Here is a 56,985-nt window from a genome sequence, read left to right as displayed (position 1 = left end):
GAGCAAGAGTCAAGCCCAGGGGAGAACTTTCCCGTGCCGGAGGAGCTGGCCGTAGTGCTCCGGGTCGGCCGGCTCGAGCGCCAGGTCGAGCAGCGGTACGGCGGCCTCGGCCGGGGTCGGCGCGGTGCTGACGTCCCACCACAGGGCCGAGGTGGGGGTGTTCATCATGCCGGGGCAGACGGCGGCCAGCAGGATGCCGCGGGGAACGTCTTCGTCATGGCGAAGAGCGGCAAGAGTGCGAACGGCCGCCACCTGGGCGATCTTCGACGGGATGTTGACGAACCCCGGCCACGCGGTCGCGCGGACGGTCCCGTCCTTCACGGCATCGCGCCAGCCGGCCACCTCCCGGTCCACCGCGTCGAGATCGGCGAGGTTGTCGAAGTGGTGATGAAGCATCGGCGCCAGGTACTGCAACCTGCCCAGCGAACTGGCGACGACGAGCAGCCGGCCCTCGTCCCGCAGCATGGGTGCAAAGGAGCGCAACAGACGCGTGGTGCCGAAGTTGTTCACCTCCGTGTACGTGTCCACGATCTTGCCCGGATCGTCGTCGGGTCCGACCCGCATCACGGCGTTCCCGAACACGATGTCGACGCCGCCGTGCCGTTCCTTCAGTTGTGCGGCGAGTCGTTCGACCGTGCCAGGGATTCCCATGTCCAGCAATTCGGCGCGCACCCGCGCTCCCCCGGCCGGGATGGTTGCGACAGCGGCAGCGACGCGGTCGATGTCGCGGCCGGTCAGGTAGACGGTGTCCTCAGGTCCGAGCCGAGCAGCGAGACCTTCGGCCAGCGCAAGGCCGAGACCCTGGGTGGCGCCAGTCACGAGAGCGACCTTCGTCATGAGCGGACCTCCTGCAGCAGCGATTCCGACAGGTCCCACAGCCGGACAGCGCCATCCGGGTCCAGCGCATAGCGGGCGACACCGTGCAGCCACGGAGCCCCATCCCGGCGGTCGATGGTCGGCGTCTCGTTGCAGTCCACGAAGTAGCGCCCACCGATCCCCTCGAGCTGCGGCGACGTCGCCAGCAGCACCGAGGTCGCCGCACCTTGCTCCGCCGTCTTCATGTCCGACGGCGAGGTCCGGCCGCTGCCGCGTCCTTCGGTGTGGCGCTGCAGATTGGTGAAGATTGCCCCAGGCATCAAAGCGTTCGCGGTGATGCCATCGGCGGCCCAACGGCGGCTCGCTTCCACAGCGAACAACACGTTCGCAGTCTTGGACTGCCCATAGGCCAGCCAGGGGTCGTAGGCCCGGAAGGCGAAGTTCACATCGTCGAAAACCACCGGCGAGAGCTGGTGACCGCTGGAGCTGACCACCACGATCCGGCCCGCGCCGTCCGCCGCGAGCGCATCGTGCAGGCCAGCGGCCAAGGCGAAGTGACCGAGATGATTGGTGGCGAACTGCAGCTCCCACCCCTGCGGCGTGTACGTCTCCGGCGACGCCATCACGCCGGCATTGTTCACCAGGATGTGCAGCGGCCCGTCCCACGCCGCCGTGAACGCGGCCACCGATGCCGGGTCGGTCAGATCGAGCCGTACGACCCGCAACGCCGTACTGCCGGTGGTCGCGGCGATGTCTTTGGCGGTGAGCTCACCTGCCGCGGTATCGCGGACGGCCAAGGTGACCTCGGCGCCGGTGGCCGCGAGGGCCCGCGCCGTCTCCACTCCCAGACCGGAGGCGGCGCCGGTCACGACTGCGCGGCGACCGGCGAGGTCGATGCCGGCAGCAACTTCAGCCGCCGTACTGCTGAATCCGAATGATGTCTTGATGAGGTTCATACCTTCACGCTAGGCGGCACCAGGACATGCCACCAGCGAAAGTCTGGCAAGTGTGGTATGCGTAAACGTCATGACCTTCACCGACGCGTCATTGACCGCGCTGCGGGTGTTCCGGGAGGTGGCCGAGCGCGGCACGTTGACCGCCGCGGCCACCGCGCTCGGCTACACCCAGTCCGCCGTCTCGCGCCAGATCGCTTCCCTGGAACGCGCCGCGGGGACGCCGTTGCTCGAACGCCGCCACGACGGCGTCCGGCTGACATCGGCCGGAAGGATCGTCGTACGACGTGCTGCCGCCGCGATCGATCAGGTGGACGCCGCCGCTCGCGAGCTGGCCGGGATTCCCGAAGAACAAGGCACTGTCCGGCTCGGCTGGTTCGCGACGGCCGGCGTCTGGCTGGTCCCCCGCGCGCTGGCCGCGCTCCGCGAGACGCATCCGGGCATCACAGTCATCACTCGTGAAGGCAGCACTCCGGCACTCGTCCGCGCCCTCCGCGCCGGGACTGTCGACCTTGCGCTGCTGGCCTCAGCGCCGCCCTTCCGCGCGCCCGACACGGAGACGCCTCCCCTGGAGATCCACACGCTCGCCGAGCGCAGCCTGCGGATCGCTGTCCCCACCACGCATCCGTTCGCCCATGCGGACGTCGTCGACATCGCGGATCTTCGCGGTCAGCGCTGGATCGCCGGACCGGGCGGCGAGCAGTACATGGGCGTCTGGCCCGGTCTCGACGAGCGGCCGCAGATCGTCCACACCGCGCGCGACTGGCTGGCAAAGCTCCATCTCGTCGCCGCCGGTCTCGGCATCACGACCGCCCCGACGGCCCTCACGTTCGCGCTACCACCCGGCGTCCGCATCATCGCCGTACAAGGCGGACCGGAGGAGCAACGCCGCATCCTGCTGGCGCGGCTCCCCCGCCCACTACCGGAACCGGTCGCGCGCCTGTCCGCGGCCATCCGGGCGGTCGCGAACGATCACGGCTAGACGGGCGGAGGTACGTCGTTAGCGATGGGTGAACTTGGCGGAGCGCTTCTCGACGAAGGCGGTCATGCCTTCGGTGCGGTCGTCGAAGGCGAACGTGGCGTGGAAGGTACGACGTTCGAACAACAAGCCTTCGGTGAGGGTCGTCTCGAAGGCCCGGTTCACGGCCTCCTTGGCGACGTAGACGGCAGGCAACGACATCTCGGCGATCTTCGTGGCGACGGCCGCCGCCTCCTCGAGGAGGGTCTCGGCCGGTACGACGCGTGACACGAGGCCGGCACGTTCTGCTTCGTCGGCGCCGATCGTGCGGCCGGTGAGGATCAGGTCCATCGCCTTGGCCTTGCCGATCGCGCGCGTCAGTCGCTGTGAACCGCCGATGCCGGGAATCACTCCGAGCGTGATTTCCGGCTGACCGAACTTGGCGTTGTCGGCGGCGATCAACACGTCACACATCATCGCCAGTTCGCAACCGCCACCCAGCGCGTAACCACTGACCGCTGCGATCAACGGCGTCCGTACGGCGGCCAACCGGTCCCACGCGGTGAACCAGTCGGACAGGAACATGTCCTGGTACGACTGCGCCTGCATCTCCTTGATGTCCGCACCCGCGGCGAACGCCCGCTCGGATCCGGTGATCACGATGGCGCCGACGCCCTGGTCGCGATCGAGCGCGGTCGCCGCGTCGACGACCTCGTTCATCAGTACGGCGTTCAGCGCGTTCAGCGCCTTCGGGCGGTTCAGCGTGATGGTCGCGGTGCGCCCGTCCCGGGTGACCAGGATGGTCTCGTAGTCGGTCATGATGCCGCCCGAATCTCGTTGATGATGGCTGAGAAGTCCAGCCCCGAACCGTTGCCGTCGGCAAATTCCCGGAAGAGTCCGCCGGCGAGTGCGCCCAGAGCCGCGGCCGTGCCGGTTCCTTCAGCAGCCTCGATCGCGAGACCGAGGTCCTTGGCCATCAGCGGTGCCGCGAACCCGGGCTGGTAGTCGCGGTTGGCCGGGCTGGTCGGCACCGGGCCTGGTACCGGACAGTTCGTGGTCAGCGCCCAGCACTGACCGGACGCCGTCGACGTCACGTCGTACAGGGCCTGGTGGGTCAGGCCGAGCTTCTCCCCCAGCACGAACGCCTCGCTGACGCCGATCATCGAGATGCCGAGGATCAGGTTGTTGCAGATCTTCGCGGCCTGGCCGGCGCCCGGTTCGCCACAGTGGACGATGCGGCCGGCCATCGGCTCGAGGACCTCGCGGACGGCCTCCAGGTCCTCCGGGTGGGCGCCGACCATCAGCGTCAGCGTCCCCGCGGCAGCGCCGACCACCCCTCCGGAAACCGGCGCATCCAGGGCCCGGTGTCCACCGGCTACGACAAGTTCAGCCGCCGCGCGGGCATCCGCCACCGCGATCGTCGAACAGTCCACGAAAAGCGTTCCGGCAGGCGCCGCGGCCAACAGCCCGTCGGCACCCTGATAGACCTCGAGAACGTGACGGCCACTGGGCAGCATCGTCAACACCACTTGGGCTTCCACAACCGCCGCAGCGGCGGATGCGGCCACCTCGATGCCGGCCTCCTTGGCTGCGGCACGAGCAGCGGGAACCGGGTCGAACCCGGTCACGCGATAGCCGGCCTTGACCAGGTTGGCGGCCATCGGACCGCCCATGTTCCCGAGGCCGATGAAGGCAACAACAATCACTGGGCACTCTCCTCAGTCAGGCAAAGCTCGTCGTCGCCGAGTCCGGCGAAGTAAGCGGTGACGGACTCATCGCTGACGCCGTCGAACGTCGCCGGGGACCACCGCGGGGTGCGGTCCTTGTCGATCACCTGCGCCCGCACACCCTCGATGAAGTCGTGCGAACCGTGGAACCGCACCGACAGCCGGTACTCCTGTTCGAGCGCAGCCGGCAACGACGGGAGGTCGGCCGCGGCACGCAACGCGCGCAACGTCACCTTCAGCGACGTCGGCGACTTCGTCAGCAGTACGGCGGCGGTCTCCCGCGCAGCCGGTACGTCGGAATCCGCCAGCCGGCTGTGGATCTTCACGAGATCGTCGCCCTCGTAGGCCAGGTCGATCCACTCCTGATCACCAATCAGCGTGGACCCCGGCGCCTGGGCAGAGAACTCGGCAACGGCCACCGCTGCGTCCTTGATCGCCAGCGCAGCAAGGAGATCGGGCAGCCGGTCGCTCGGCACGTACCAGTCGGCGAGGCCGACGGCGATGGCGTCGCCCGCTCGCACGGACCCGGCCGTCAACGCCAGGTGTGTGCCCAGTTCACCCGGTGCACGGGACAACAGATAGGTGCCGCCGACATCCGGGAAGAAACCGATGCCGGTCTCCGGCATCCCGATCTTCGATCGTTCGGTGACCACCCGGATGCCCGCGTGTGCCGACAGGCCGATGCCGCCGCCGAGCACGATCCCGTCCATCACCGCGACGAACGGCTTCGGGTACTCCGCGATCTCCGCGTCGAGCCGGTACTCGTCGGCCCAGAACTCCGTGGACGCCGTACCGCCGGCGATCCCGTCGTGGTAGATCGAGACGATGTCGCCGCCCGCGCACAGGCCGCGCTCGCCGCTGCCGGTGAGCACCACCGTCTGTACGGCGGGATCCGCGGCCCACTCGTCGAGCACCTGCCGGATGATCGTCACCATCTCGTGGGTCAGCGCGTTGATGGCCTTCGGCCGGTTCAGCACGATGTGCCCGGCATGCCCCTCACGCCGGGTCAGGACCGGGGCGGTCATGCGGCCTCCTCGACGAGGGCACGTCCAATGATCAGTCGCATGATCTCGTTGGTTCCTTCCAGGATCTGGTGCACGCGCAGGTCGCGCACGACCTTCTCGATGCCGTACTCGCTCAGGTAGCCGTACCCGCCGTGCAGTTGCAGGGCCGAGTTCGCCACCGTGAACGCGGCGTCGGTGACGAATCGTTTCGCCATGGCGCAGACCTTCACAGCGTCAGCGCCCTGGTTGTCCAGCACACCGGCAGCGTGCTGCAACAGGCAGCGGGCAGCGTTCAGATCCGTGTCCATATCCGCCAGCTGGAAGACCAATGCCTGCTGGCTGATCAGCGGTGCGCCGAAGGCCGACCGTGTCTGTAAATATCGGGTCGCCTGCTCGAGCGCCCACTGCGCCCCGCCCAGCGAACACGCGGCGATGTTCAGCCGCCCGCCGTTCAGACCGCGCATCGCGATCCCGAACCCGTCGCCCTCTTCACCGAGACGCTGCGAAAGCGGAACCCGGACTCCCTCGAAGATCACCTGCCGGGTCGGCTGGGTGTTCCAGCCCATCTTCCGCTCGTTGGCGCCGAACGACAGACCGGGCGCATCACCCGGCACGATGAACGCCGAGATCCCGCGCGGACCCGGTCCACCGGTTCGCGCCATCACGACGTACACGCTGGAAGATCCGGCCCCGGAGATGAACTGCTTCACCCCGTCGAGCACGTACCCGTCTCCGTCGCGCCGCGCGGTGGTACGCAGCGCGCCAGCATCCGAACCGGCTTCAGGTTCGGTCAGGCAGTAGCTACCAAGGTCGGTCATCGCGGCCATCCCGGGGATCCAGCGCTCACGCTGTTCCGCCGTACCGGCCTTGTCGATCATCGACGCGACCATGTTGTGGATCGACACATAGGCAGCGATCGCCGTGTCGCCCCGCGCCAGCTCCTCGAAGATCGTCACAGCCTCCAGCCGCCCGAGGCCGGAGCCCCCGACGTCCTCGCCGACGCAGATCCCGCCGAGGCCGAGCTCGCCGGCCCGGCGCAGTACGTCGACCGGGAAGTGCTTGTCCTGGTCCCACGTCACGGCGTACGGCGCGAGCTCGCTCTCGGCGAACTTGCGGACCGCCGCCGCGATCGCCTCCAGCTCTTCAGTCATGACAGGTCAGCTCATCGTCGGGATGACGAAGCTGGCGCCCTCTTTGGCACCCGAGGGCCAGCGCTGGGTGACGGTCTTGGTCTTGGTGTAGAAGCGGAACGAGTCCGGCCCGTGCTGGTTCAGGTCACCGAATCCGGACCGCTTCCAGCCACCGAACGTGTGGTACGCGATCGGCACCGGGATCGGCACGTTCACGCCGACCATGCCGACGTCGACGCGGGCGGTGAAGTCACGTGCGGTGTCGCCGTCGCGGGTGTAGATCGAGACTCCGTTGCCATAGGCATGTTCCGTCGGCAGGCGCAGCGCGTCCTCGTAGTTCTCCGCACGAGCCACTACCAGCACCGGACCGAAGATCTCCTCTTCGTAGATCCGCATGCCCTTGGTGACGCGGTCGAACAGCGTCGGGCCGAGGAAGAAGCCGGACTCGTGATCGGACAGGCTGAAGTCACGACCGTCGACGAGCAGCTCCGCGCCTTCCTCGACGCCGATCCCGATGTAGTCGAGGACCCGCTGCCGCGCCTCGGCCGTGACCAGCGGTCCGTAGTCCGACTTCTCGTCGAGACTGTGACCGACGTTCAGGTTGGCGATCCGCTCCTGCAGCTTGGCGACCAACGCATCCGCGGTCTCCTGCCCGACCGGTACGGCGACCGAGATCGCCATGCACCGTTCACCCGCCGAGCCGTAGCCGGCGCCGACGAGTGCGTCCGCGGCGTCGTCCAGATCCGCGTCCGGCATGATGATCATGTGGTTCTTCGCGCCACCGAAGCACTGCGCACGTTTGCCGTTCGCGGCCGCGCTTTCATAGATGTACTGCGCGATCGGCGTGGACCCAACGAAGCCGACGGCCCGCACCCGCGGGTCCTCCAGCAGCGTGTCGACCGCTTCCTTGTCACCGTTCACCACATTGAACACACCGGCCGGCAGACCAGCCTCGAGGAACAGGTCGGCGAGCCGCAGCGGGACCGAGGGGTCGCGCTCGGACGGCTTCAGAACGAACGCGTTGCCGGCTGCCAGCGCGGGGCCCGCCTTCCAGAGCGGGATCATCGCCGGGAAGTTGAACGGCGTGATGCCGGCTACGACGCCGAGCGGCTGGCGCAGCGAGTAGACGTCGATCCCGGTCCCGACGCCGGTGCTGAACTCACCCTTGAGCAGGTGCGGACCGCCGGCCGCGAACTCGATCACCTCGAGGCCGCGCTGGATGTCGCCCTTGGCATCCGCGACCGTCTTGCCGTGCTCACTCGACAGCGTCCGAGCCAGCGACTCCATGTCGCGGTTGACCAGATCGAGGAACCGCAGCAGCACCCGCGCGCGGCGCTGCGGGTTCCAGGCCGCCCACTCGAGCTGAGCCTGCTCGGCGTTGTCGATCGCCGCGACGACCTCGGCCTTGCTCGCCAGCGGTACCCGCGCCTGCACGGTGCCCAGATTGGGATCGAAGACGTCCGCGAAGCGGCCCGACGTCCCCTCGACCTGCCGACCTGCCACGAAGTGACTCAGCTCGTTGACCAACGTCTCGCTCCTCTGAAGGGTTGCCTGACCATTTAGTAGGGCGTGCGACAAATTAGCTGGACGTCCTACTACTTCCCTAGGGCGTGGATCACAGACCCGGATCGAGGGCTACTGGAAGGGCGCGGTCAGCGCGGACACCCTCCGGCCGTGGCGCCCGGTACGACGGAAGTCGTTTCCCTGTTACGTAAGGGACTTGCGGCCGTGACTCGCTGCAGAACGCCGGAGTCGTCCGCACTCCGGCCACTCCTCCTTTCGGACGGCGTGGCGGGGTTTAGCCGTGCCGTAGGGTGGCACACAACAAACCTCTTCAAGGTTCTCGTCGTCAGGACTGGCCGCGCGGACTGAGCAGAATTCCTGCCCACCGGCTCCGCCGCCATCATGATGTGAGGACGCCATGCCACCCGCCGGCACCACGCTCGACCGTACCCAAAAACCCTCCACAGGCAGCGATTTCGCGCCGTTGCTGCGGGAGATCAAGGCCGCCGGGTTGCTGGAACGCCGTACCGGGGAGTACCTGATCGGCATCGCGATCAACCTGCTCTGCCTGGGCGCTGTCGTCGCCGGGCTGATCCTGCTCGGCAACTCGTGGCTCGTGCTGCTGCTGGCGATCCCGGCTGGGATCTTCAGCACCCGGGCCGCGTTCTTCGGCCATGACGCCGGCCACCAGCAGATCGGCAGTTCACGCAAGCTGCACGACTGGATCGGCCAGCTGCACGCGAACGTCCTGCTCGGGATGAGCTACGCGTGGTGGAACGACAAGCACAACCGGCACCACGCCAACCCGAACCACACCGACAAGGACCCGGACGTCGCCGCCGGCGTTCTGGTCTGGACCCTTGCGCAGGCCGAAGGCCGCCAGGGTCTGTACGGCTGGCTGAGCCGCAACCAGGCCCGCATCTTCTTCCCGCTGTTGAGCCTCGAAGGCTTCAGCCTCAAGGTCTCCGGCATCACCTACCTGCTCACGCACCGGCCGCGCCGCGCCGCCGTCGTCGAGCTCGGCCTGATCGTCGCGCACCTGACCATCTACCTCGGCGGTCTGCTGCTGATCATGTCGCCGCAGAAGGCGCTCGTCTTCGCCGTCCTGCACCACGTGCTGTTCGGTCTGCACCTCGGCAGTGTCTTCGCGCCGAACCACAAGGGCATGGAGATGCCCGGCTGCGACACCAAGTGGGGCCACCTGGAGAAGCAGGTCCGCACCTCGCGCAACGTCAACGGCAACATCGTCACCGACTGGATGATGGGCGGCCTGAACTACCAGATCGAGCATCACCTCTTCCCGAGCATGCCGCGCGCCAACCTGCGCCGTGCCCAGGGCGCCGTCCGCGCGTACTGCGAGCGTGTCGGCGTGCCGTACCTCTCCACCAGCATCATCGCGTCCTACGCCCAGGGCCTGCGGCACATGCACGAGGTCGGCCGCGAACTCCGCGCGCACTGAGTCGAGGCGATCTGAACCGTGGCATCTCCACGTGTGCGTCAGATCCTGTTCGAGGTGCTCACCGATCCCCCGGGCCTGCATCGCGTAGGGAACCGTTAGGTCTGACGGCGTACGGATAGGGGTAGTTGCTGCGAGGATGACGGCGTGGACACCCTGCTGCGGAACAACGTCGTCGTCACCGGCAATCCGGACGGCCGGCCTGTGGTGCTCGCGCACGGCTTCGGCTGTGACCAGAACATGTGGCGGTTGACCGTTCCCGCGCTCGCTCCCGACTACCGCGTGGTCCTGTTCGACTACGTGGGGTCGGGGCGATCCAGGCTGTCGGCGTTCGACCCGTCACGCTACTCGGCGCTCGGCGGGTACGCCGATGACGTGGTCGAGGTCGCCGAGGCGCTGGATCTGACCGAGGCGGTGTTCGTCGGGCACTCGGTCAGCGCGATGATCGGCGTGCTGGCGGCAAACAAGGCTCCGGAGCGGATCGGCGCGCTGGTGATGGTCGCGCCCTCGCCCCGCTACATCGACGACGGCGCGTATCTGGGCGGCTTCACAGCCGAGGACATCGACGAACTGCTGGCGTCGCTGGAGGCCAACTACCTCGGGTGGTCCACCGCCATGGCTCCGGTCATCATGGGTACGCCGGACCGTCCGGAGCTCGGTGATGAGCTGACCCGGAGCTTCTGTGCGACGGACCCGGCGATGGCGCGGGTGTTCGCGCGGACAACGTTCCTGTCCGACTCGCGTGCGGATCTCGCTCAGGTGCGGGTCCCGACCCTGATCCTCGAATCGGCCGAGGACATGATCGCGCCGCGCCAGGTCGGCGCCTACGTGCACGACGCCGTGGCCGGATCGACCCTCGTCACCTTGGACTCGACCGGTCATTGCCCGCACCTGTCGGCGCCCGAGGCGACCAACCAGGCGATCACGGCCTTCCTCGCCACCTTGTGATGAACCACGACACGTTCGAGGCGGCGTACGACGGTGCGCCCAGCGGCCAACTGACGACCGGGCTGGACGGCCGGATCCTGCTGGCGAACAACACCCTGCTCGCCTGGATCGGCCGGCCGCGCGACGCGGTGGTGGGGAAGCTGCGGTTCGCCGACCTGCTCAGCGTGGGCGGCAAGCTCTATCACGAGACCCACTTCGCTCCCCTGCTGCGCCTGCAGGGCGAGGTCAGCGGCGTCGCGCTCGAACTCAAGCGGGCCGACGGCGGCCGGATGCCGATCCTGGTGTCCGCGACGGTCCAGTACGACGACGCCGGCGAACCGCTCCTGATCCGGACGACGATCTTCGACGCGCAACTGCGCCGAGCGTATGAGGAAGAGCTGCTTCGGGAACGACAGGCGGCCGAGTCGGCGCGAGCCCGGTTGCAGGACGCGCTGGCGGTTCTCCAACAATCGTTGCTGCCAGCAACCTTGCCGTCCGTGCCCGGGATCGCTGTCGCGGCCGAGTACCACACTGCCTCGCTCGACGACCTCGGTGGCGACTTCTACGACGTCTTCGCGATCGACAACGAGCGCTGGGGTTTCTTCCTCGGTGATGTCGCCGGCAAAGGCCCAGCTGCGGCCGCCATCACCTCGCTGGCACGCTACTCCCTGCGCGCCGCGGCCCTCCACGATCCGGCGGCGGCGTTGAGCACGCTGAACGTGCTGATGCACGAGCGGTACGCCGATGGGGACCCGCGCTACTGCACGGCCGTCTTCGGGACGCTGCAACGCGACCCGGCGACCGGCGACGTCGCCGTACAGTTCGCGTCCGGCGGTCATCCGCCACCGCTGTTGCTTCGCGCCGATGGCAGCTCGGAATACCTGTACAGCACCGACGGCACGCTGATCGGCATCCTGCCGGATTCCAAGTTCCCGCTGACCGACGTCGTACTGGCGCCGGGTGACCTGCTGCTGCTCTACACTGATGGGTTGACCGAGGCGCGGGTCGACGGTGGCCGCGAACTCTACGGTCAGGAGGCGGTGCAGAGCCTGGCCGGCCAGTACGCCGGAAACTCACCGGATGCACTCGTCCGCGCATTGTCCGAGGTCCTGGCCGGGTTCGGTCCTCGACTCGCCGATGACACCGCGCTGCTCGCGTTCGGCCCACTGTCGAAGGAAATTCGAGCCTGATCGGCGCCAGCCTTCGGTCCTGGTGGCACGGGGAGGCATGATATGCCCATGGATCAGTTGGCTCGCCCTTACGAGCCCCGCACAGCACCGCCGGACGAGGACAGGACGTTCGGTGCGGACGCCTTCGCGCGGCTCGCCGTCGAGCTGCACGACGCCGACGGCATGGACGAGACGGTCGAGGCCGTCGTCCAGTTCGCGCTGCAGGCCGAGGCCTGTTCCTACGCCGGGGTCGCCCTGGTGATCCGGGGCAGCCGCGAGATCGCGGCCGTGACCGATCCGATCGTCACCGAGGTGTACCAGCTGCAGTTCGACCTCGGTGCGGGTCCGATGCTGACCGCGCTCAGCGAGGGCGTCGCCGTACAGGTCCCGGATGTCGCGGCCGAGACTCGCTGGCCGGAATGGACTGCCCGGATGGCGCAGTACCCGATCGGCTCGGTCCTGCATACGCCGATGTGGGCGAATGCCCAGCTGATCGGCGTGCTGTCGCTGTACAACACCGAGCCGAACGCGTTCGACGCCGACGACGAGGCGGTCGCGCACATCCTGGCCCGGCACGCGTCCGTCGCCGTCGCCTCGACCCGGGACGACGAGACGATGGCCGCCGCCGTGGACGCCCGCAAACTGGTCGGCCAGGCGATGGGCATCCTGATGGAGCGCTTCGACCTCGACGACACCCGTGCCTTCGAGATCCTCAAGCGGTACTCCCAGCAGAACAACATCAAGCTGCGCGATGTCGCCCAAGAGCTGATCGACACCCGCAAGCTGCGCGGATCCTACGGTGAGTGAGCGCTGACCCCCACACCCCCCAGGGGTGGAGATGAGGGATTGACCCTCATGCGTGGGGGGTGCCTCAGGCGGGAGATTTGGTGGCACAAGGTCAACCACCGAAAACCACCAACCTGGGGGTAAGGAAATGAAGCGTCAAGGGATCGCCGTACTGGCCGGAGTCGCCACCGTTCTCGCCGGAACCGTGCTGCCGGCCGGCAGCGCCGCCGCCGACGGACTGCCGCTGCAGGGGCCGTGCACCGAGCAGAAGGATGTCACCGGGCCGCAGTTCGCCGTCAATCTGTGCGACGTGACCGACGTGGACCAGTTCCGCACCAACCTCGACAAGGAGGGCAGCGTCCACTGCGGACCGGCCTCCCTCTACAACGCGATGTACTACCTCGGCGAGCACAAGGGTTTGCCGATGCGCGTCGTACCGAACGGCCAGCTGATGACCGAGTACGACCCGCAGGACCCGGCCGACTACGACGAGGCGACCGCCTGGATCGGCTGGCTCGGTTACAAGGCCGGGATGGGCCCGAACCCGAGCGGCTCGAGTGCCACCGGTAACCGCGCCGCCTTCGATGCCGCCACCGTCGGCGCCAAGGCGAGCGGGTGGACGGTCAACCGCGGCGGCACCGGCTCCGACGGGCTCCCTGAGTTCGGCCTGGAGATCGCCAAGCGGCTCCGGAACGCGCCTGTCCAGATGTGGTATGGCCGCTACGTCCTGAACGCGGACAACACCCACACCCGCACCGGTGGCCACGCCGTCACGGTGGTCGCGGCGAAGGGTGACGTCGGCTCCGGCAAGGTCGAGCTGACGCTGCACGACCCGGCCCGCTCCGACGACCACAAGACGCCGGGCTACAAGGACACCCAGTCCCAGGTCCGCGACGAGCAGGTCACGCTCTACCGGGTGAACATCCGCACGAAGTCGGTCGACGAGGAGACCGGCGTCGAGACCATCAAGCAGCACACCTACTGGCGCCTCTTCGGCGAGAACTACCAGGGCACGACGCTCCAGTACGTCGAAGCCTTCAACTGGTTCGAGACCGCCCCGCCCGTCGGCTGAACCTGAGACACCATTCGAGCGGCCCCTGGAGGGAGGGGCCGCTCGATTGCGTTATGCCAGCGCCCGGCCGAGTTCGCGGCGGCCGGTGATGCCCAGCTTCACGTAGATCCGGCCGAGATGGTTCTCCACCGTCTTCGGTGAGACGAACAGCTCTTGCGCGATGTCGCGGTTGCTCCGCCCGGTCACCGCCAGCCCGGCTACCCGCCGTTCGCTGGCCGTCAGCGAGTCCTGGCCCGGAGCAACAATCGCTCGGGGCCGATCCCCCAGCGCCTGCAGGACTTCCGCCACCCGGTTCCGCAGCACGACAGCTCCGCACCCAGCCGCCAGTTCACCGCCGCGGTTCAGGGTCTCGCGAGCATCCGTGCGCCGACCGACAACCCGGTAGGCCTCACCGAGATCCACCAGCGCCCGCGCCAACTCCAGCCGAGCCGGAGACCGCTCCAGTACGGCGACCGCCTCGGTCAGCGTCTCGACCCGACGAGCGCCCTGTCCCACATCAACCTTCGCCATCAGCCGCAGCGCCGCACCCAGATCCGAAGCTGCACCCCAGCGCCGGCTCAACTCCAGCTGATCATTCGCCAACTCGCGGGCAGCCGCCTCGTCGCCCAGCCGCAACTGCGCCAACGCAGCCGGTGTCCGCCACGGCACGGCCGGCGGATCCACATCCGCGCCGACCATGTCGTCCCGCAACCGATACGCGTGCTCCAGCGCAGTGACCGGATCGTCCAGCTCCAACGCGATCCGCGCCCGGGTCGCCTCCAGCCACATCGCCGCGATGACCCGCGGCGCGTTCCGGCTCGACTCGTCGTACTCGGCCAGCATCGTCTGCGCCCCGGCGAGATCACCGCGCTCCAACGCCGCATACGCCGAGAACGTCACCGCGGTCGCCCGGATCGCCACCACCTGCGGCGTCAGATCCTCAGACGCGACCGCAGCCAGTACGCCGTCGGCGTCGGCCTCGACCGCCGGCAGATCACCACAGCGCCAGGCCAGGAAGTCCGAGACGTTCGCGACCATCGCGAACTCGATCGGTGACCCATGCCGCCGTACCCAGTCCTGCGCTCCCGCGATCTCGTCCCGCGCCGGTACGACGCCGTCCGCCGCGATCAGCGACATCATCGCGAGCAGCCAGCCGACCAACGGATCCGCTTGCCCGACCGAGTCCTTGAGCAGCGCGCCACGACGCAACGCCCGCTCCGCCGTACGCCGTACCTCGGCCGACGGGGTCACCTCGTAGCGACCGCACTGGGCGAGCAGCGCGAGCAAGATCCGCTCATCGGGTGTATCCCCCGGCAGATCGGCGAACCCGTGCAGATGCTGCGAGGCACGCTTGCGCTCCGACGGCAGGTACGACCGGACGATCCCGAGCCGCGCATCCAGCGCCAACCGAGCCGACTTGTCGTCGGCCCAGTCGTCGAGCGCGTGCATCAGCTCGGCCGCGGCAGCGCTCGGACCGTCGACTGCGGAGGTCGCGGCGGCCGCCGTACCGAGAAGTTCGGCGCGTTCGCGGCCGGTGGTCGCGTCGGCGGCGGCCAGCAGATAGCGCCGGGCGGTTCGGGGATCGCCGTTGCGTAAGAGGAGTTTCCCCAGCAGGCTCTGGAGTTCCGCGTTGCCCGGCTCGGCCTCGATGGCCCGGTTCAGGTAGTCGATCGCCTTGTCGACGTCACCCGCGGTCGCGCACAGGGTCGCGGCCTCGGTGAAGATCGCGACGGCCGCAGCCAAAGTCCCTGCTGGTGCCTGGACCAGATGCGCCGCGATCCGATCGGCCGACGCCCGCGCGGCCCACAGCGTCTCGGCTGCGCGCCCATGCAGGGTGGCCTGGTCGACCGGGCCCAAGGTCGAGGCCACCGAATCGCGGATCACTGGGTGCACAAAACTCAGCAGCTTCTGGGTGGACTCGACGGTGACGACGTGCGCGGCAACCAACTCGTCCACGGCCGCCGCCAACGCGGACTCGGGCAACCCTGCCACCGAACCCGCTGCCCAGATATCCGTCCGCGCGCCCAACACAGCAACGGTTTTCGCCAACGCCAGAGCCGTCGGCGACAACCTCGACAACAACGTCCGGCTCACCGCACTCGCGCCCAACCCACGAACCGTGGCTGCAGTCGCCGCGTCCGTCGTCGGCCGGTCCAGCACCGTCAGCTCGTCCAGCAACGACTCGGCCAGGAACGGGTTCCCACCACTGGCCGCCAGCACCGCATCCACAACCTGCGTGGCAGCCTCGCATCCACCCCGCTCAGCAATCAGTACGGCGATCCCGTCGCGAGTGAGTGGTCGTGGCAGCAACCGCTCGACGTGCCGCGCGACCGTCAACTCCGCCAGCGGGCCGAGCCGATCCGGCGGCGGCCTGGTCGCGACCACCAGCGCGATCGGCAGATCGGCCACCCGCTTGGACAGATAGGACAAGAAGCGCAGCGACGGCGGATCCGACCATTGCGCGTCGTCGATCGTGATCAGCAACGGCCGCGGCGAGGCGAGGTCGACCGCGACCCACCACAACGCGTGCATCGTCCGCGCGACCTCGGCATCACCGGCATCCGGAGTCGCCTTGTCCAGCGCCTCGATCGCCCGACCGGTCGGTCCGGCGATGATCGCTGCCCGCGTCTCCCCGGCGTACCGGGCGATCGACCGCTCGATCAGCTGCCGCACGACGCCCCAGGCCATCGCACTCTCGACCTCGTCACCGGTCGCCTGCATCCGGACGAAGCCGCGTTCCTTGGCCATCGCCCGGGCCTCCGCGACCAGCCGCGACTTGCCGATCCCGGCCTCGCCCTCGATTACCACGACCTTGCCGTCACCACGACCGGCGGCGTCGAGCGCAGCGGCGATCCGGCCGAGCTCGTCCGGCCGCTCGAGCACCCCGCTCATCCAGATCCCGGCAGTGCGTCGGCGACCCTCGACAGCAGATCCGGGTCGCGCAGCGGCTTCCCATGACCGAACAGCACCAGCGCGGGCCGGAGCGCGGCCAGGCGGCGCATCGACTGATGGTTGCGTTTGACATCGAAAGTCAGGAAGTTCCACGGCGCCGAGACCCTGGGCAGCCGGAAGAACACGTCACCACACAACAGCGTCCGGTCCGACTCGCGCCACAACGCGATGTGCCCCGGCGAATGGCCGGGTACGTCGAGCACGGTGAAGCTGCCCACCTGGTCACCCTCGACCAGGCGCTGAGAGACGGGATGCGGCGGCGGCATCTTCCCGCGCGCCATCAGCGCAGGCAGTCGCCCGGGCGCCGGTACCGGCGAGGCCGTCTCGATCGCCTCGGCGTCGTCGGCGCCTGTCCACAAGGGGATGCCGAGCTCCGTGCAGACCGCATGGCTGGACCCGAAATGGTCCGGATGGGCATGCGTGACCACATGCGCCGTCACGTCCCGCCCGCGCAGCTGGCGCAGGATCCGCCCGGCCGCCGCCGGGGTCCCGGCATCGACCAGTACGTCGTCGACGAGGTACGCGTTCATGAAATGCGGCGGCCGACCCAACAACTGACCGACCCCCACCGCTAGCTGCCGCACAGACGGATCTTAGTGCAGCGGCGCAGCTCAGGAAGCCAGGTAGCGCGTCCAGTACTCGACCCGGTCCGCGTTCGGCCGCAGCTCGAACCGCTCCCCCGAGGCCAGGGTCAGCACCAGCACCGACTCCGGCTCCACCACGCAGGACCTCACCTGCCGCAGGTCGACCGGCACGATCTGGAGCTGGGTCCCCAGCCGCCCGCTGAGCAGGTCCGGGAGGAAGAACGACCGCTCGGTGGTCACGAACAGGAAGCCCTGGTCGTAGTCGCGATCGCTCTGGCTCCCCCACACCAGATCGGTCACCAGCTCGCTCTCGCCGAGCAGCTCCACCACGTCGAGATGCTGTGCGGCCAGTTCGGCCTCGCTCGCCGTACCGGCTCCGGACGCGGCGCTCAGCAAGTCGGCCAGGTTCCGCCCCTGATTGCGCACCACCGCCGCCCGCTCCGGCCGGTCGAGCTGCTCGTAGAGGTCGGCGATCCGGTCCATCAGCTCGAGCGGCTTGCCCTCCACCCGGTCGGCCCAACCCCGGTCGCGGGACGCCTGCAGCTGAGCGCGGTACGCCTCCAGTGCCGCCGGCTTGTCGTCCAGCTCGGCATTGATCTCGCCCAGTTGCGCATACCGGTCGTACAGATCGGTGTCCGGCGTACCGTGCTCGATCGACGACTCGTACGCCTGCCGGGCCCCGGCGAGGTCGCCGAGCGCCCGGAGGTGCCACCCCAACCGTGCAGCGGCATCGGGGGCCACCTCCGGCGAGCGCTCCATCAACGACCGGCAGACCGCGGCTCCCCGCCGGTGGCTGAGCCGAGGCGTGAGCGACAGGATGCGGTTGGCAACGGATGCCGAGAGGTGCATCCCACCGACAGTACGGGTCAGCTCTTCCGAGGCTGCTGCTGGGTGGCGCAGTGGATGGTCCCGCCGCCGGTACAGAGCCCGTCGGTCGTGATCTGTACGACGATCTTGTCGGGGAAAGCGTCCGCGACCGTGTCGAACGCTTCCGCGTCGGTGGCGTTGTCGCCGTACTGGCCGAGCACGATGCAGTCGTTGGCCTCGTAGTACCCGATGTAGCCGGGCGCTGCCGTCCGGGCGAACTCGTCGCTGCTGCGTTCGGTGAACGGCAGCGCCTTGTTCCGGGCCTGGTAGGTCGTGTAGACCGCGGCCGGATCGGGTTCGGGCAGGGTCGCCGTGGACAGCTTCTTCTGTCCGCCCAGCAGGCGGGTGCGCTGGTCGGCCGGGAGCGCGTTGATCTCGTCGACGGCCTTCAGCAGCGCCTTGCGATCGCGCTTGTCCTCAGCCTCGCCGTACTCGGCCGAGGCGTAGAGCAGCCGGTCCGGCGCGGTGAACCGGGCCAGGAAGTCGACGTGCCAGTCGGTGACCTCGAGACCCGGGCGGCCCGGCATCCACAGCATCCGCTCGATCCCGAAGAGACGGCGCAGCTCGACCTCGATCTCTTCCTTCTGCTTCCCCGGGTTCCGGTTCGGGTTGAGGATGCAGCTCTCGGTCGCGACCCCGAGACCGTGGCCGTTGACCTCGATCCCGCCGCCCTCCATCGTCAGCCAGGTCTTCAGGACCGCGATGTCCGAGTCGGCAGCGATCGCGGCCGCGACGGTACGGTCCTGGTCGATCGGCTGGTCGGTCACACCGTTGGCCGCCTTGCGCGGATCCTTCCGCCAGCCTTCGAGGCCGGTGGCGATCGGCGCCTGGCCCCAACCGTTGAAGTTCAGGTTCACGCCGTGCAGGGCGCCGCCCGCGTCCCTGACGAACACCGGCCCGGTGTCGCGGACCCACAAGTCGTTGAGCGGCATCCGCACCAGGTCCAGCGGATGGGTCCGGATCGCCGGTAGCTCGCTCTTCGCGACATCGCCGAGGTAGATCCTGCCCGACCCGTCGAGCTCGGAACCGATCTGGTCCTTGGCCGACGCCCCCTCGACGATCTCGGCCAGGAACCGCTGCGCCTCTGCCTCATCCGCGGCCGTGTTCACCAGCAGCGCCACCGGCTCGAACCGCGAAAGGGTGGCCGCCAGCCGAACGAGGTCCTGCCGGGCGACGATCCGCGCGTTCGTCAGATCACGCCCGTACGCCGTGCCCGATTCCTCACCCCAGACACCCGGCGTCGCGCCGTACGCCATCCAGGTGACCTCGTGCGGAGCTCCCTCGGCCGGCAGCAGGAACCCGTCCCGCACCGGCGGTGGCGGCGTCGCCGTACCGGAGCCGCAACCGGTCAGCCCGGCAGCGGCCACCGCCCCGAAGCCTGCGGTCCTGAGAAACCTCCGACGACCCATCATGAAATCCCTACTCTCCGTTCGTGCTGTGTGCTGTGGACAACTGTGGTTCGACCGGACGCGGCGGCTAAGCTCCGAGCGTGACAGAGCCCGCCGTTCCGAAGCGCCAGCAACGCGGTGCGGCACGCGAACAGCAGATCGTCACCGCGGCGGCCGAGCTGATCGCCGAACGTGGGCTGGCCGATCTCCGCCTGACGGACGTGGCCGAGCGAGCCGGGCTGGGAACCGGCCATGTCTCCTACTACTTCCGGTCCAAGACGATGCTGCTGATGCGCGCGATCCAGCAGTCCGAGGACGCGTTCATCGACCGGGCCGAGGCCACGCTGGCCCGGATCCGGGACCCGTGGAAGCGGCTGGCGAAGTTCGTCGAGCTCTCCGCCGCCAACGGTCCGCGCGACCCCGGCTGGGTGCTCTGGTTCGAGGTCTGGAGCAACGCCGCGCTGGACGCCGAGGTCGCCCGGTTGCACGAGGAGCTGGACGCCCGCTCGTCCGCGCTGCTGGCCGGCATCATCCGCCACGGCTGCGCCGAAGGCGTCTTCCACACCGACGACCCGGACCAGGCCGCGACCGTCCTCGCCGCCACCATCGACGGCCTCTCGATCCAGCTCACCCTCGGCAAGACCGGCCTGACCGCCAAGCAGGTCAACAAACTCTGCCTCGACACCGCCCGCGCGCTCCTGACCCACTAGACCCGCCCGTACGACGTGATCGCGCGACCGAAGTCGTCGAGCAGCTCCGGCGTGACGCTGCGCCGAAGTTTGCCCAGGCCCATCGCCTCATCCCGCGAGAACCAGCTCGGCCCACGGCAGGCAGTGCGCGTCGGCGACCGGTCGATGGGTGACCTTGCCTGCCCGGGTGTTGGGTGATCGCGACGCGGTACTCGTGATTCTTGATCTCTCGGGGCACGCCGATCCTCATGGCTGTGCTGCCTTTCTGGGCTTGGGAAGATTCAGAGGTGGTAGAGCTGTTGCAGCGGCGCGCGGTCGACCGGCGGCATCGTCAGCAGCTCACCGCGGTAGGTGGTCGCACCGCTGCGCGTGTCGACGACCACCGGTCCGGTGCTGCCGTGATGCGCCATCGCGTCGAGCCGGATCGTCCGGCACCCGCGGACGGGCGCCAGCCGTCGCCTGGTCGGTACGGCGGACGCTCCCGCGGCGGCCGCAGCCGCGTTGACGAAGAGCACCGACAGCTCCGCGGCCGTCGCACCGTGGCCGCCGAACTGGGCGCCCAGTACCAGCGGTTGCGCGCTGTCGATCGAGGCGTTCGGGTCACCCGTCACACCCCAGGCCGGGAGACCGGCCTTCAATACCAGCTCGGGTTTGGCGCCGAATGTTGCCGGGCGCCACAACACGAGATCGGCGAGCTTGCCCGTTTCGAGGCTGCCGACGTATTCGTCGAGTCCGTGCACGCGGGCGGGGTTGATGGTCAGCTTGGCCAGGTAGCGCAGGACCCGGTCGTTGTCGGCCTCCCCGGGATCGCGCGGCGGACGCAGGACGGACGCGAGCCCGAACGTGCTGCGCCAGGTCTCCCCGGCGCGGCCCATGCCTTGGGCATCCGATGAGGTGATCGGAATGACGCCCAGGTCGTGCAAGAGGTTCTCGGCTCCCATCGTGGCGGCCCGGACCCGATCGGCGGCGAGCGCCCGATCGCCGGGCAGGTCCTCCCGCAGGCCATGGACGTGCGCGATCATCGCCCGGTGTTCGGCGACCGCGTCCCGGCCGAAGGGAAGAGTCGGATTGGTCGACGAGGCAAGGACATGCGGGATGCCGGCCAGGCTGAGGACATCGGGTGTGTGCCCGCCGCCGCAACCCTCGACGTGGTACGCGTGGATGGCGCGACCGTCGAGCACAGCCAGCGTGTCTTGGACGGTGAGGCCCTCGTTGAGACCATCGGTGTGGACTGCGACCTGTACGTCGTACTCCTCCGCGACCGTCAGCGCGGTGTCCAGGGTGCGGAGGTGGGCGCCGGTGTCCTCGTGCACCTTGAACCCGCACACACCGGCTTCCATTGCCTCGAGCAACGGATCGCTCCGGCTGCTCGAGCCGCGGCCGAGCAGGCCGATGTTCAGCGGGTAGTCGTCGAAGGCGCCGTACCCGGTGCGCAGGATCCACGCCGAGCCGACACCGACGCCCCAGAACGGGCCGATCTCCTGGCCGATCACCGTGGTGACGCCGGAGGCCAGTTCGGCTTCGCAGACACGCGGGGACAAGAGATGCACGTGCGTGTCGATGCCGCCGGGCGTCGCGATCAGCCCCTCGCCGGAGACGACCGCCGTACCGCTGCCGATCACCAGGTCGACGTCATCCATCGTGTCCGGGTTGCCGGCCTTGCCGATGCCGACGATCAGCCCTTCGCGGATGCCGATGTTGGTGGCGCGGATGCCGAGTACCGGGTCGAGCAGCAGTACGTTGCTGACCACGAGATCGCAGGACTCGCCGGTCCGCACGGCACGCATGCCGATGCCGTCGCGGCCGGTCTTCCCGAACCCGAGCAGCACCTCGTCACGATCGCCGCCTCGGTCGTCCGCATCCACCCGTACAACGAGTCCGGTGTCGCCGAGCACGACTCGATCGCCGAGGCCCGGCCCGTAGGCACCGGCCCGAGCCCGTGGGTCCAGCGTCATGCGATCACCGACCGGGTGGCGGCTGTTGCGCGTGCTGCGGCCGTCTCGGGGTCAGCTGTGTCCCCGTGATCGCTGTCGAGAAAGCCCCATTCGTGAGCGCGAGAGAGCGCTGTCTCGCGGATCCCGGGCGCGTCCAGCGGCCCGTCGACCAGGCCGGCGAAGCCGACGACGACCCGGCCGCCGCGGATCGGCGCGAGCGCCACGGTGGCCGTCGTACCGGGCTCGAAGCGCACGTGGGTGCCTGCCGGTACGTCGAGGTGCCGCCCGTACGCCGTCGCGCGGGAGAACCGCAGCCGGGCGTTGGCCTCGAAGAAGTGGAAGTGGCTGGTCACCGAGATCACCACGGACGCCGTGTTCGCCACCTCGACGGTGACGAGCTCCCGGGGTTCAGATCGGTAGAGAGCGCTCTCCGCCGTGATCACCGAACCAGGCATGTCATCGCGATCCGCGGGAGCACCAAAGGGTTCCGGGACCACGACCAGCCGGGAACCGTCGGTGAAGACCGCCTCGACGGCGACGGTCCGGACGACGTACGGGACCTCCGGCAGGACCTCGGCAGCGGTCAGGACGGACTGGCCGACCTGGACCGCGTCCGCGTGCCGGCCGCCGCGGCGAGCGACCTCACAGACCTCGTCGGCGATCAACGCGGTCGCCTCGGGCACGTTCAGCAACACGCCGGCTGCCCGGCGGCGCCGGGCCAGCTCGGCGGCCGAGAACAGCAGCAGCCGGTCCCGTTCGGTGGGCGTGAGTCGCATCCCGTGGATCCTTGCTCGAGGCCTTGACTAAAAATTCGGTCAACCACAAACTAACTCACCATGACGACGACCACAACGCCCGTCACGGATCCGGCACTGGCCGCGAGTTACCCCGCCGAGCTGTCTCCGCACGGCCTCGCCGCGGTGCCCGCAGCCCCGGCCCCGTCCGTCGACGAGCGCCTCACCCGGTACCGGATGCCGGCCGAATGGGACCTGCACGAACGCACGCTGCTGACCTGGCCGACCCGGCGCGAACTGTGGGCCGGGGTCTTCGAGGAGGCGAAACGCGAGTACGCGACGGTGGCTCGCACGATCGCCGACTTCGAGCCGGTCACGGTCGTCGCGCTGCCCGGGACCACGACCGAGGTGCTCGACCACTGCGGTACGGCGAACATCGACGTCCTCGAGGCTCCCGTCGACGACTCGTGGATCCGCGACAACGGTCCGCTCGTCGTCCGCGATGCCGAGGGCCACCGGCTGGGCGTCGACTTCGCCTTCAACTCCTGGGGCCGCAAGTTCCTCCCGTACGACCGGGACGCCACGCTGACCCCGCTGATCCTCGACCACCTCGGCATCGAACGCGTCCCGATCGACCTCGTCCTCGAGGGCGGCAGCATCACGGTCGACGGCGAGGGCACGCTGATCTCGACCGCCCAGTGCCTGCTGCACAGCAACCGCAATCCCGGTCTCTCCCAGGCGACGATCGAGGACACGGTACGGCGGGCGCTCGGGATCGAGACCGTGCTGATGCTCCCGTTCGGGCATCTGGACGACCGCCATACCGACGGTCATGTCGACGGGGTCTGCACATACGTCGCTCCCGGCCGGGTGGTCGCGCAGACCTGCAGCGATACCGCGAACGTCAATCACGAGGCGATGTCGCGGAACCTGCGCTACCTGCGGGACAACCCCGATCGGGGGAACCGGGCGGTCGAGGTCCTCGGGCTCGACCTGTTCTCGTCGTTCGACGTCGAGGGCGTCACGGACTACGTCGCGTACCCGAACTTCTACGTCGCCAACGGCGTGGTCGTCGTACCGGTCAGCGGAAACACCGCGGATGACGAGAGAGCGCTTTCTGTGATCAGCGCCCAGTTTCCCGACCGCCGGACGATCGGGGTCACCGGCCGGGTGATCGCGTTCGGCGGCGGCGGTCCGCACTGCATCACGATGCAGATCCCTGCTGCGATCGGTGGTACTCCATGACGCTCCTCACTGATCGGCCACCCACCGCGCGGACCAGCGCCGAGGTGGAGCTGACCGGACTGGCCAAGCGGTACGGCGGGACCGTGGCCGTCGACGACCTGTCGCTGACCGTTCCGGCTGGTGAGTTCGTCGCGCTGCTCGGCCCGTCCGGGTGCGGCAAGTCGACCACGCTGCGGATCCTGGCCGGTCTCGAACAGCCGGACCGCGGCCGCGTCCTGCTGTCCGGCATCGACGTCACCGGGGTCCCGGCCCATCGCCGCGACATCCACACGGTCTTCCAGTCGTATGCGTTGTTCCCGCACCTCAGCGTCGCGGACAACGTCGCGTTCCCACTACGCCAGCGCGGCGTCTCCCGAGCCGATATCCGCGGTCGCGTCGCCGACGCCCTCGCGCTGGTTCAGCTACCGTCCGCCGGCGACCAGCCCGTCACCAGCCTCTCCGGCGGCCAGCAGCAACGCGTGGCCCTCGCGCGGGCGATCGTCGACCGACCCGGCGTCCTGCTCCTCGATGAACCGCTCTCCGCCCTCGACCGCAGCCTCCGCCAAGCCATGCAGGTCGAACTGCGCCTGCTCCAGCAGAGCCTCGGCGTCACCACCGTCCTGGTCACCCACGACCAGGAAGAGGCGCTCAGCCTCGCCGACCGCATCGTCATCATGTCCGAGGGCAGGACCGAGCAGGTCGGTACCGCCGAAGACGTCTACGACCACCCGGCCAGCCTCTTCGTCGCCCGCTTCGTCGGCGAGCAGAACGAGATCCCCGGAACCGTTGATCCACAAGGCCGCCTGCACCACGCCGACGTCGTCGTCGTACCCCCGGCGACGGCCCAGGCCGGTACGGCGCTCGCGCTGATCCGCCCCGAGCATGTCCGGGTCGGCCTCGAGGTCACGGGTCCGGCCGACGTCAACAGCATCGACGGGATCGTCCGCGGAGTCAGCATCGCGGGCATCTCCAGCGTCGTCCTCGTGCACTGCCGCGGACTCACGCTGCTGGCCCGCGTCCCGCGCGACGGCCGGCCGGTCCCCCACGTCGGCGACCAGGTCCGGTGCTCGTGGGACCCCGCCCACGTCCGGATCTTCGCCACTGCGGAAGGAGCTTCATGAGGTCACACCTACGGACCGCGGCCCTACTCGCGGCCGCGCTCGCCATGGGCGGATGCAGCTCGCCCGACGACGAGGCCGCGTCGCCGACACCGGCGTCGTACCCGAGCACTGTCGAGAAGGGGTCGACGCTCACGATCTATTCGTGGGCCGACTACATCTCCGCCGACAACATCGCCGCCTTCGAGAAGGCGACCGGTGTCAAGGTGAAGGTCGACGCCTATGCCTCGGCCGAAGAGGCGGTCGCGAAGCTGCGACTGACGCAAGGCACCAGCGGCTACGACCTCGTCGTGATGGACGGCTCGTACATCCCGCAACTTGTGCAGAGCAAGTCACTCCTGGCCTGGGACAAGAGCCGGCTGCCCGGCATCGCAGGACTGTCCAAGACCTTCACCGGTAAGTCCTGGGACCCGACCAACACCTATGCGATCCCGAAGTCCGGCGGCTCGACCGGCTACGTCTGGGACAGCGCGGTGATCAAGACTCCCCCGATCGACTGGAACAGCTTCTACGCTGACTTCGCCGATCCCGCGGTCAAGCGCCGTACGTCGGTGATCGACGGCGCTCCGTCGTTCGTCGGCTCGTACTTCTGGGGCAACGGCATCTCCGACCAGACCACCGAGCGGTCCGACTACGCCGCGGCCGAGCAGTTCTACACCGACAAGGTCCTGCCGCATCTCAAGGAGTTCAACTCCTACCCCCGCGCCGACCTCGCCGCCGGTGACCTCGTGCTCGCGCAGGCGTTCACCGGCGACGCCCGGGGTGCGCTGATGGACGGCTCCAAGACGCTGCGGTTCGCGCTCGGCGGACCGAAGACCGACCTGTACGTCGACCACTGGGTCCTGCCCAAGGGTTCGCAGAACATCGCGGCCGCGCACGCGTTCGTCGAATTCCTGCTCACGCCAGAGAACGCGGCCCGGGAGACCAAGGCGCACGGTTACTACACCGGCGTCGAGGCGTCCAAGAATCTCCTCAAAGACCTTCCCTACAAGGAGATCGTCTTCTTCGACGACGGCGTCGCACCGGATCGGTTCGTCCCCGCCGAGGTGACACCGGCTCGCAAACAGGCCGTCGCCAGCTTCCAGCGGCTGAAGGCCGTGGTCTCCCGATGAGAAGCATCCGCGGGCTCGTTCCGTCCCTGCCCGCCTTCGGCTGGTTGTGTCTGTTCTTCCTGCTGCCCGGCGCGTTGGTCGCGGTCTTCAGCCTCGGCGAATCGACCTTCTTCGGCACCAGCCCCGTCGACCTGAGCGCGCCGTCCCTGCACCGGTACGGCGAGGCGACCAGCGACACGTTCCGGATCGTCTTCGAGAACACCCTGCGGTTGTCGATCGTCGGCACGCTTCTGTGCGTCCTCCTCGCCGTACCGATGGCCTACCTGATCGCCACCCGCCTCAGGGGCTTCTGGAAGTACGCCGCGATCGCGGCCGTCGTGATCCCGTACTGGATGCCGTTCCTGCTCCGCACCTACTCGTGGCGGATCCTGCTCGGCGACCACGGACCGCTGACCGGTCTGCTCGGCGTCGACAGCCTCGGCGTCCTCGACACCTTGGCGGGCGCGCAGCTCGGCGTCGTCTACAACTACCTGCCACTCGCCGTCCTCCCGATCGCGGTCGCGCTCGACCGGCTGGATCCGGCCCTGCGCACAGCGGGTCGCGACCTCGGCGCGAGTCCGTGGCGGGTGTTCTGGCAGGTGACGCTGCCGGCCGTCCGGCCCGGGATCATCAGTGCGGCACTGCTCGTGTTCATCCCGCTGATGGGCGACTACGTCACGCCGTCCATCCTTGGCGGCGTCAAGGCCGCGGTGGCCGGTTCACTGGTGAGCAGCTCGTTCCTGGAGAGCCAGGACTGGGCGCTCGGCGCGGCAACCGCCGTACTGCTGATCGCTCTGGTGCTGCTCATCCTGGGCTGCGCCGCGCTGCTCCTTCGATTGGCGGGCTCGTTGCTGCGAGTCGTCCGGCCGCTCGACCTGACCGCGAGGTTCGCACCACGAGGATGGGGGCATGACCTCTGGGGCCCTGGCCTGCGCATCTTCGGCGTCGCGCTCACCACGTTCCTCTGGCTACCGATCCTGACCATCGTCGTGTACTCCTTCAACGGCGGCCGGACGCTGCCGGTGTGGTCCGGGTTCAGCACACGCTGGTACGCCGCCATCCCGGACAACGACGCACTGATGAGCTCGATCGGTATCTCACTGAACGTCGCGGTGCTCTCGACCCTGGTCGCGGTGATCGTCGGCACGCTCGCCGGTGCCGCACTTGCCCGGGCGGCCCGGCCACTGCGGCGGACCCTGCTCGGTCTGCTCCTGATCGTCTTCATCACGCCCGAGATCGTCTCCGCGATCGGGCTTCTGCTCCTGTACGTCGCGGCCGGCCCGGGACTGTCGAACGGCGTCCTGCGCCTGGTGATCGCGCACTCCGTGATCGCGGTGGCGATCGTCGCGTTCGTCGTACAGGCCCGGCTGTCGAGCCTGGATCCGCGGTTGTCCGATGCGGCCGCGGATCTCGGTGCGCCACCCATCCAGGTCTTCCGCCGGGTCACCGTGCCACTCGCCGTACCGGCCGTGCTCGCGGCTGCCGTTCTGGCCTCGACAGCGTCGCTCGACGACGTCGTCGCGTCCAGCATGCTCGGCAATGTCGGGACCACCACGCTCCCCGTCTTCGTCTACTCGACCGTGCGCAACGGCCTGCGCGGCGACGCGGCCGCGGCCTCGGTCGGCGTGATGCTGCTGATCGCGATCGCCGTCGTGGCGATCGGGTGGGTACTGCGGCTGCGGGGACAATCCAAGTCGTTCGCCGAAGGGCTGGTGGGCCAGTGACTAGAATCCGTGGGATGACCGACCGCCGGACCCAGCTGCTGCAGGCCACCATCGCCGTCATCGCCCGCCGTGGCGTCCGCGGGATGCGGGTCCAGGAGGTCGCTGCCGACGCCGGGGTCTCGGTCACATTGCTCTACCACTACTTCGGCAGCCGCGAGGGTCTGCTCGAGGCTGCCCTGGAGGCGGTCAGCGATCAGGCCGGCCGGTACGGCGAACAGGCGGCCGCCGGGGCCACCTCCGCCCGGACCGAGCTGGTGGCGCGGTTGGTCGGCGAGCTCAACGGCACCGAGGAGGTGCAGACCAACTCCGCGGCCTGGGGTGAACTGCGCTGGGCCTCGGTCTTCGACGACCGGCTGCGGCCGGCCGTGCACAAGCTCACCGCCGAATGGGTCGACGAGATCGCCGCGCTCGTCGAGCGCGTCCACACCGAGGAAGGGACCACCGGCGCCCGCGACCCCGGGGCGAGCGCCGAACGGCTGGTCGCACTCGTCGAAGGTCTGTCCGGTCGCTGGCTGACCGGCGCCGTACCGCCCGAGCACCTGCAGGAACTGCTCGCCGACGCCATCCGGATCGAGCTTGCCTGAACCGATCACGTTGTCCTCGGCAACGTGATCGGGCGCTGCCTCCTGCCCGGACGCAATCCCTTACAGGGTTGACGAAACGGCGATTCCGAGCCCTTGACAGCCTGTTGTGGCCGGGAGCACATTCTTGGATGTCATCCAAGAAAACCCCCGAGAGGATTCCGCTATGAACGCTCTCTCCCGCCGCCAGTTCGTCACCCGCACCGGCCTCGCCGCGGCCGGCCTGGCAGCCGTCGGCGGCGGCTGGCAGGCGCTGACGACCCGCGGCTCCGCCGTCGCCGCGGCACCGTTCGCCGTACCGGCCGAAGACGTCCCGGTCGCGCGGACGTGGATGGCCTGGCCGTCCAGTACGTCGATCTGGGGCAACCTGCTCGGCGGCATCCAGAGCGATGTCGCCAAGCTGGCCAACGAGATCGTCAAGTACAACCCGGTGGTGATGTGCGCGGACGGTACGTCGGCCGCCACCACCGCGCGCGGTAGGGTCAGCAGCGCGGTCACCGTGCTCAGCTCGATCCCCGTCAACGACTGCTGGATGCGCGACACCGGACCGATCTTCCGGCTGAACGGTACCGGCGGGATGGACGCGTTCGGCCTGAACTTCAACGGCTGGGGCAACGAGCAGACGCACGCGAAGGACACTCTCGTCGCGCCGAACATCGCGGCGTACGACGGCGTCCCGCTCGCCCGGGCCAGTGTGGTCGGCGAGGGCGGCGGCGTGATCTACGACGGCGACGGCACCCTGATCGCGAACAAGAGCTCCTGGCTCGACCCGGCTCGCAATCCCGGCAAGAGCCTGGCGCAGATCGAAGCCGAGCTGCTCGCGCAGTACGGCGCGCAGAAGATGATCTGGTGCGCCGGCGTCTCCAACGAGGACATCACCGACGACCACATCGACAGCACGGTGATGTTCGTTCGGCCCGGCGTGGTGATCGTGCAGCTCTCCAGCCCGTCCCGGCCGACGAGCGTCTGGTCGCGCGACGCCATCGCCACCCGTGATTTGTTGACCGCGGCAACCGATGCCAAGGGCCGGCGGTTCCAGGTCACCACGATCTACGGTCCCTCGACGCTGCCGCGGATCCCGAGTGCGCAATGGCCGACGTTCTTCGACGGCTACCTGAACTGTGCGATGACGAACTCGGCGGTCATCACCGCGCAGTTCGGCGACGCCCAGGCCGATGCGGCTGCAAAGGCAGCACTGGAGACCGCGTTCGGTAGGCCCGTCGTACAGCTCAATCTCGATCATCTGATGGGCGACGGCGGCGGTGGCGCGCACTGCGTCACGATGAACGAGCCTGTCTCGACTCCGGGCGGCCCGACGCCCACTCCGACACCGACGCCCACCGGACCTACCGTGACGGCGGATCGGACGACCGTACGGCGTGGCGCGTCGATCACCGCAACCGTGGCGAACGGACCGGGGAACCCGCGCGACTGGGTGGGGCTCTACAAGGCGAGCGCCGCCAACACCGCAGGTGGGGTCGACGAGAAGTACCTGAACGGCCGGAACACCCCGCCGTCCAGCGGCCTCACCGCGGCCACGATCACCTTCACCGCGCCGAGCACGACCGGCACCTACAACTTCCGCTTCTTCGCCAACGACGGCTACACCCTGCTGGCTGCCTCACCGACCTTCACGGTCACCTGAGACGCAACGCTGGACGGCCTTCTGCAAAAGACCGTCCAGCGCTACCTCTGACGGCTCGTCAGCCGCGCAGGTTCCGGAAGAACCGGCGAATGTCGTCGACGAGCAGATCGGGAGCGTCCTGGGTGGCCCAGTGACCGCCGCGGTCGTATTCGTTCCAGCTGACGATGTTGGCGTGATCGCGATCGGCGAAGCGGCGCAACGGGGTGAAGTCGTTCGCGAAGCTGGCCAGGCCGGTCGGTGTCTTCGTCGCCTCGGTGGGGTGCTCGGCGTGGTGGTCCTCGTAGTAGAAGCGCGCCGAGGAGGCAGCGGTGTTGGTCAGCCAGTAGATGGTGGCGTTCGTCAGCACATGCTCGTCCGCGCAGGCGAACAACAGCTGAGCGATCCACGCGAGCTGACCACTCGGTGAGTCCGCGAGGGCGTGCGCGAGGTTCTGCGGCGCGGTCTCCTGCAGCTTGGCGTACGCCGACATCTCCTCGTTGAACTTCTGCAGGAATCCGAGGTACTCGATGTCCTGCTCGCTCAGCCCGGCGAACTCCGCCGGATCGCCCGACGGGAACGAGAAGAGCTGGGTGACGTGCACGCCGATCACCTGGTCCGGCGCGATCCGGCCCAGCTCCGGGGACACGAACGAGCCGACATCGTTGCCATGGGCACCGAACTTCTCGTACCCCAGCCGGCGCATCAGCTCCGCCCAGGCATGCGCCGTCCGGTGCCGGTTCCAGCCCTTCTCGTGGGTCGGTCCGGAGAAGCCGAACCCCGGCAGCGAAGGCACCACGACGTGGAAGGCATCCGCCGGGTCGCCACCGTGCGCCCGCGGGTCCGTCAGCGGGCCGATCACGTCGAGAAACTCGACCACGCTGTTCGGCCACCCGTGCGTGAGAATCAGTGGCGTCGCCTCAGGCTCGGGCGAACGGACGTGCAGGAAGTGGATGTTCTGTCCGTCGATCTCGGTGCTGAAGTTCGGGTACTCGTTCAGCCGCGCCTCCCACTTGCGCCAGTCGTACCCGTCCCGCCACGTCTCGACCAGCCGCTGCACATACTCCAGCGGTACGCCGTACTCCCAGCCGGGCACGACCGGACCGCGCTGGACGCCGTCGGTCACCTGGTCGCGCGGCAGCTCGTTGGCCCAGCGGACCCGCTGCAGCCGGTCGGTCAGGTCGTCCAGCTGTGACTGCGGAACCTCGATCCGCAGCGGCCGAATGATGGTCATGGTGATCTCCCTCGAAGTCGTTAGGATCACAGCGTGCTGGCCGACCGCTTCCGGCGAATCCGTGGAACGCGGTATTTCCATGTCCGGTGAGCGGCCCCTGTACGTCGGGCGACGAGACGAACTCGCGGTGTTACGTGCCGCGGCCGACCGGGTCACCGACGGCGGTTCGGCCCGGGTCCTGATCGCCGGTGAGGCGGGAATCGGCAAGTCCCGCCTGGTCGCGGAGTTCACCGCGACCCTCGGTCCGGACTGGCTCACCGTCAGTGGCGGCTGCCCGGAGCTCGGCGCCGAACACCTCCCGTACGTCGCGTTCCTGCCGATCGTCCGGCAACTCGTCGCGGCCGAGGGTGGGACGAGTTCAGGTACGGCGCTCGCCGCGCTACTCCCCCGCCAGTCCGACCAAGCGGCACCCGGCAGCCGGCTGACGCTCCTTCAAGAGCTCCTGGCCCTCGTCGAACGCGCAGCCGTCCGGCATCCGTTGCTGATCGTCCTCGAGGACCTGCATTGGGCCGACGGCGCCAGCCGGGAACTGTTCGGCTACCTCGCCCGCAATCTCGGGGACCTCCCGGTCCTGCTCGTCGGTACCGTCCGCACCGGCGAACTCCCGGCCGGTCACCCGGTCCGCCAACTCGTCGCTGAGCTCGGCCGCCGCTCCGACATCGCCACCGTCCGGCTCGGCCCCTTGGAGCAGCAGTACGTCGGTGAGCTCGTCACCACACTCGATGGTCGCTACGACCCAGCGCGCGCGGCCGCGATCTACCGGCGCTCCGGTGGGAACCCCTTGTTCGTCGAGGCCCTCGCCGGAGACACGCACAGCAACGCGGACAGCCCCTTGCGCGGCCTGCTCCAGGAGCGCGTCGCCCGGCTGTCCGATACGGCTCGCCCGGTGCTGGCGATCGCGTCGGTGGCCGGGTCGGCCATCGGTCACGACCTGCTGACCCTGCTGGTCAGCCGGAGCGATGACGAACTGGACCTCGCACTCCGCGAGCTGGTCGAACACGAGCAACTGCTCACAACGGCTCGCGGGTACGAGTTCCGCCACGCACTGATCCGGGAGGCCGTCTACACCGGACTGCTTCCCGGTGAACGGCGTCGGCTGCACGCCCGCGCGGCGACCGCGTTGGCCGAGCGCCCGGACCTCGCCGTACAGGGTCTGGCCGCTGCTGAGCTGGCCGAGCACTGGTACCTGGCCGACCGGCCCACCGAGGCCTTCGACGCGGCACTGATCGCTGCCGACGAGGCCAAGGCAACCTTCGCGTACTCCGCCGAGCACAACCATCTGCTCCGCGCGCTCACGTTACTGCCGCAGACCGGAGCCGACGACTCAGTTCGCTTCTCACTGCTCCAGCGGGCGATCGCCGCCGCCATACCGGCGGGTCGTGCGGAGCAAGGCGCGGCGCACTGTACGGCGGCGCTGGAGCTCATCGACCCGGAGACCGACCCGGAGCAGGCCGCCCAACTGCTGATCGACCGAGCGGTGTTCCGCAGCAGGATGGATCTCGGCGCCCGCGAGGACCTCGATCGGGCTCAGCAACTGCTCCCGGACCGGCCGTCGTACGCCCTGGGCCTGCTGCACTACGGGCTGTCGGTCGACGCGGCCACGGCACGGCTGGAACCGGCCGCCCGGCGGCACGCGGAGATCCTCCTCGGCATCGCCGAAGCGCTGGACGACGACCGGCTGCGCGGACGCGCCTTCGCCGCGCTCGGCTTCACCGAGGTCGTTGCCTGGAACACCGCCGCGGCGCAGGCCGCGTCCAGGCGGGCGCGGGAGATCGCACTCCGGATCGGTGACGACTACACCCTGGTGGCGAACGCCTTGTGGGAGATCTCGACGCTGGCCTGGGCCGGACGCTACGAGGAGCTCGTCGAGGCCGTACCGGTCGCACTGCGCGAGGTCGAACTGCTCGGGATGCTCAACTGGCGCGGTCCCCTGCTGCGCGTCAATCTCGCCGACGCCTACCTGGTCCTCGGGCGCTGGGACGAGGCCCTGACCGTGATCGAGGAGGTGCTCGCCGCCGAACCCGAGCCGCTCTACCACATCGGGACCCGTGGCATGCTCGCCACGATCCGCGCCTACCGCGGCCAGTTCGACCAGGCGGCCGCCGTACTGCACTCGCCCGCCGAAGTCGCCACGGGCTCCCCTGTACTCCGCAACTACATCCTCGGCTACCTCACCAGAGTATGGTGTGACCTCGCTGCTGCCAAGCAGGATCCGGAGTCGGCCGGTGCGACGGTCGAGATCTACCTGCAGCACTGCGCGGATCCGGCCAACCTGACCGACGAGGACGGCCTGGTCGGCATCGCGATGCTCCAGCGCGCCCGGCTGGCCGCCGCACCCCGCAACCGGGAGATCGCCGCCGACGTCGCCCGGATCCGCACGGTCCTCGGCGAGCTGGTCGCCCAATTGCCGCCGGGCACGGTCCGGCTCGAGGCTTACCGATGCATGATCCTGACCGCGCTCGGCCCCGGCCGGATGAGCGATTGGGACGAAGCCGCCGACAACTGGCGCCGGCTGGGGCATCTGACCGGCCTGATCGACTGCCTGATCCCGGCCGCCGAGGCCGCCTTGGCCGCGAGCAACCGGGCAGGCGCGCGGCGCCGGCTCGAGGAGGCTCGCGAGATCGCCATCCGGTTCGGCAGCAGCGTCTACCTCGACCGGATCGCCGCCCTCGGCCAACGCGCCCGGCTCGAACCGCCGAGCACCACGCCCGAGGACGACAGCGGGCTGACTCCCCGCGAGTACGACGTCCTGCGGCTGCTCGCGCGTGGTCTGCCGAACCGGCAGATCGCCGCCGAGCTGTACATCTCACCGGCGACCGTCGGGGTGCACGTCGGCCGGATCCTGACCAAACTGAACGCGACCACCCGCACCGAGGCGACCGCGGTCGCGCACGCCCGGGGTCTGCTCACCGACGTAGACTCCGGCCAATGAACGGACTGCAGCGGCTGATCGCCAAGTTGGGCACCACCAAGGCGTTCGCCGGAGTGGGCCAGGCTTTGACCCGCGTCGACGAGCGGCTGCTCCGCCGGACCAACGGCCGGTTCGGCGTCGGCTCGTCGATCGGCCTGCGCACCCTGCTGCTCACCTCGACCGGTCGCCGCAGCGGCCAGCCCCGCCAGGTCCCACTCCTGTACGTCGAACGCGACGGCGCCTTCATCGTGATCGGCTCCAACTGGGGCGGCGAGAACCACCCGGCCTGGTCGGCCAACCTGATCGACCAGCCCCAGGCCACCGCCACCGTCCGCGGCCGCACCCTCCCGGTCCACGCCCGCCTCCTCACCGGAGACGAGCGCCAGACCACGTGGGACGCGGTAGCGGCGTACTGGCCGGCCTACAACACCTACGCCACCCGCGCCGCCAACCGCGAGATCCGCGTCTTCCGCCTGGAAGTCAGCCCAGCTTGAGCGTGGTCGCCACCGTCTTGCCGTCGCGATAGGTGACCCGCACCGGGACCGGGTTCGGGCCTTCGAACTCCCAACCGGGCACCCAGAACGCGAAGTAGCCGTTCCTGACGGTCGCCTTCACGACGCCACGGGTCGGGCTGGTGTAGGTCAGCCCGACGATGTCGGAGCCGGCCCACCCGACCCCAGAGGTCACCCAGCCCGCCTCCTTGCCCCCGGTCGCGCCCAGGTCCAGGACCAAGAGCTCCCGCGGACCGACCGCCGGACGATGGGGTCCGGCGACGCTGCCGAAGCCACTGTGTTTGTCGTAGTCGACGAGGTTCGTCATGCAGAACCCCTCGAACGTGCCCGGGTCCTTGAGGATCACGATCGCCCACTTGCCTCGTCGCTCGGCCATGGCGACCTTGGCACCGGCGCTTGGCCCGAGGCTCTGGAGCGACTGCCGACACTCGGCAGCCGCTGATGCAGATTCCTGGGGCGACAACCCGACGGGTGCTGTGGTCCAGCCGGCATAAGCGTCGCCGCCCGACAGCGGTCCGCTCTCGTGCGGGACGAGCACAGTCACGGCCCCGATCGCCACCGCCGCCGTTGCGACCACAGCTCGCACCAGCATCCGATGGCGGGGACGGACGTCGTACGACGGGTCGGTGGCGAGGATGCGCTCGAGGGTGGCCTGCGCGCGCGGGCTGTGCGGATCGGGATCGCGGGTTGCCGGGTCGAGGGATTTCAGGGCGGCGAACTCGTCGAGGGGCTTCATGTCGGCTGCCTTTCGGTCACGCGGGTAGGGGTCGGACGGTGACCGAGCTCGCCGCGCAGGGCATTGCGCGCCCGGGACAGCCGCAGCCGGTAGGCGACGCTCGTGATGCCGAGCACCGCCGCCGCCTCGCGACCCGGGAGGTCGTCGATCACCGCCAGAGCAAGCGCCTCCTGATGAACGGCGGACAGCCGCTCCCACGCGCGCGCCAGATCGACCTGCCGCGCCACGAGTTCACTGTCGTCCGGCAACGACGTACTGGCCACTTCGGCCAGCCGCACCGCGACCGCCCGCTGCCGCCGAGCGCCCCGATGGCTGTTCAGAATCGTGTTCCGCACGATCCCGAACAACCACGCCCGCGCGTCCGCCAACTGTTCCGGAGCGTCGTCCAACCGCCGCCAAGCGGTCAGGAACGCCTCCGCGACCGTGTCCTCGGCCTGCACCTGCGGCAACCGCCGCTGTGCGAACCGCACCAGATCCGCATACGTGGCCTCGTACAAGGCCACGAACCGTTCTTCGCGCTGCTTGCTCATGCCTCTACCTGTCCAGCAGCTCCGACGATGTGTCTCAAGCGGGCATCGATGATGCGCTCTGCCTGGGCCGACGTGACCGCGTCGGTCAGGACCAGTGTGGACAGGCCGACCGCGGTGGCGAGCAACTCGTGGCCGTCGGCCAACTCACCGCCGAGCAGCAAGGCGAACAGACCGGCAAGGTCTGAATAGCCTTGCGTGACCTGTGCACCGAGCTCGGGACTGGTCAGTGCGTAGGTCTCGAAGGCTTGCTGGATGCGGACCAGACGGCGGTCCTCCTCGGTGCGCGGAATCAGCACGAGGAGGACCGCACGCAGGACGTCGTCTCCGCCTGCGCGCTCCTGGACGCGTCGCGCGCCGAGCTCGTTGATCGCGGCGAAGGCCGCACCCAGCAACTCGTCCTTGGTCGAGAAGTAGTGCTGCACGCGACCGAGCGATACCCCGGCGCGATCGGCGACCCGGCGGACGGTCACCTGGTCGACCCCGCTGGTGTCGACCAGGTCGAGCACCGCCTCGACGATCGCTGTCCGACGCTCGTCGTACGCGGCTCCCTGCCCTCTCATGAGCAGAACAATACGCTAGTATTGGTTAGATGAGAATCCTCGCCGCCCTGATCTCTGCCCTGCTGACCGTGCCAGTGCTGCCCGCTGCGGATCCACTGGTCGTGCGGACCGACCAGGGCGTGGTCCGTGGTGTCGCTCGTGGAGATCACCACGAGTTCAACGGGATCCCGTTCGCCGCGCCGCCGGTCGGACCGCTCCGCTGGCGCTCACCAACGCCCGCCGCGCGATGGACCGGCGTACGGGATGCTTCGGATCTCGGTCCGCGCTGCGCGCAGGCGAAGTCGGACACAGCGGAGGACTGTCTCTACCTGAACGTCACCACGCCGACCTCCGGTGGGCCACGCAAGCCGGTCATGGTCTGGCTGCATGGTGGCGGCTTCGTCGAGGGTTCGGGCGGTGAGTACGACCCGCAGCGGCTGGCAGCCGGCGGCGACGTGATCGTGGTGACGGCCAACTACCGCCTCGGCATCTTCGGCAATTTCGCCTATCCCGGGCTCGAAGGCTCCGGGACCTTCGGGCTCGAGGACCAGCAGGCCGCGCTCCGCTGGGTGCAGCGCAACGCCACCGCCTTCGGTGGCGACTCCGGCAACGTCACCCTTTTCGGCCAGTCGGCCGGCGGTCAAAGCATCTGCGCCCACCTGGCCTCACCGACGGCCGTCGGCCTGTTTCACCGCGCGATCATCCAGAGCTCCCTTTGTACGTCGCCGATCCCGGCCAACGCGCTCGCGCCAGGGCTACCGACCGTCTCCCCGTGGGAAGCGCCCGGCAGCGTCGCCGCTCGCGGCCAGGCCGTCGCCACCGCCCTCGGCTGCTCGTCGGTCGATTGCCTGCGCCGCGACAAGACGGTCGCCGATCTGATGCCGGTCTTCGGCACCTTCTCCGGGCTCTCCTACGGCAGCCGCACGCTGCCCGAGAATCCGGTCGAGGTTCTGGCCGCGGGCCGCGCGATCGACGTACCGATGCTGTCCGGCACCACTCGGGACGAGATGACGTACCTGCAGGGCATGATCGATCTCGCCACGCGGCCACTCACGAGTGCGCAGTACCGGGCGTATCTGAAGGATGCGTTCGGTACCGACGCCGATCGAGTGGCCGCCCGCTACCCACTCCGCAAAGGTGTGCCACCCAGCCGGACCTGGGCGTCCGTGACGACCGACAGCGCCTTCGCATGCCCGACCCTGGCTCGCAATCAGGCCTTCGCCCGGCGCTCCGCGACCTACGCCTACGAGTTCGCCGACCGCACCGCGCCGCCGACGCTGCCGCCCGTCACCTACCCGTACGGCGCCTATCACTCGGCCGATGCGCTGTATCTCTTCGTGATGCGCGACGGCATCCCCAGCCCGGCGCTCACCCAAGTCCAGCAACGTCTGGCCGACACGATGATCGGCTACTGGTCGGCCTTCGCCCGGACCGGCGACCCGAACACACCGGGACTACCCCGCTGGCCGCGATTCCGCGCGGGCCAGTCGATCGTCCAGTCCCTTGGACCCACCATCCGCCGTACCGACCTGAGCGCTGCCCATCACTGCGGATGGTGGAGCACGATCAAGTTCTAGCGCGGCGGGTACGGCGCGTCCTGGAGGCCGAGGTTCTTCCAGACGAAGCGCGGGATCCAGGCGAGGAAGTCGCGCAGGATCAGGGAGTTGCGGGCGATGGTCTGGTGGTCGTGGCGGCCGGGCTCGAACCAGGCCCAGTTGCCGACGACCTGGAACGGGGCCGGCTGGGTGGCCATCAGGAACTCCATCTGGCGCGGGTGGATGACGTCGTACGCGAACTTCTGGTCGCGGGCGTGGATGGCGAACCGCTTGTTGAAGGCTTCGCTCTCGAAGCTGATGCCGGCGCCGAGGCCGCGCCGGCTGACCTGGATCCAGGGCATGTGCACCGGCAGCTCGAAGCCAAGGATCGGCTCGCTGTGGTTCTCGGTGACGGTGCGGGTGGTGGTGCGGCCCTCGGAGTCGGTGGAGGTCTCGGTGCGCGTGGTCTTCCAGTGGTGGGTAAAGGCGACGAACGGCGGGCCGTCGCCGTCGCGGCCGCGGATCACGTCGCTGGTGCTGTGGTCGTGGCCGCCGCGGGTTGTCGGCGTGCTCTGCAGCAGGCTGTCGTCCTGGCCGATCCAGTACCAGTCCGGGTGCTGGTAGAAGCCCAGGCGGGCCTCGCGCTCGGGCTGGATCCAGTGGTCGAGCGGTGTGGCGTCGATCGCGGCGGCGATGGCGGCCAGCTGCTCCAGCCAGGGCGCGAGCAGCTCGGAGTCCTTGTGCGGCGGGTCCTGGATGACCAGCTGGTCGCCGTCGATGCTGAGGTTCACACCCGGCTGGCTCCCGGCCAGCGCGAGCAAGGCGGTGCAGAGCTGGCCGCTCAGCACCTCGTTGGCGAACGCCGGGTCCTGTACGCCGACCGTCCAGCCCGAGCCGAGTTGCGCCGGAACCGGCACCATGGTCGCGGAGACACCGGCCCGGGGCCCCGTCTGACCGCCGGTGATCCACAGTTCGGGCAGGCGGCGCGACAGCGTCACCATGCCGACCCAACCCTTCCAGTACTCGCTGCCGTACTCGATCACCTGGAACGGCCGTCCAGTGCTGGTCAGACCGGTGATCTGATCGTCCGGCGAGCGCTTGAACCCCAGCCCGAACGGCGGGTTGTTCAGCCGCGCGACGGTCGCGAACGACGGGCTGCCGACGAAGGTCCAACCGCGGTCGCGCAGCGACTTCAGGTACCGCTGCCGCCGGACGAACCAGACGACGACCGCCAGCAAGCCGATCAGCGACAGCCCGATCACCACCAGGGGCAAGGTCGACAGTCCGCTCATCGTGTCCCTCTCTGTCACGCGATCCGCCGGTCCGCGGCGCTCACCTGGGACGAGCCAACCACATGGACGGTTCCGGAACGGCTGCTAGAGTCGGCCGCCTAACTGCATATCGCGCCGTTCGAATCGGGGCGGGAGAGTCCGGGTGCGGCACAGCCCGGCGCCGAAGGAGCAAATCTCCCCAGAATCTCTCAGGCCCACTGACCGTTCCGATGAGGCGAACTCTGGAAAGACAGGTCCGGTTGGACCTGCACCCACGGTGCAAACCGCCCGATCCGGCGGCGAAGCTCTCAGGTACCGATGACAGAGCGGGGAGGTCACCCAGCAGTGGCACCGCCTGGTGCCTGACCGAGGGAGCCTCCCAACTTATGGCAGAGTCGCGCGCGACTGCTTTGCACGCAGAGCATCAACAGCTCGGTGCCTCGTTTACTGACTTCGCCGGCTGGACGATGCCGGTGCGGTACACCTCCGACATCGCCGAGCACACAGCCGTCCGAACCACCGCGGGTCTGTTCGACCTGTCCCACATGGGCGAACTCGAGCTGATCGGCGCCACGGCCGCGCAGGCGCTCGACCACAGCCTGGTCGGACAGCCGTCGAAGATCGCGCCCGGCCGCGCGCGGTACTCGATGCTGTGCACCGAGGACGGCGGCATCATCGACGACCTCGTCGTCTACCGGCTCGCCGACGACCACTTCCTGATCGTCGCGAACGCCGGCAACACGGCGGTCGTCCATGCCGAACTGACGCAACGGATGGCCGGGTTTTCGGTTGAGGTTCGCGACGCGACGGAGTGCTGGGCGCTGATCGCCGTCCAGGGGCCGGTCTCCGCGGAGATCCTGGCCGAGCTGACCGAGGCCGATCTGCCCGCGCTCAAGTACTACGCGATCACCGAAGCGAAGCTTGCCGGGAGCAACATCCTGCTTGCCCGCACCGGGTACACCGGTGAAGACGGTTTCGAGATCTACTGCCGCCCGGACGAGGCCGCGCGGATCTGGGCCGACCTGCTCCGGACGGGAACGCCGTACGGGCTCAAGCCTGCTGGGCTGGCCTGCCGGGACACGCTTCGGCTCGAGGCCGGAATGCCGCTCTACGGCAATGAACTCAGCCGCGACCTCACGCCGTTCGAGGCCGGGCTCGGCCGAGTCGTTGCCTTCAGCAAAGAAGCTGACTTCGTCGGCCGCGAGGCACTCGCCCGCCGCCGCGACGAGGGCGCCCGGCGGGTGCTCGTCGGCCTCACCTCAGCCGGCCGGCGGTCACCGCGCAGCGGGTACGCCGTACTGGATCCGGCGACCGGCCGGGAGATCGGCACGGTCACGAGTGGCGCGCCGTCGCCGACGCTCGGGCACCCGATCGCGATGGCGTACGTCGACGCGAGCTACCAGGAAGCGGGAACCCCGCTGCAGGTCGACATCCGCGGTACGCACGACGACGTGACCGTCGTACCCCTCCCCTTCTACCGCCGCCAGGAGTCCTGATGTCCGTCCCCACCGAACTGCACTACACCGCGGACCACGAATGGGTCGCTCTCGACGGCGACGTCGCCACGGTCGGCATCACCGCCTTCGCCGGCGAGGCGCTAGGAGATGTCGTGTACGTCGACCTGCCGGCTGTCGGCACCGCGATCACCACCGGCGACGCGTGCGGTGAGATCGAGTCGACGAAGTCGGTCAGCGACCTGTTCGCGCCGGTCGACGGCGAGGTCGTCGAGCTCAACGAAGCCGTCGTCGTCGATCCCGGCCTGCTGAACACCGACCCGTACCAGGCCGGCTGGCTGGTTCGGATCAAGGTCACCGGACCCACGAATCTGCTGGACGCCGGTGCCTACCAGGCACTGATCGGAGGCGAGTGAGATGAGCACCCTCAACCAGTCCCTGGCCGAGTTCGACCCGGAGATCCACGCGGCGGTGACGGCCGAACTCGGCCGTCAGCGCGACACCCTCGAACTCATCGCCAGCGAGAACTTCGCCCCGATCGCGGTGATGGAGGCGCAGGGTTCCGTCCTCACCAACAAGTACGCCGAGGGCTACCCCGGCCGCCGGTACTACGGCGGCTGCGAGCACGTCGATGTCGTCGAGCAACTGGCCATCGACCGGGTCAAGGCGCTGTTCGGTGCCGACTTCGCCAACGTCCAGCCGCATTCCGGTGCCCAGGCGAACGCGGCCACCATGTTCGCGCTACTCAACCCCGGTGACACGATCCTCGGCCTCGACCTCGCGCACGGCGGTCACCTCACCCACGGGATGCGGCTCAACTACAGCGGCAAGCTGTACGACGTCGTCGCGTATCACGTCCGAGACACCGACTTCGTGGTCGACATGGCCGAGGTCGAGCGGCTCGCGCTGGAGCACCGGCCGAAGCTGATCGTGGCGGGCTGGTCGGCGTACCCGCTGCAGCTCGACTTCGCGGAGTTCCGGCGGATCGCCGATCTGGTCGGCGCCTACCTGATGGTCGACATGGCGCACTTCGCCGGCCTGGTCGCAGCCGGGCTGCACCCGAACCCGGTCCCGCACGCCGACGTCGTCACCACCACGACCCACAAGACCCTCGGCGGCCCGCGGGGCGGCGTCATCCTCACCAACCGCGCGGACCTGGCGAAGAAGTTCAACTCGGCCGTCTTCCCGGGTCAGCAGGGCGGTCCGCTGGAGCACGTGATCGCGGGCAAGGCGGTCGCGTTCAAGCTGGCGGCCACGGAAGAGTTCCGCGACCGGCAGCGCCGTACACTCGAGGGCGCCCAGGCGATCGCGACCCGGTTACTGGCCGACGACGTCCGCGCTGCGGGGATCTCGGTGCTGACCGGCGGAACGCAGGTGCACCTCGTCCTGGTCGACCTGCGGAACTCCGAGCTGGACGGGCAGCAGGCCGAGGACCGGCTGCACTCGGTCGGCCTGACAGTGAACCGGAACGTGGTGCCGTTCGACCCGCGGCCGCCGATGGTCTCCTCCGGACTCCGGATCGGTACGCCGGCCCTGGCGGCTCGTGGTTTCGGGCCGGCCGAGTTCGCGGAGGTCGCGGACATCATCGCCGCCGCGCTCGTCGATCCGGCCGACCTCGACGCGCTGCGCGAGCGGGTCGGCCTGCTCACCCAGAAGTTCCCGCTGTACCCGGAGCTCTGACTCCCTTACCAGCAACGAAATTGCCACTAGTGGCAATTTCGGCTCCGCTTCGGGGCTTCATGCAACGGTCTGGTCCCGGCCAAGCGTTATGGCCTACATAAGGGTCCTGACCGGAAGTTCCGAAGCCGGGCCCGGGGGTATCGACACTCTCTTCATCGACCTCCCCCGGACCAGTCTGTGCTTATACCGGTCTAGACCTGTATTTGCCATGGGCGGGTTCGGAGGAGGCTGGGGTGGCGCAACACAAGCAACTGCACCGCAAGGTCCGCAACACGGTCGCGTTGGTCGCGGTCTGTGTGCTGGTCTGCGGGATCGCGTTCGCCGGGGCGGTCGTCCTGCTGGGCGAGGACAAGCGCCTCGCCGCGAGCGGAGCGCCATCGTCGTCTCCGCTGCGGCAGGCGCCGACGGCCGTGCTCGCGCCAGGGGCGAAGACGCCCGCGAAGCCGGTCGCGAGCGGCTACGCGTGCCCGGGCTACAGCGGTCTGCAGAAGTCCGTGCCGCTGCCGATGATGCTCAGCGACACCTTTGCCTGGGGCAACAACGCGGCGTACAAGGTGGGGAACGGTTCCGGCGACATCAAGTGGGAGTCGGACCCTTACAACGACCCGAGCTGGCATCTGTGGCTGCACTCACTGCGCTGGCTCGGCAACGGAATCGACGCGACCCGCGCCGGCAATGCCAAGGCCAGGAACCACACCCTCGCGATCATCCAGGACTGGGTGAAGGACAATCCCTTCCCTTGGCTAGCAACATCTTCGACTCCGTCGAGGCGTGACGCCAGTGCGTCCGAGTCGACCATGCACCGGACCAACGTGCTGATCTGTGCCCGGCAGGCACTCCTGACCAGTCTTCACACGCGCACGCTGCCGGCGCAGTACAAGTGGCTCGACGACGCGCTGCTCACGCACGCGCAGTACATGATCGACCACTGGAGCGGCGTCCGGAACCACGGCACCGACGAGAGCATCGCGCTGTTCGGCGTCGGCTGTACCTTCGGCCGCCAGGACCTGATGACCAAGGCCCGCGACCGGCTCAACTCGGCCGTCGTCCAGTCCATCGACGCCGAGGGAACCACCAACGAGCAGTCCGTCGGGTACGCCGGCTTCAACTACCGGCTCTGGGGCCGCGCGGCCGCGGTCGTCCGGCGCTGCGGGGTCGATCCCGGCCCGGCGATCGAGTCCCGGCGCAAGCTGCTGGCCGACTGGATGGCGCTCGCCACCAAGCCGAACGGCGAGCTGTTCCAGATCGGCAACACCACGCAGGAGAAGGTCCACAGCGAGCCCGGTACCCCGTGGGAGTTCGTCGCGACGCAGGGTAAGTCGGGTCCGCACCCGGTCCGTCGTACCGGGATCTTCAAGGGCGGCTTCATCTTCGGCCGGACCGGTTGGGGTGAGCAGCGGGCGTTCGGCGCGGAATCGGCGTACAGCATCCGGTTCGGACCGAAGGCGCTGTACCACGGCCACGACGACCATACGTCGATCAACTACAACTGGCACGGCCAGGACATCCTGATCGACCCGGGGTACTACGGCTACAAGAAGGGCGACCTCCAGGACTGGGCCCCGAGCCAGGCCGCCCACAACGTGATGACCATCCCGACCGCCCAGAGCAAGAAGGTGCCGACGCGGCTGATGGGCTCGGCCAGTACGTCGAACTCGGACTACTACCAACTGGCCGACCAACCCGCCGATGGCGTCAACCGGGCTCGCGACCTGCTGGTTCTGAAAGACCCGGACGTCGTTGTCGCGCTGGACCGCGGGGTGTCGACGAGCGAGCAGCGCTACGAGACCCTGTGGCACCTGCCACCCGGTCAGACCGTCACCGTGCAGTCGCCCACCACAGCGGTGGCGACCGGCGGCAAGGTGGAGACCCACCTGTTCCAGATCCCGTTCGGTGACATGAACGGGACCACCACCGTCGACCAGGGCAAGTCCAACCCGGCCCAGGGCTGGTACCTCCCGGACATCTTCGACGCCAAGCCGGCGCCGGTCGTCAAGTTCACCCAGACCGGGCAGAACGCCCGCATCCTGTCCGTCATCGCCCCCGCGGCCACCGGCGAGCAGGTCTCCTACACCACCCGATCCGCCGGCCCGAACTTCTTCGTCGACCTCACCATCGGCGCCACCAAGGTCACCGTCAAGGTGACCCCCGACGGCCGCCTCACCCGGATGAACTGACCTTCGGCCCACTCCGAAGAGCGTCTTCAGCCACCGTCGAATCCGTTGAGCGTCCGCGTCTCACCCGGTCGACTAACGGCATGAGCAATCGCGATCTGTGAGAGCCCGTTCCGACGAACCCAAGGAAGAGAACCAATGGCAACCAGGGATCAGTAGTCAGCCGGACCGCGCCGTCACCGTTCGACGGCGCGCTCCAACTCTGCCTTGGTCATCTTCGACCGGCCCTTGACGCCCTTGTCCTTGGCCTCGTTGTAGAGCTGCGCCTTGGTCCGGCCGCCCGGGCCCTGGTGCGACCGGAGGCCGCCACGGCGGCTCGACGAGATGTCGTGGGTGGAGCTACGACTCGACTCCTTCGCCTCGCCGGAACGGGCGCGTTCCTTGTTCACCGTCCGCGCGGCGATCTCCTCCGCCACATCCTCGCTGCGGCCGCTCTTCTTGAGGCCGGCCTTGATGTGTTCGTACTGCCGTTCCCGCTTCTTGTTCGATCCAGCAGGCATCGTCCAACTCCTTTCGGCCTCCGCCCGGTACCCCAATGGTGTGTCCGGTACCCCAATAGTGTGTAAAGGCACCACCCAGGCAGACAACTTCGTTGCTCGCCATCGCGTCATGAAGTCGTACGGGGTTCGTCTCACCTGCACGGAAGGCGGTCGAGCGAGCGGATGGGGTGTGACAGATGAGCCACGACAGTGGTGGATCGGTGGAACAGGTGGGTGATGTCTGCCGGTTCGGGTGGGCCGTAGGCGGGCAGGCACATGTCTGCCGGCAGGGAAGCGGTCACGCGTTGCCGCACAAATGCGGGTACTGCGGCGTGCAGCACGACGACCCGCACTAACTGCCAGAGACTGTCCGAGGCGCCGTCTAGAGTCAGCGCCCATGAGCGAACCTCCCCGCGTTGCCGGACTGGTCTGGAACGACGGCCTCCCCCAGCTGGAGTGGTCCGCCACCACACCACGCACTCCGCTTCGCCTGGGTGACGAGATCGCCTTCGGCGCCGGTCACGACCGCCAGTGCGTCGGCATCTGGCGCAACGGCAAGCGCCTCGGCTGCCCGACCCGGACGCCGCTCGCGGCCGCTGCACACGGACCGCTCTGCCCCGAGTGCCAGACGATGGATCGTTCGAACTCGATCGCCGCCGACACCCGCCTCGACGATCCCCGCGAGTTCGCCGTCTACCTCGCGCACCACGGCAGCCGCGTCAAGATCGGTATCACCGCCGCTGACCGCGGCTCGGCCCGGCTCCTCGAGCAGGGCGCGCTCAGCTCCGCCTTCCTGTCCAGCGGCACCCTGGCCGCGGCCCGCCGCGTGGAGCGGCTCTTCACCTCCGCCTTCGGCGTGACCGACCGCGTCACCTCCCCCACCAAGCGCACCGCCCGGCTGAGCCCGCCGACCGCCGCCGAGCGGGCCACCGAACTCCGCGACCTCGCCAAGAACGTCAGCACGCTCGACTGGCCCGACGGCCAGGCCCTCCGTGAACTCGAGGTCGTCGACCACACCCCGACGTACGGGCTCCCCGCCGACGGCATCCGGCCCGCTCATGCGCTCGCCCCGCTGACGCCGTACGGCGTGATCTCCGGCCGCATCACCTGTCAGATCGCCCGCGACCTCTACCTCGACACCCCGCACGGTCTCGTCCTGGCCGACACGCAACTCCTGTCCGGCTGGCCGCTCAACCCGCTAGTGCCCGGCGCACCCTTCACGGCCGGCATCGACCCGATCGCCGCGCCGGTCCTACCGCAGGACGCCTTGTTCTAGCGCCTCCGGCAGCGGCGCCGAGTGGACGAGGTGCAGGCGGCTCACCGCTCGCGTCAGTACGACGTACAGGCGCTGCAGCCCACGGGCTTCCGCAGCCGCGATCCGCGCCGGCTCGGCCACCACAACCGTGTCGAACTCGAGTCCCTTCGCCAGCGTCGCCGGTACGCAGACCAGCCGCGTCGCCTCCATCGAGTCCTCCGAGTCGCCCAGCAGCCCGGCCTCCAGCCCCGCCCCGACCAGCTCAGCCTGCAGCGCCTCGATCTGGTCGTCAGCGGCAATCAACGCCACCGATCCCTCACCAGTCAGCGCGATCCGGCACGACTCGACCACCGCTGCCGCCAGCTCGTCCTCATCAGTCCGTACGACGGCCAGCGCGTCAGCCACCGTCCGCACCCCGGTCGGGACACCGAGCGTGGGAGCGATCTGCGGCAGCAGGCGAGCGGCGAACTTGATGATCTGCTCCGGCACCCGGAACCCCCGGTCCAGCTCAACCACTAGCCCGTCCGCCTTGTCCAGGTGGCCGAGCACCTTGTCCCACGACCCCGCAGCCCACGGCGTGGTCGCCTGAGCAACGTCGCCGAGCACCGTGGCCGACCCGATCCGGCAACGCCGACCCAGCGCCCGCAGCTGCATCGCCGACAGGTCCTGTGCCTCGTCCAGCACCAGATGCCCGAGCGAACCGGCCTTCCGTTCGATCAGGTCATCAAGCTCATCCAGCAACACCGCATCGGCCGACGACCACTTCGCCGCCTTCCAACCGCGGGCCGGCTTCGCCCACAGCAACGCCGTCTGCTCGTCCGCCGTCAGATCGTCCCCCGCGACCTCGGCCAAGAACGCCGCGTCGGACAGCAGCCGGTGCAGCACCTGCTCAGGCACCAGCTTCGGCCACACCGAATCCACCAGCGCCTTCACCGGCTTCGACCGCGCCACCGCGTTCTGTACCCGGTCATCCGGCGAATCCCCCCGCCGCTCCATCAACACCAGTACGGCGTGGGCGAGCCGCTGCGCGAGCGCATTACGGCCGGCGGCGTACCCGGTTGATCCGCGCAGCGCGGCGACGATCTCCTGCGCCTCGTAGTCGTGGATCCGGAACCGCTGTGCCCCCTTGCTGTACAGCACGCCCTCGGTCGGCGTACCGATGAACGACCACAAGGCCCGCACCAGTACGGCGGACATCCGCCCATCGCCCTTCACCCGCGCGGTCTCGGGGCTGTCGGTCGCCGTGGTCGGGTGCGTGATCAGCTCCTCGATGGTGATCTGCCGGACGTCGACCTCACCCAGCGCGGGGAGGACCTTGCGGATGTAGGACAGGAACGAGCGGTTCGGCCCGACGATCACGACGCCGCCGCGCCGGAGCCGCTCGCGCTCGGTGTAGAGCAGGTAGGCGACGCGGTGCAGACCGACGGCGGTCTTCCCGGTGCCGGGCGCGCCCTGCACGCAGACCGACGGGTGCAACGGTGCCCGGACCAGGTCGTCCTGCTCTGGCTGGATGGTGGCGACGATGTCGCGCATCGGCCCGGTCCGCGGCCGCTCGATCTCGGCCCGCAGGAACGCGTCGCCCTGGTCGTGCGCCTCCGGCCCGATCATCGGCTCGTCCTCGAAGCCGGTCAGCTCGGCGCTGTCGGAGAATCCGTACCGCCGGCGCAGCAGCACCCGCTGCCGGTCGGAGTGCGTGGCCCGGTAGAAGGGGACCGAGACCGGCGCCCGCCAGTCGATGACGATCGGCTCGCCGCTGCCGTCGTGCACGTGCCGACGGCCGATGTAGATCCGGTCGATCCCGTCGATCGTCCCGTGCTCGTAGTCGAGCCGGCCGAAGAAGAGCGGTACGTCGGGCAGGTCGACCAGCGCCAGCGTCCGCTGCTCGTGGGCGCGCTGGTTGGCCTCGTTGGTGAACCGCTCGTCGTTGTCCTCACCCCCGATCACGGGGATGTCGCGGACCAGGACGTCGGCGTACATCCGGGCCAGTGCGGCCTGGGCCTCGGTCAGAAAGGCGCGCTCGGAATCAAGTTCGGCCATCGCTGGGGTGCCTCGTTTCGTGAAGGAGAACGGACAGCGCGGGCGACCACCAAGGGTCCCGCCCCGGACGGGTCCGGTTCGATTCGATCCTTCACACAGGCACTGCATGTCGCCCAAAGCAGACGCGCGACGTTACCAGGCAGCTACTCAGGCCACCACTCAATTAAATGAGCAGCCCTTCCTCATGGGCGATCGCCGATGCTTCGGTCCGCGACGCAGCGCCCAGCTTCCGCAGCACGCGGGCGACGTGGGTGGCGACCGTGTTCCCCGAGACGAACAGCTCGCGCGCGATCTCGGCGTTCGAGCGCCCCTTCGCCATCACCTGCAGCACCTCGAGCTCCCGGGCGGTCAGCCCGAACGCCCGCCCCGGCCGCGGATCCGTACCAAGCCCGACCCGGTTCGCCAGGACCGCGATCCGCGCCAGCATCGGCTCGGCCCGCAGCTCGGCCGCGATCGCCCGGGCCTCCTCCACCGCCGCCCGCGCACCTCGTTCGTTGCGTCCGGCAAGCTCTTCGACAGCGAGCCCCATCAGTGCGTTGGCGAGTTCGTAGGGCTGGCCGATCGCCCGCCAGCCGTCTACCGCCCCCTGCCACGCCTGCACTGTGCCCTGCTCGAGGGCATCCGCCGACCGCAGGGCCGCTTCCGTCCAGGCGCGCCCCGCCATCTCCGCTGCCGCGAGGTCACGCGCCGCGGGTAGCGCCGCCAGGTTCGCCGACTGCGTGACCGCGATCAGCAACCACGTGGCGTCGTACCCGTTCCAGACCGGGTAGCGCAGTGCCTCCTCGACCGCCCGCTGCGCCCCCACGTCATCGCCTTCCATCGTGGCCAGCATGAACCGCACGGTCAGCATCATCGGCGTGAACGGCCGTGCCTCACCACAGAGCTCATCGGCCTCGTCGAGCAGTCTCCTCGCGTGGTCGAAGGCACCCCGCCGTACGGCGATCTTCGCCGCCACGTAGTGCAGCGCGGCCACGTACCGCGGCGGCGGCGCATCGGCCAGCGCGTCATCGAGTACGTCGAGCGCCTCGTCCCAACGGCCGAGCCGGAACAGGCCGTACGCGCGGTTCTGCGCCAGCATGCTGCCGCGCGACCGCTGGAGGCCCCAGCGCGCAGCCAACTGCTGCCCCCGCGCGTTCTGCTGCACCGACTCCTCGGTCCGTGCGTCCAGCACGAGGGAGATCGTGCCCCACTGGATCGCGGTCAGGCAGAGAGAATGGTCGCCGACGCGCAGCGCCAGCGCTTCACAGCGGGCATAGACGCTGAGCGCCGACTCCGTACGGCCCTCGACATCGTGGGAGTACGCGATCGGGAGCAGCGCAGCGGCGCGCAGTCCGTCGTCGTCGAGGCTTTCGGCCAGCTCGTAGGCCTGCTGCCCGAGCAGCTCGGCCTCCTGCGGGAGGTCGTCGACACACAACACGAACGCGAGCCACGACAGCAGCCGGCTCCGCAACGGATCGTCGACCCCGGCAGGCACCAGGTCGACCGCTCGCCGGAGATTGGCCGATCCGGACTCACCGAGCCGATTCTGCAGCAGGCCCTGGAGCCCGAGGAACCGCGCCGCCCGGGTCGGCTCACTCGCTACGTCCATCTCGGCCAGTGCTTCGATCGAGTGCCGAACGCCCCAATCCGCCCGGCCTGCGACATAGGCCGCATCGACTCCCGCCGCCAGGACGTCAACGTGGCTCACGCCGGTCAACGTCTCCGGGCTGTCCACCTTGGGCCAGAGCGTCAAGACCTTGTCGAGCAGGTTGAGTTGATCGTCGTACGCGAACTGCCGGCCGGCCACCGCGGCCGCGCGCCACGCCGCGGTCAAGGCCCGCCCCTGCTCGCCCGCGGCCTCCCAGTGCTCGGCCAACGCGGCCGCCTGGTAGTCGCCGTCGGTGTTGCGCGTGTCGATCGCGGTCGCGTACCGGCGGTGCAAGCGCCGCCGCTCCCCCGGCAGCAGCGCGCCGTACACGGCCTCCCTGATCAGGTCATGCCGTACGGCGTACACGGTGTCCCGTACGACGACCTGGTGCCGCTCGACCAGCTCGTGCAGCGCCTCGTCATTCGGCCGCTCCAGCACGTCGGTCAGGATCACGTCCGGTACCTCAGCACCGGCCACCGAAATCGCCGCCAGCAGATGCCGCGCATCCGGAGACAGGTCCGCGACGCGATCAAGCAGCAGATCGTTCAACCCACCATCGGCCCCGGACCCACTCGCCCGCAACGCCTCGACGAACAGCGGGTTCCCATCACTACGCCGATGGATCTCACTCACCACAACAGGGTCAGCCGGTCGCCCGTCGACCGCAGCCAGGAGCGCCGCCACCTCACGACGACCAAGCGACGAGAGCTCCACCCGTACGACGTCCGCGCGGCGCCCCAGCTCACCCAGCAGCTGTCGCGTCGGGTGACCGGGCGTGAGCTCACCGGAGCGGATCGTGCCGACCAGTAATACCGGGCGATCGATCAGATTCCGAGCCAGGTAGGCGAACAGCTCCCGGCTCGACGCGTCCGACCACTGCAGGTCCTCGACTCGCAGCACCACCGGCCGCTCGGCGGCCGCCCGGCCCAGGAGGCTGAGCACCTCCTCGAAGAGCCGCACCTGACCGCCGTCGGCACGAGTCAGCCCGAGCTCGGGCCACCAGTCGGCGAGCGCCGTACCGTCCGAGGGCAGCTCGGCCCGCAGCCGGTCGGCTCCCCAGGCGCGCAGCAAGTCGCGCATGACCGCGACGAACGGCAACCAGGGCGTGCCGCCGGATCCGTGCTCAAGACATCCACCGGTCAGTACGAGCGGGTCCCCGGCCAGCTTCCCGATTGCCGTCCTCACCAGCCGCGACTTGCCGATCCCGGCCTCACCGGTGACGAGCACCGTGGTCGACTCACCGGCCCGGACCTGGTCGTACGCCGCCTCGAACGCAGCGAGCTCGGTGGCCCGGCCGACGAGAACAGGGCTGATGACTGGCGACGGCATGGGGCCAGCTTGCCATCACCAGGGAGCGCGGCACCCAAGTCACCAGTTCTGGTGACGACCCGGACCGGGGTCGACACCGAGAGTTGAGACATCAGCCCCTGCAAACAAAGGAACCACCGAAATGACGAACTCCCGTCGTACTGTCGTCGGCAACATCTCGCTGTCCCTGGACGGCAAGGTCAATGGCCCTGGCGGCGACTTCGACATGAGCTGGATCGTGCCGCACGCCGGTACCCCGGTCACGCTCGATCACATGGTCCGGGTCACCTCCCCGGCCACCACGGCCCTGCTCGGCCGCAAGAACTACCAAGGCTTCGGCGGCTACTGGCCGTCGGTCGCCGACGACGAGAACGCTCCGGAGCAGAGCCGCCAGTTCTCCCGCTGGCTGAACGAGGTCGAGAAGGTCGTCTTCTCCTCGACGCTCGACCACGCCGGCTGGCAGAACAGCTGGATCACCACCAGTGACCCGGCGACTGCGGTCAAGGAACTCCGCACCCAGCCCGGCGGCGACATCATCGTCCTGGCCAGCGCCAGCGTCATCCGCGCCCTGCTGGCCGCCGACGAACTCGACCGCCTCTCCATCACCCTCTGCCCCGAGCTGGTCGGCGGCGGCACCTCGCTCTTCGACTCCACCCTCATCCCCGGCTCGTGGACCCTCGTCGACAGCACTCCCGGCGAGAGCGGCACCCTCTGCCTCCTCTACGACCGCAAACGCGCGTAGCCCCGGCCGCCGTCCCAGCAGTTGGACGGTTACCGGTAGGCGCGGGCCTGCAGCTCGAACAGCTCCGCATAGCGACGGCCCGACGCGAGCAGTTCCTCGTGGGTGCCGACCTCCTCGATCCGGCCCTCGTGCAGGACCACGATCAGGTCGGCCATCCGCACGGTCGAGAACCGGTGTGACACCAGCACGGTGATCCCGCCGGTCTCCGTCCCCGCAATCCGCGCGGCTTCGGCGTACTGCTCGAACAATCGGTGCTCGGCCTCCGGGTCGAGCGCCGCCGTCGGCTCGTCGAGCAGCAGCAACAACGGCCGCTCGCGCATGAAGGCCCGCGCCAGCGCAAGTCGTTGCCATTGGCCACCAGACAGCTCCGCTCCGCCCTCGAACTTCTTGCCCAGCTGGTTGTCCAGCCCCTTCGGCAGGCCGGCGATCACCGACTCCGCATCACCCCGGACGACGGCCGCCCGGATCGCGTCCTCGTCGTCCAACCGGTCGAGATCGCCGATCCCGACCACCTCGCGGGCCAGGAACTCGAACTTCACGAAGTCCTGGAAACCGGCCGACATCCGCGACCGCCACAGCGCCGGATCGATCGTGGACAGCTCCGAACCGTCGACCAGGATCTGCCCGGTCGTCGGGTCGTACATCCGCGCCAGCAGCTTCACCAACGTGGTCTTGCCGGCCCCGTTCTCCCCCACCAGCGCGACCGCCGAGCCCGCCGGGATCTTCAACGAGACACCACTCAGCACGGGTGAGTCGCCGCCGGGATACTCGAAGCCGACATCCCGCAGCTCGATCCCCGAGCTGAGCTTGACCGGCGCCGGCATCGTACTCGTCTGCCAGGAGTTGTCCTTCGCGTACTCCCGCAGCCAGTCGTACCGGCTGAAGCTCCGGGCCACCTCGCCGACCCAGTAGATGTTCTGCGCGATACCGCCGGTCATCTGATCGACCTGCGGCGCCAGCAGCAGCACGAGCACCACGTCACCGGCCGAGGCCTGGCCGTGCCGCGCTCGCACGATCACCCAGACGATCGCCGCGGCATAGGCCAGCGCGAACGCCAGCCGGACCGAGCCGTCGATCTTCCCGCTCCACCGCGCCGCGGCGACCCGCAGCTTGAACCGCTCGGCCTGCAATCCTGAGATCCGCTCGATCAGCAGCCGCCCCAGCCCGAACACCCGCAGCTCGAGCGCCGTCCGCGGATCCTTCGCGACCTCGATCAGCCGATCGGCCAGCCGCTCCTGCGGCAAAGAGTCCTCGTAGGCCTTCTCCTCCCGCATGCTCCCCTTGTACGCCGACCAGATCCGCGCGGTCCCGAGCAGCGGCAGCAGCAAGAGCAGTGGATGCACCGACCCCAGCAACGTGAGCACGGTGACGGTGTTGGTCACGGTCCCGAACACCCACAACAGCACCTCGGCGCCGACGCCCATCCGCCAGGCCCGCTCCCGGACCAGCTCCAACCGATCGGCCACATCGGGCCGCTCGTGGTGGGTCAGCCCGGGGATTCGCGTCGTCACGTCCAGCAGGTCGGCATGCACCCGACCGGCCATCCGCTCCTGGGCCGTCGCCTGCAGCGGCCAGCCCACGACGTCCGCGAGGAACGACACGGCCAAGCCGCCGATGATGATGGCGATACCGGTCGCGATGGTGTTCGACCGATCCAGGCTCAGCCCCTGCACGAGCAGACTGATGCCGTACGTCTGCGTCGGAGCCGTCACCGCCCGCGCCGCGACCAGCACCGTCGACATCGCCATCAGCACCGGCGCCGCCCGGAACGACGTGACCAGCCACAGCCGGCCGATCCGCAGCCTACGCATCGGTCACGTACCTCTCCGCCTGCAACCGGAACATCTTCGCGTAGGTCCTCTCCGCCGCGAGCAGTTGCTCGTGGGTCCCGTCCTCGATGATGTGACCGTCCGAGAGCACACAGATCCGATCGGCGTTCCGCACCACCGAGAAGCGGTGCGAAATGATCAGCGACGCCACTCCGGACGTCAGCTCGAGATACCGCTCGACCAATTCGACCTCCGCGCGGACATCCAGCGCCGCGGCCGGTTCGTCCAGCACGAGCACCCCCGCGCCCGCATGGACGGCGAACAGTGCCCGCGCGAGCGCGACCCGCTGCCACTCCCCACCAGACAGATCCACACCACCGTCGAACGCCTTGTCCAGAACGGTTTCCCAGCCCTTCGGCAGCCCGCGCACCACCTCCACGATCCCCGACTCCCGCGCCGCCCGGGCCAGTGCGGCCTGGTCGCCGGCCCGCTCGATCGCACCGAACTCCACGTTGTCCGTCACCGACAGCGGGAAGCGCAGGAAGTCCTGCACGATCGCCGCGACCCGCCGCTGCCACACCGCCAGGTCCAGCTCCGCGAGATCGACCCCGTCCACCAGGATCCGCCCACTCGTCGGCCGGTACGCACCGCAGAGCAGCTTCACCAGCGTCGACTTGCCCGCGCCGTTGATGCCGACCAGCGCCAAGGCCTCGCGCGCGTGAATCGTCAGATCGAGATCCCGCAGGACGAGGTTCTCCGACCCCGGGTAGTGAAAGCTCACTTTCTCGAACCGGATCTCCCGCACCGGCATCGTCTCGATCCGGTGCTTCCCCGTCGCCACCGGCTCCGGATGGCGCGACGCGATCGTCTCCGGCAGCGCGACCATCGCCCGGTACGCCGACAACCCGCGCCGCAACTGGACAATGCCGTACCCGTTCCCGGAGACGCCGATCGCCAGAATCGCCGGTACGGCGGTCGCGACCTGCGTCAACGGCAGATCACCGGCCAGCGCGGCCCGGCCGACGAGCAGGATCGCGAACCCGTCCGCGGCCAGCCGGACCAGGCCCATCGCGATCGACCACGCGACGTTCCTGCCGCGCTTGGCCCAGACCGCGCGGAAGCCGGCCGTCCACTCCTGGATGTAACGCTGGACCACCCACTGGTGCAGTCCGAAGACCCGCAGTTCCTTCGGGGCGTCCCGCATCCCGAGATCGAACAAATAGCTGGCACGGCGCTGCTCCTCGGTGTTGCCCCACCACATGTCGATCTCGCCCTCGATCATCCGGCCCTGGTGCCACTCCAGCAGCAACGTGACGCCGACCAACAGCGCGGCCACCAGCCAAGAGAACATCAGCCCGACGATCACCGCCGACCCGATCATCGTGATGCGCGCGGCGAGCACCCACGGCAGCTGCGACATGCCCTGGGACAGATGGAAGCCGCCCTTACCCTTCGCCCGTTCCTGGACGTCGAGGACTTCGCCGTCCTCGAGGTGTTCGATCCGTTGCGGCTTCAGCAGCGGCTCGGTGATCCCGACCCCGATCTCGCGCACGACCGCGGCCTCGAGCACCATCGCCGTGACCCGATGCAGCGCCGGCGTCAGACTCTCCAGCACGAACACGACCAGCAGCGCCGCGAGCAGCCAGCCGAACGCCCACAGCGACATCGCCCCGGCCGACCCTTCGACCACCTTGGGCACCGCCCCGACGACCTGCCCGGTCAGCAGCGTGACCGCCATCCCCAGCACCGAGCCGAGCACGGCCAGCCCGATGGTCAGCCCCGTGCTTCCCGGCGCGATCCGCAGCCCGTATCTCAGTAGAGTCAGCACTCGACAGACGGTAACCGGTCTAGCCGACAGAAATCACGGAATTATCTCAGCCCGGCGCATCTCCAGCAGGTCCGCGAGCTTGATCGACTCTCCGTCGCGGCCACCTTGACCCACCACGAGTGGTGGATCCGACGGAACCAGCTTCACGCCGGTGACCCGGGCGGCCAGGCTGGCCGTCGTACCGAGGATGTAGAAGTTGGCCTCGGTGTCGACTCCCACCGAGCGGTTCTTCCGCAGGTACCAGCCGCTGATCCCGGTGCGGTAGCTCGTGCTGGACCCGATCACCTGCGCCCGCAACGCCTCCGGTGCGACGCCATGCTCCTGCAACGAGCGCACGAAGTCGATCAGCAGGACCTGCGCCTGGGCCGAGTCGGCAGCCTTCCGCCGCTCGAGTGCGGCCGCCTGCTCGATCGACGCCTCGCGACGCCGCTCCCGCCAACTCGTCTGGTCGTCCACACCCGCAAAGCTACTGGATGCCGTAGTCGTGGATCTTCCGGTAGATGGTGGCGCGGGACATCCCGAGCGACTTGGCCGCGCGGCCCTTGTGCCCGTCGTTCGCCAACAGGCTCCGGATGATCGCGTCCCGCTCCAGCGCCTCCAGCTGGCTCAGGCTGCGCCGGCTGATCGCCTGTACCCGCGCCGGCAGGTCGCCGGGCGTGATCACTCCGGCTCGCCGACGCCGCGCGACTACCTGCTGCAGCACGTGACACAGCTCCGCAGTGTTACCCGGCCACGGCGACCGCATGAGCTGGCGCATGGTGTCCGGGCCGCAGCTCAGCTCGCCATGACTCAGCCGATCGAGGAAGTACGGCACCAGCTCCCGCACGTCCTCGATGTGGTGCCGCAGCGGCGGTACGTCGACCGTCAGCGGGAACAGCGTCAGCAGATCACCCAGATCGGGCGGCTCCCCCTCATCCGGGGTCAGGGTGAGCACGACCCACGGCAGGTTGGACGGTCGCCGCTCCAGTACGCCGTACAGCGCGTCAACCGTGAAGTCGACCATCCGCGCATCGAGCCGCTCGGCGTGGCGCAGTACCAGCGTGCGCAGGGTGTCATCGGCCAGCTCGGCCTCAAGCTCGAGGGCGAACCCCGCCCCCGCGGCGTCGATCACGCGGCACGGACCGCCGTGGTCGTTCTGCTGGTGCGCCGCCCGGGCCAGCGCGACCTTGCCCACTCCGCGCTCACCGGTCAGTACGACCCATTGCCGCGCACGGCACGCGTTGTCGGCCTCACGGCTGCTGCCGAGCCACGCCGCGCTCCGGCCGACCAGTCCGGGCAGCAGGGGCCGCGACGGCGGTCGGTGACTCTCGATGGAAGGCGCCTGCCCCAGCACACTGATCTGGATCAGCCCGGCGGCACCACGCGCGCCGCCCTCAA

The 56,985-nt window shown here is 69.1% G+C and carries 48 protein-coding genes and 1 riboswitch (1 of these 49 only partly in view); of the genes, 23 read left to right on the top strand and 25 right to left on the bottom strand.

The annotated features are described in order from the left end of the window. Positions 1-9: 9 nt before the first annotated feature. A complete protein-coding gene (locus ACIA49_RS26235; protein ID WP_396379973.1) occupies positions 10-837 on the bottom strand; it encodes an SDR family NAD(P)-dependent oxidoreductase in 828 nt (275 codons plus the stop codon). Further along, positions 834-1,772: an SDR family NAD(P)-dependent oxidoreductase gene (locus tag ACIA49_RS26230; RefSeq protein WP_396379972.1), complete on the bottom strand. Its 939-nt coding sequence runs from the start codon at positions 1,770-1,772 to the stop codon at positions 834-836. The genes ACIA49_RS26235 and ACIA49_RS26230 overlap by 4 nt, the downstream gene beginning before the upstream one ends. A 70-nt stretch (positions 1,773-1,842) precedes the next feature. On the opposite strand from ACIA49_RS26230, the gene ACIA49_RS26225 reads away from it, so the two are divergent. Next, a complete protein-coding gene (locus ACIA49_RS26225; RefSeq protein ID WP_396379971.1) occupies positions 1,843-2,751 on the top strand; it encodes a LysR family transcriptional regulator in 909 nt (302 codons plus the stop codon). Between the two features lie 18 nt (positions 2,752-2,769). Here ACIA49_RS26225 and ACIA49_RS26220 read toward each other — a convergent pair whose 3' ends face one another. Genes ACIA49_RS26220 through ACIA49_RS26200 form a run of 5 tightly spaced genes read right to left on the bottom strand, consistent with a single transcriptional unit; the run spans position 2,770 to position 8,115 of the window. Further along, complete coding sequence (locus ACIA49_RS26220; RefSeq protein ID WP_396379970.1) at positions 2,770-3,546, bottom strand: enoyl-CoA hydratase; 777 nt, start codon at positions 3,544-3,546, stop codon at positions 2,770-2,772. Further along, positions 3,543-4,433, bottom strand: coding sequence for a 3-hydroxyisobutyrate dehydrogenase (gene mmsB / locus ACIA49_RS26215; protein ID WP_396379969.1), 891 nt, complete (start codon positions 4,431-4,433; stop codon positions 3,543-3,545). The genes ACIA49_RS26220 and mmsB overlap by 4 nt, the downstream gene beginning before the upstream one ends. Further along, a complete protein-coding gene (locus ACIA49_RS26210; protein ID WP_396379968.1) occupies positions 4,430-5,479 on the bottom strand; it encodes an enoyl-CoA hydratase/isomerase family protein in 1,050 nt (349 codons plus the stop codon). Before ACIA49_RS26210 ends, mmsB begins: the two co-directional genes overlap by 4 nt. Next, a complete protein-coding gene (locus ACIA49_RS26205) occupies positions 5,476-6,609 on the bottom strand; it encodes an acyl-CoA dehydrogenase family protein (protein WP_396379967.1) in 1,134 nt (377 codons plus the stop codon). The genes ACIA49_RS26210 and ACIA49_RS26205 overlap by 4 nt, the downstream gene beginning before the upstream one ends. Before the next feature lie 6 nt (positions 6,610-6,615). After that, positions 6,616-8,115, bottom strand: coding sequence for a CoA-acylating methylmalonate-semialdehyde dehydrogenase (locus ACIA49_RS26200; RefSeq protein ID WP_396379966.1), 1,500 nt, complete (start codon positions 8,113-8,115; stop codon positions 6,616-6,618). Positions 8,116-8,509: 394 nt separating this feature from the next. Between ACIA49_RS26200 and ACIA49_RS26195 the strand changes: the two genes are divergently transcribed. The 5 genes from ACIA49_RS26195 (at position 8,510) to ACIA49_RS26175 (ending at position 13,501) form a co-directional block, all read left to right on the top strand. Beyond that, on the top strand, positions 8,510-9,550 hold the full coding sequence (locus ACIA49_RS26195) for a fatty acid desaturase family protein (protein WP_396379965.1): 1,041 nt from the start codon (positions 8,510-8,512) through the stop codon (positions 9,548-9,550). Between the two features lie 144 nt (positions 9,551-9,694). Next, the gene (locus tag ACIA49_RS26190; RefSeq protein WP_396379964.1) at positions 9,695-10,495 is read left to right on the top strand and encodes an alpha/beta fold hydrolase; all 801 of its coding nucleotides are present in this window, start codon (positions 9,695-9,697) and stop codon (positions 10,493-10,495) included. Next, positions 10,495-11,664 (top strand): PP2C family protein-serine/threonine phosphatase, encoded by a 1,170-nt coding sequence (locus tag ACIA49_RS26185; protein WP_396379963.1) that lies wholly within the window; start codon positions 10,495-10,497, stop codon positions 11,662-11,664. Before ACIA49_RS26190 ends, ACIA49_RS26185 begins: the two co-directional genes overlap by 1 nt. A gap of 48 nt (positions 11,665-11,712) precedes the next feature. Further along, positions 11,713-12,450: a GAF and ANTAR domain-containing protein gene (locus ACIA49_RS26180; RefSeq protein ID WP_396379962.1), complete on the top strand. Its 738-nt coding sequence runs from the start codon at positions 11,713-11,715 to the stop codon at positions 12,448-12,450. A 127-nt stretch (positions 12,451-12,577) separates the two neighbouring features. Then, positions 12,578-13,501, top strand: a complete 924-nt coding sequence (locus ACIA49_RS26175) for a hypothetical protein (protein ID WP_396379961.1) — start codon at positions 12,578-12,580, stop codon at positions 13,499-13,501. A 51-nt stretch (positions 13,502-13,552) separates the two neighbouring features. Here the strand turns inward: ACIA49_RS26175 and ACIA49_RS26170 are convergent, their stop codons facing one another. The 4 genes from ACIA49_RS26170 to ACIA49_RS26155 are packed head-to-tail and all read right to left on the bottom strand — an operon-like array spanning position 13,553 to position 19,292. Further along, complete coding sequence (locus tag ACIA49_RS26170) at positions 13,553-16,372, bottom strand: AAA family ATPase (RefSeq protein WP_396379960.1); 2,820 nt, start codon at positions 16,370-16,372, stop codon at positions 13,553-13,555. Then, positions 16,369-17,016 (bottom strand): MBL fold metallo-hydrolase, encoded by a 648-nt coding sequence (locus tag ACIA49_RS26165; RefSeq protein ID WP_396379959.1) that lies wholly within the window; start codon positions 17,014-17,016, stop codon positions 16,369-16,371. The genes ACIA49_RS26170 and ACIA49_RS26165 overlap by 4 nt, the downstream gene beginning before the upstream one ends. A 27-nt stretch (positions 17,017-17,043) precedes the next feature. Further along, on the bottom strand, positions 17,044-17,865 hold the full coding sequence (locus tag ACIA49_RS26160) for a tetratricopeptide repeat protein (RefSeq protein ID WP_396379958.1): 822 nt from the start codon (positions 17,863-17,865) through the stop codon (positions 17,044-17,046). A 17-nt stretch (positions 17,866-17,882) separates the two neighbouring features. After that, complete coding sequence (locus tag ACIA49_RS26155) at positions 17,883-19,292, bottom strand: agmatine/peptidylarginine deiminase (protein ID WP_396379957.1); 1,410 nt, start codon at positions 19,290-19,292, stop codon at positions 17,883-17,885. A gap of 80 nt (positions 19,293-19,372) precedes the next feature. Here ACIA49_RS26155 and ACIA49_RS26150 point away from each other — a divergent pair, with 80 nt between their 5' ends. After that, complete coding sequence (locus ACIA49_RS26150) at positions 19,373-19,981, top strand: TetR/AcrR family transcriptional regulator (protein WP_396379956.1); 609 nt, start codon at positions 19,373-19,375, stop codon at positions 19,979-19,981. 260 nt (positions 19,982-20,241) lie between these two features. Here ACIA49_RS26150 and ACIA49_RS26145 read toward each other — a convergent pair whose 3' ends face one another. Continuing rightward, on the bottom strand, positions 20,242-21,915 hold the full coding sequence (locus tag ACIA49_RS26145; RefSeq protein ID WP_396379955.1) for an urease subunit alpha: 1,674 nt from the start codon (positions 21,913-21,915) through the stop codon (positions 20,242-20,244). Further along, positions 21,912-22,670, bottom strand: a complete 759-nt coding sequence (gene ureB / locus ACIA49_RS26140; RefSeq protein ID WP_396379954.1) for an urease subunit beta — start codon at positions 22,668-22,670, stop codon at positions 21,912-21,914. The genes ACIA49_RS26145 and ureB overlap by 4 nt, the downstream gene beginning before the upstream one ends. Positions 22,671-22,730: 60 nt before the next feature. On the opposite strand from ureB, the gene ACIA49_RS26135 reads away from it, so the two are divergent. The 6 genes from ACIA49_RS26135 to ACIA49_RS26110 all read left to right on the top strand — a co-directional run bounded on the left by ACIA49_RS26135 (position 22,731) and on the right by ACIA49_RS26110 (position 30,011). After that, a complete protein-coding gene (locus ACIA49_RS26135) occupies positions 22,731-23,873 on the top strand; it encodes an agmatine/peptidylarginine deiminase (RefSeq protein ID WP_396379953.1) in 1,143 nt (380 codons plus the stop codon). Further along, entirely contained in the window at positions 23,870-24,973 is a 1,104-nt protein-coding gene (locus tag ACIA49_RS26130; protein ID WP_396379952.1) for an ABC transporter ATP-binding protein, read from the top strand. The genes ACIA49_RS26135 and ACIA49_RS26130 overlap by 4 nt, the downstream gene beginning before the upstream one ends. Next, on the top strand, positions 24,970-26,082 hold the full coding sequence (locus ACIA49_RS26125) for a spermidine/putrescine ABC transporter substrate-binding protein (protein WP_396379951.1): 1,113 nt from the start codon (positions 24,970-24,972) through the stop codon (positions 26,080-26,082). Before ACIA49_RS26130 ends, ACIA49_RS26125 begins: the two co-directional genes overlap by 4 nt. After that, positions 26,079-27,785 carry an ABC transporter permease subunit gene (locus ACIA49_RS26120; RefSeq protein WP_396379950.1) on the top strand — a complete coding sequence of 569 codons (1,707 nt, stop codon included), beginning with the start codon at positions 26,079-26,081 and terminating at the stop codon, positions 27,783-27,785. Before ACIA49_RS26125 ends, ACIA49_RS26120 begins: the two co-directional genes overlap by 4 nt. Before the next feature lie 14 nt (positions 27,786-27,799). Continuing rightward, positions 27,800-28,369 carry a TetR/AcrR family transcriptional regulator gene (locus ACIA49_RS26115; protein WP_396379949.1) on the top strand — a complete coding sequence of 190 codons (570 nt, stop codon included), beginning with the start codon at positions 27,800-27,802 and terminating at the stop codon, positions 28,367-28,369. 163 nt (positions 28,370-28,532) lie between these two features. Next, positions 28,533-30,011: an agmatine/peptidylarginine deiminase gene (locus tag ACIA49_RS26110; RefSeq protein ID WP_396379948.1), complete on the top strand. Its 1,479-nt coding sequence runs from the start codon at positions 28,533-28,535 to the stop codon at positions 30,009-30,011. A gap of 58 nt (positions 30,012-30,069) precedes the next feature. Here ACIA49_RS26110 and ACIA49_RS26105 read toward each other — a convergent pair whose 3' ends face one another. After that, complete coding sequence (locus tag ACIA49_RS26105; RefSeq protein ID WP_396379947.1) at positions 30,070-31,221, bottom strand: epoxide hydrolase family protein; 1,152 nt, start codon at positions 31,219-31,221, stop codon at positions 30,070-30,072. Positions 31,222-31,300: 79 nt separating this feature from the next. On the opposite strand from ACIA49_RS26105, the gene ACIA49_RS26100 reads away from it, so the two are divergent. Together ACIA49_RS26100 and ACIA49_RS26095 are read left to right on the top strand one after the other, a co-directional pair. Next, positions 31,301-34,153: an ATP-binding protein gene (locus ACIA49_RS26100; RefSeq protein WP_396379946.1), complete on the top strand. Its 2,853-nt coding sequence runs from the start codon at positions 31,301-31,303 to the stop codon at positions 34,151-34,153. Continuing rightward, complete coding sequence (locus ACIA49_RS26095) at positions 34,150-34,626, top strand: nitroreductase family deazaflavin-dependent oxidoreductase (protein ID WP_396379945.1); 477 nt, start codon at positions 34,150-34,152, stop codon at positions 34,624-34,626. The genes ACIA49_RS26100 and ACIA49_RS26095 overlap by 4 nt, the downstream gene beginning before the upstream one ends. Here ACIA49_RS26095 and ACIA49_RS26090 read toward each other — a convergent pair. Genes ACIA49_RS26090 through ACIA49_RS26080 form a run of 3 tightly spaced genes read right to left on the bottom strand, consistent with a single transcriptional unit; the run spans position 34,613 to position 36,470 of the window. Continuing rightward, positions 34,613-35,380 carry a hypothetical protein gene (locus ACIA49_RS26090; protein ID WP_396379944.1) on the bottom strand — a complete coding sequence of 256 codons (768 nt, stop codon included), beginning with the start codon at positions 35,378-35,380 and terminating at the stop codon, positions 34,613-34,615. The genes ACIA49_RS26095 and ACIA49_RS26090 overlap by 14 nt on opposite strands. Then, positions 35,377-35,910, bottom strand: a complete 534-nt coding sequence (locus ACIA49_RS26085) for an RNA polymerase sigma factor (RefSeq protein WP_396379943.1) — start codon at positions 35,908-35,910, stop codon at positions 35,377-35,379. The genes ACIA49_RS26090 and ACIA49_RS26085 overlap by 4 nt, the downstream gene beginning before the upstream one ends. After that, positions 35,907-36,470, bottom strand: coding sequence for a TetR/AcrR family transcriptional regulator (locus ACIA49_RS26080; protein ID WP_396379942.1), 564 nt, complete (start codon positions 36,468-36,470; stop codon positions 35,907-35,909). The genes ACIA49_RS26085 and ACIA49_RS26080 overlap by 4 nt, the downstream gene beginning before the upstream one ends. Positions 36,471-36,499: 29 nt before the next feature. Here ACIA49_RS26080 and ACIA49_RS26075 point away from each other — a divergent pair, with 29 nt between their 5' ends. Beyond that, a complete protein-coding gene (locus ACIA49_RS26075; protein WP_396379941.1) occupies positions 36,500-38,026 on the top strand; it encodes a carboxylesterase/lipase family protein in 1,527 nt (508 codons plus the stop codon). On the opposite strand, the gene ACIA49_RS26070 is transcribed toward ACIA49_RS26075, so the two are convergent. After that, positions 38,023-39,276: a hypothetical protein gene (locus ACIA49_RS26070; protein WP_396379940.1), complete on the bottom strand. Its 1,254-nt coding sequence runs from the start codon at positions 39,274-39,276 to the stop codon at positions 38,023-38,025. The genes ACIA49_RS26075 and ACIA49_RS26070 overlap by 4 nt on opposite strands. Positions 39,277-39,395: 119 nt before the next feature. After that, a riboswitch (glycine riboswitch) is annotated at positions 39,396-39,490 on the top strand. Between the two features lie 151 nt (positions 39,491-39,641). Here ACIA49_RS26070 and gcvT point away from each other — a divergent pair. The 4 genes from gcvT to ACIA49_RS26050 all read left to right on the top strand — a co-directional run bounded on the left by gcvT (position 39,642) and on the right by ACIA49_RS26050 (position 44,566). Further along, on the top strand, positions 39,642-40,751 hold the full coding sequence (gene gcvT, locus ACIA49_RS26065) for a glycine cleavage system aminomethyltransferase GcvT (RefSeq protein WP_396379939.1): 1,110 nt from the start codon (positions 39,642-39,644) through the stop codon (positions 40,749-40,751). Continuing rightward, positions 40,751-41,125, top strand: coding sequence for a glycine cleavage system protein GcvH (gcvH, locus tag ACIA49_RS26060; protein WP_396379938.1), 375 nt, complete (start codon positions 40,751-40,753; stop codon positions 41,123-41,125). Before gcvT ends, gcvH begins: the two co-directional genes overlap by 1 nt. A gap of 1 nt (position 41,126) precedes the next feature. Then, positions 41,127-42,389 carry a serine hydroxymethyltransferase gene (glyA, locus tag ACIA49_RS26055; protein WP_396379937.1) on the top strand — a complete coding sequence of 421 codons (1,263 nt, stop codon included), beginning with the start codon at positions 41,127-41,129 and terminating at the stop codon, positions 42,387-42,389. A gap of 233 nt (positions 42,390-42,622) precedes the next feature. Next, complete coding sequence (locus tag ACIA49_RS26050; RefSeq protein WP_396379936.1) at positions 42,623-44,566, top strand: heparinase II/III family protein; 1,944 nt, start codon at positions 42,623-42,625, stop codon at positions 44,564-44,566. A 173-nt stretch (positions 44,567-44,739) separates the two neighbouring features. On the opposite strand, the gene ACIA49_RS26045 is transcribed toward ACIA49_RS26050, so the two are convergent. Further along, positions 44,740-45,063, bottom strand: coding sequence for a plasmid stabilization protein (locus ACIA49_RS26045; protein ID WP_396379935.1), 324 nt, complete (start codon positions 45,061-45,063; stop codon positions 44,740-44,742). A 176-nt stretch (positions 45,064-45,239) separates the two neighbouring features. On the opposite strand from ACIA49_RS26045, the gene ACIA49_RS26040 reads away from it, so the two are divergent. After that, complete coding sequence (locus ACIA49_RS26040) at positions 45,240-45,398, top strand: hypothetical protein (protein ID WP_396379934.1); 159 nt, start codon at positions 45,240-45,242, stop codon at positions 45,396-45,398. Between the two features lie 41 nt (positions 45,399-45,439). Further along, positions 45,440-46,318, top strand: a complete 879-nt coding sequence (locus tag ACIA49_RS26035) for a DUF2797 domain-containing protein (RefSeq protein ID WP_396379933.1) — start codon at positions 45,440-45,442, stop codon at positions 46,316-46,318. On the opposite strand, the gene ACIA49_RS26030 is transcribed toward ACIA49_RS26035, so the two are convergent. Then, positions 46,295-48,334: a HelD family protein gene (locus ACIA49_RS26030; protein WP_396379932.1), complete on the bottom strand. Its 2,040-nt coding sequence runs from the start codon at positions 48,332-48,334 to the stop codon at positions 46,295-46,297. The two genes, ACIA49_RS26035 and ACIA49_RS26030, sit on opposite strands and share 24 nt — an antisense overlap. A 163-nt stretch (positions 48,335-48,497) precedes the next feature. Further along, positions 48,498-51,290, bottom strand: coding sequence for an ATP-binding protein (locus ACIA49_RS26025; RefSeq protein ID WP_396379931.1), 2,793 nt, complete (start codon positions 51,288-51,290; stop codon positions 48,498-48,500). 121 nt (positions 51,291-51,411) lie between these two features. Between ACIA49_RS26025 and ACIA49_RS26020 the strand changes: the two genes are divergently transcribed. Continuing rightward, on the top strand, positions 51,412-52,011 hold the full coding sequence (locus ACIA49_RS26020) for a dihydrofolate reductase family protein (protein ID WP_396379930.1): 600 nt from the start codon (positions 51,412-51,414) through the stop codon (positions 52,009-52,011). A 29-nt stretch (positions 52,012-52,040) separates the two neighbouring features. Here the strand turns inward: ACIA49_RS26020 and ACIA49_RS26015 are convergent, their stop codons facing one another. The 4 genes in view from ACIA49_RS26015 to ACIA49_RS26000 are tightly spaced (at most 33 nt apart) and all read right to left on the bottom strand, a layout consistent with a single transcriptional unit that may run on beyond the window. Next, positions 52,041-53,822, bottom strand: a complete 1,782-nt coding sequence (locus tag ACIA49_RS26015; RefSeq protein ID WP_396379929.1) for an ABC transporter ATP-binding protein — start codon at positions 53,820-53,822, stop codon at positions 52,041-52,043. Further along, positions 53,815-55,608, bottom strand: a complete 1,794-nt coding sequence (locus ACIA49_RS26010) for an ABC transporter ATP-binding protein (protein WP_396379928.1) — start codon at positions 55,606-55,608, stop codon at positions 53,815-53,817. The genes ACIA49_RS26015 and ACIA49_RS26010 overlap by 8 nt, the downstream gene beginning before the upstream one ends. Before the next feature lie 33 nt (positions 55,609-55,641). After that, positions 55,642-56,064, bottom strand: a complete 423-nt coding sequence (locus ACIA49_RS26005) for a hypothetical protein (RefSeq protein WP_396379927.1) — start codon at positions 56,062-56,064, stop codon at positions 55,642-55,644. Between the two features lie 10 nt (positions 56,065-56,074). Further along, a protein-coding gene (locus ACIA49_RS26000; RefSeq protein WP_396379926.1) for a sigma-54-dependent Fis family transcriptional regulator crosses the window boundary here: on the bottom strand, positions 56,075-56,985 show its 3' portion. The gene runs 868 nt beyond the window's last position; only the last 911 of its 1,779 coding nucleotides appear in the window; its start codon lies off the right edge, out of view; the stop codon is at positions 56,075-56,077.

It is taken from the genome of Kribbella sp. NPDC051587, assembly GCF_044453945.1.
Taxonomy (GTDB): domain Bacteria; phylum Actinomycetota; class Actinomycetes; order Propionibacteriales; family Kribbellaceae; genus Kribbella.
This window is presented reverse-complemented; position numbering and strand designations above follow the sequence as displayed.

Coding starts and splice junctions, on each gene's coding strand:
- ACIA49_RS26235 (WP_396379973.1), bottom strand. CDS start 837: ATGACGAAGGTCGCTCTCGTGACTGGCGCCACCCAGGGTCTCGGCCTT.
- ACIA49_RS26230 (WP_396379972.1), bottom strand. CDS start 1,772: ATGAACCTCATCAAGACATCATTCGGATTCAGCAGTACGGCGGCTGAA.
- ACIA49_RS26225 (WP_396379971.1), top strand. CDS start 1,843: ATGACCTTCACCGACGCGTCATTGACCGCGCTGCGGGTGTTCCGGGAG.
- ACIA49_RS26220 (WP_396379970.1), bottom strand. CDS start 3,546: ATGACCGACTACGAGACCATCCTGGTCACCCGGGACGGGCGCACCGCG.
- ACIA49_RS26210 (WP_396379968.1), bottom strand. CDS start 5,479: ATGACCGCCCCGGTCCTGACCCGGCGTGAGGGGCATGCCGGGCACATC.
- ACIA49_RS26205 (WP_396379967.1), bottom strand. CDS start 6,609: ATGACTGAAGAGCTGGAGGCGATCGCGGCGGCGGTCCGCAAGTTCGCC.
- ACIA49_RS26195 (WP_396379965.1), top strand. CDS start 8,510: ATGCCACCCGCCGGCACCACGCTCGACCGTACCCAAAAACCCTCCACA.
- ACIA49_RS26185 (WP_396379963.1), top strand. CDS start 10,495: ATGAACCACGACACGTTCGAGGCGGCGTACGACGGTGCGCCCAGCGGC.
- ACIA49_RS26180 (WP_396379962.1), top strand. CDS start 11,713: ATGGATCAGTTGGCTCGCCCTTACGAGCCCCGCACAGCACCGCCGGAC.
- ACIA49_RS26175 (WP_396379961.1), top strand. CDS start 12,578: ATGAAGCGTCAAGGGATCGCCGTACTGGCCGGAGTCGCCACCGTTCTC.
- ACIA49_RS26170 (WP_396379960.1), bottom strand. CDS start 16,372: ATGAGCGGGGTGCTCGAGCGGCCGGACGAGCTCGGCCGGATCGCCGCT.
- ACIA49_RS26160 (WP_396379958.1), bottom strand. CDS start 17,865: ATGCACCTCTCGGCATCCGTTGCCAACCGCATCCTGTCGCTCACGCCT.
- ACIA49_RS26155 (WP_396379957.1), bottom strand. CDS start 19,292: ATGGGTCGTCGGAGGTTTCTCAGGACCGCAGGCTTCGGGGCGGTGGCC.
- ACIA49_RS26145 (WP_396379955.1), bottom strand. CDS start 21,915: ATGACGCTGGACCCACGGGCTCGGGCCGGTGCCTACGGGCCGGGCCTC.
- ureB (WP_396379954.1), bottom strand. CDS start 22,670: ATGCGACTCACGCCCACCGAACGGGACCGGCTGCTGCTGTTCTCGGCC.
- ACIA49_RS26135 (WP_396379953.1), top strand. CDS start 22,731: ATGACGACGACCACAACGCCCGTCACGGATCCGGCACTGGCCGCGAGT.
- ACIA49_RS26130 (WP_396379952.1), top strand. CDS start 23,870: ATGACGCTCCTCACTGATCGGCCACCCACCGCGCGGACCAGCGCCGAG.
- ACIA49_RS26125 (WP_396379951.1), top strand. CDS start 24,970: ATGAGGTCACACCTACGGACCGCGGCCCTACTCGCGGCCGCGCTCGCC.
- ACIA49_RS26120 (WP_396379950.1), top strand. CDS start 26,079: ATGAGAAGCATCCGCGGGCTCGTTCCGTCCCTGCCCGCCTTCGGCTGG.
- ACIA49_RS26115 (WP_396379949.1), top strand. CDS start 27,800: ATGACCGACCGCCGGACCCAGCTGCTGCAGGCCACCATCGCCGTCATC.
- ACIA49_RS26110 (WP_396379948.1), top strand. CDS start 28,533: ATGAACGCTCTCTCCCGCCGCCAGTTCGTCACCCGCACCGGCCTCGCC.
- ACIA49_RS26105 (WP_396379947.1), bottom strand. CDS start 31,221: ATGACCATCATTCGGCCGCTGCGGATCGAGGTTCCGCAGTCACAGCTG.
- ACIA49_RS26100 (WP_396379946.1), top strand. CDS start 31,301: ATGTCCGGTGAGCGGCCCCTGTACGTCGGGCGACGAGACGAACTCGCG.
- ACIA49_RS26095 (WP_396379945.1), top strand. CDS start 34,150: ATGAACGGACTGCAGCGGCTGATCGCCAAGTTGGGCACCACCAAGGCG.
- ACIA49_RS26090 (WP_396379944.1), bottom strand. CDS start 35,380: ATGAAGCCCCTCGACGAGTTCGCCGCCCTGAAATCCCTCGACCCGGCA.
- ACIA49_RS26085 (WP_396379943.1), bottom strand. CDS start 35,910: ATGAGCAAGCAGCGCGAAGAACGGTTCGTGGCCTTGTACGAGGCCACG.
- ACIA49_RS26080 (WP_396379942.1), bottom strand. CDS start 36,470: ATGAGAGGGCAGGGAGCCGCGTACGACGAGCGTCGGACAGCGATCGTC.
- ACIA49_RS26075 (WP_396379941.1), top strand. CDS start 36,500: ATGAGAATCCTCGCCGCCCTGATCTCTGCCCTGCTGACCGTGCCAGTG.
- ACIA49_RS26070 (WP_396379940.1), bottom strand. CDS start 39,276: ATGAGCGGACTGTCGACCTTGCCCCTGGTGGTGATCGGGCTGTCGCTG.
- gcvT (WP_396379939.1), top strand. CDS start 39,642: ATGGCAGAGTCGCGCGCGACTGCTTTGCACGCAGAGCATCAACAGCTC.
- gcvH (WP_396379938.1), top strand. CDS start 40,751: ATGTCCGTCCCCACCGAACTGCACTACACCGCGGACCACGAATGGGTC.
- glyA (WP_396379937.1), top strand. CDS start 41,127: ATGAGCACCCTCAACCAGTCCCTGGCCGAGTTCGACCCGGAGATCCAC.
- ACIA49_RS26045 (WP_396379935.1), bottom strand. CDS start 45,063: ATGCCTGCTGGATCGAACAAGAAGCGGGAACGGCAGTACGAACACATC.
- ACIA49_RS26040 (WP_396379934.1), top strand. CDS start 45,240: ATGAGCCACGACAGTGGTGGATCGGTGGAACAGGTGGGTGATGTCTGC.
- ACIA49_RS26035 (WP_396379933.1), top strand. CDS start 45,440: ATGAGCGAACCTCCCCGCGTTGCCGGACTGGTCTGGAACGACGGCCTC.
- ACIA49_RS26030 (WP_396379932.1), bottom strand. CDS start 48,334: ATGGCCGAACTTGATTCCGAGCGCGCCTTTCTGACCGAGGCCCAGGCC.
- ACIA49_RS26025 (WP_396379931.1), bottom strand. CDS start 51,290: ATGCCGTCGCCAGTCATCAGCCCTGTTCTCGTCGGCCGGGCCACCGAG.
- ACIA49_RS26020 (WP_396379930.1), top strand. CDS start 51,412: ATGACGAACTCCCGTCGTACTGTCGTCGGCAACATCTCGCTGTCCCTG.
- ACIA49_RS26015 (WP_396379929.1), bottom strand. CDS start 53,822: ATGCGTAGGCTGCGGATCGGCCGGCTGTGGCTGGTCACGTCGTTCCGG.